Annotated in this window: 46 protein-coding genes; 26 read left to right on the top strand and 20 right to left on the bottom strand. The window is 39.0% G+C overall.

Annotated features, from left to right (window positions below; all coding sequences use genetic code 11):
• The 4 genes from BP549_RS12460 to BP549_RS12445 form a co-directional block, all read right to left on the bottom strand.
• A partial coding sequence (locus BP549_RS12460; protein WP_292381089.1) for a NosD domain-containing protein occupies positions 1-2,210 on the bottom strand: 2,210 nt, incomplete at its 3' end.
• Positions 2,211-2,965: 755 nt separating this feature from the next.
• The gene (locus tag BP549_RS12455) at positions 2,966-4,543 is read right to left on the bottom strand and encodes a histone deacetylase family protein (RefSeq protein ID WP_292381086.1); all 1,578 of its coding nucleotides are present in this window, start codon (positions 4,541-4,543) and stop codon (positions 2,966-2,968) included.
• Positions 4,540-6,252, bottom strand: coding sequence for a hydantoinase/oxoprolinase family protein (locus BP549_RS12450; protein WP_292381083.1), 1,713 nt, complete (start codon positions 6,250-6,252; stop codon positions 4,540-4,542). The genes BP549_RS12455 and BP549_RS12450 overlap by 4 nt, the downstream gene beginning before the upstream one ends.
• Positions 6,253-6,853: 601 nt before the next feature.
• The gene (locus tag BP549_RS12445; protein ID WP_292381080.1) at positions 6,854-9,490 is read right to left on the bottom strand and encodes a PAS domain S-box protein; all 2,637 of its coding nucleotides are present in this window, start codon (positions 9,488-9,490) and stop codon (positions 6,854-6,856) included.
• A gap of 364 nt (positions 9,491-9,854) precedes the next feature.
• On the opposite strand from BP549_RS12445, the gene BP549_RS12440 reads away from it, so the two are divergent.
• Positions 9,855-10,031, top strand: coding sequence for a hypothetical protein (locus BP549_RS12440; protein ID WP_292373637.1), 177 nt, complete (start codon positions 9,855-9,857; stop codon positions 10,029-10,031).
• Positions 10,032-10,058: 27 nt separating this feature from the next.
• Here BP549_RS12440 and BP549_RS12435 read toward each other — a convergent pair whose 3' ends face one another.
• Together BP549_RS12435 and BP549_RS12430 are read right to left on the bottom strand one after the other, a co-directional pair.
• A complete protein-coding gene (locus tag BP549_RS12435; RefSeq protein ID WP_292373639.1) occupies positions 10,059-10,211 on the bottom strand; it encodes a rubredoxin in 153 nt (50 codons plus the stop codon).
• Positions 10,212-10,326: 115 nt separating this feature from the next.
• Positions 10,327-11,577, bottom strand: coding sequence for an NAD(P)/FAD-dependent oxidoreductase (locus BP549_RS12430; RefSeq protein WP_292381078.1), 1,251 nt, complete (start codon positions 11,575-11,577; stop codon positions 10,327-10,329).
• A gap of 501 nt (positions 11,578-12,078) precedes the next feature.
• On the opposite strand from BP549_RS12430, the gene BP549_RS12425 reads away from it, so the two are divergent.
• Positions 12,079-14,358, top strand: coding sequence for a phosphoadenosine phosphosulfate reductase family protein (locus BP549_RS12425; RefSeq protein ID WP_292381076.1), 2,280 nt, complete (start codon positions 12,079-12,081; stop codon positions 14,356-14,358).
• 170 nt (positions 14,359-14,528) lie between these two features.
• Here the strand turns inward: BP549_RS12425 and BP549_RS12420 are convergent, their stop codons facing one another.
• Positions 14,529-15,257: a hypothetical protein gene (locus BP549_RS12420; RefSeq protein WP_292381074.1), complete on the bottom strand. Its 729-nt coding sequence runs from the start codon at positions 15,255-15,257 to the stop codon at positions 14,529-14,531.
• Between the two features lie 536 nt (positions 15,258-15,793).
• Between BP549_RS12420 and BP549_RS15820 the strand changes: the two genes are divergently transcribed.
• A complete protein-coding gene (locus BP549_RS15820; protein WP_349682383.1) occupies positions 15,794-16,102 on the top strand; it encodes a phosphoadenosine phosphosulfate reductase family protein in 309 nt (102 codons plus the stop codon).
• Between the two features lie 136 nt (positions 16,103-16,238).
• Here BP549_RS15820 and BP549_RS12410 read toward each other — a convergent pair whose 3' ends face one another.
• Both BP549_RS12410 and BP549_RS12405 read right to left on the bottom strand, forming a co-directional pair.
• Positions 16,239-17,015 (bottom strand): hypothetical protein, encoded by a 777-nt coding sequence (locus tag BP549_RS12410; protein WP_292381072.1) that lies wholly within the window; start codon positions 17,013-17,015, stop codon positions 16,239-16,241.
• 207 nt (positions 17,016-17,222) lie between these two features.
• Entirely contained in the window at positions 17,223-18,326 is a 1,104-nt protein-coding gene (locus tag BP549_RS12405) for a hypothetical protein (RefSeq protein WP_292381069.1), read from the bottom strand.
• Positions 18,327-18,473: 147 nt separating this feature from the next.
• Here BP549_RS12405 and BP549_RS12400 point away from each other — a divergent pair, with 147 nt between their 5' ends.
• The 4 genes from BP549_RS12400 to BP549_RS12385 all read left to right on the top strand — a co-directional run bounded on the left by BP549_RS12400 (position 18,474) and on the right by BP549_RS12385 (position 25,046).
• Positions 18,474-18,851 (top strand): phosphoadenosine phosphosulfate reductase family protein, encoded by a 378-nt coding sequence (locus BP549_RS12400; RefSeq protein ID WP_292381067.1) that lies wholly within the window; start codon positions 18,474-18,476, stop codon positions 18,849-18,851.
• Positions 18,852-19,054: 203 nt separating this feature from the next.
• Positions 19,055-20,161, top strand: coding sequence for an AI-2E family transporter (locus BP549_RS12395; protein WP_292381064.1), 1,107 nt, complete (start codon positions 19,055-19,057; stop codon positions 20,159-20,161).
• Between the two features lie 315 nt (positions 20,162-20,476).
• Positions 20,477-22,384 carry a threonine--tRNA ligase gene (locus BP549_RS12390; protein ID WP_292381062.1) on the top strand — a complete coding sequence of 636 codons (1,908 nt, stop codon included), beginning with the start codon at positions 20,477-20,479 and terminating at the stop codon, positions 22,382-22,384.
• A gap of 475 nt (positions 22,385-22,859) precedes the next feature.
• Entirely contained in the window at positions 22,860-25,046 is a 2,187-nt protein-coding gene (locus BP549_RS12385; protein WP_292381061.1) for a DEAD/DEAH box helicase, read from the top strand.
• Positions 25,047-25,178: 132 nt separating this feature from the next.
• Here the strand turns inward: BP549_RS12385 and BP549_RS12380 are convergent, their stop codons facing one another.
• Positions 25,179-26,336, bottom strand: coding sequence for a right-handed parallel beta-helix repeat-containing protein (locus BP549_RS12380; RefSeq protein WP_292381059.1), 1,158 nt, complete (start codon positions 26,334-26,336; stop codon positions 25,179-25,181).
• A 567-nt stretch (positions 26,337-26,903) separates the two neighbouring features.
• Positions 26,904-27,434, bottom strand: coding sequence for a RimK/LysX family protein (locus BP549_RS12375; protein ID WP_292381058.1), 531 nt, complete (start codon positions 27,432-27,434; stop codon positions 26,904-26,906).
• Between the two features lie 432 nt (positions 27,435-27,866).
• Here BP549_RS12375 and BP549_RS12370 point away from each other — a divergent pair, with 432 nt between their 5' ends.
• The 7 genes from BP549_RS12370 (at position 27,867) to BP549_RS12340 (ending at position 34,870) form a co-directional block, all read left to right on the top strand.
• Positions 27,867-28,550 carry a TetR/AcrR family transcriptional regulator gene (locus tag BP549_RS12370; protein WP_292381055.1) on the top strand — a complete coding sequence of 228 codons (684 nt, stop codon included), beginning with the start codon at positions 27,867-27,869 and terminating at the stop codon, positions 28,548-28,550.
• A gap of 175 nt (positions 28,551-28,725) precedes the next feature.
• The gene (locus BP549_RS12365; protein WP_292381054.1) at positions 28,726-29,478 is read left to right on the top strand and encodes an alpha/beta fold hydrolase; all 753 of its coding nucleotides are present in this window, start codon (positions 28,726-28,728) and stop codon (positions 29,476-29,478) included.
• Between the two features lie 189 nt (positions 29,479-29,667).
• Positions 29,668-30,363 (top strand): TetR/AcrR family transcriptional regulator, encoded by a 696-nt coding sequence (locus tag BP549_RS12360; protein WP_292381051.1) that lies wholly within the window; start codon positions 29,668-29,670, stop codon positions 30,361-30,363.
• 278 nt (positions 30,364-30,641) lie between these two features.
• Entirely contained in the window at positions 30,642-32,093 is a 1,452-nt protein-coding gene (locus BP549_RS12355; RefSeq protein WP_292381050.1) for a hypothetical protein, read from the top strand.
• 333 nt (positions 32,094-32,426) lie between these two features.
• Positions 32,427-33,146 carry an alpha/beta hydrolase gene (locus BP549_RS12350; RefSeq protein ID WP_292381047.1) on the top strand — a complete coding sequence of 240 codons (720 nt, stop codon included), beginning with the start codon at positions 32,427-32,429 and terminating at the stop codon, positions 33,144-33,146.
• A gap of 334 nt (positions 33,147-33,480) precedes the next feature.
• On the top strand, positions 33,481-34,317 hold the full coding sequence (locus tag BP549_RS12345) for a nitroreductase family protein (protein WP_292381044.1): 837 nt from the start codon (positions 33,481-33,483) through the stop codon (positions 34,315-34,317).
• A gap of 298 nt (positions 34,318-34,615) precedes the next feature.
• Positions 34,616-34,870: a hypothetical protein gene (locus tag BP549_RS12340; RefSeq protein WP_292381042.1), complete on the top strand. Its 255-nt coding sequence runs from the start codon at positions 34,616-34,618 to the stop codon at positions 34,868-34,870.
• A gap of 89 nt (positions 34,871-34,959) precedes the next feature.
• On the opposite strand, the gene BP549_RS12335 is transcribed toward BP549_RS12340, so the two are convergent.
• Positions 34,960-35,232, bottom strand: a complete 273-nt coding sequence (locus BP549_RS12335; RefSeq protein WP_292381040.1) for a hypothetical protein — start codon at positions 35,230-35,232, stop codon at positions 34,960-34,962.
• A gap of 239 nt (positions 35,233-35,471) precedes the next feature.
• Here BP549_RS12335 and BP549_RS12330 point away from each other — a divergent pair, with 239 nt between their 5' ends.
• The 5 genes from BP549_RS12330 (at position 35,472) to BP549_RS12310 (ending at position 40,668) form a co-directional block, all read left to right on the top strand.
• Complete coding sequence (locus tag BP549_RS12330; protein WP_292381038.1) at positions 35,472-38,126, top strand: DUF4062 domain-containing protein; 2,655 nt, start codon at positions 35,472-35,474, stop codon at positions 38,124-38,126.
• Between the two features lie 29 nt (positions 38,127-38,155).
• A complete protein-coding gene (locus tag BP549_RS12325) occupies positions 38,156-38,602 on the top strand; it encodes a hypothetical protein (RefSeq protein WP_292381036.1) in 447 nt (148 codons plus the stop codon).
• Positions 38,586-38,957: a hypothetical protein gene (locus BP549_RS12320; RefSeq protein WP_292381034.1), complete on the top strand. Its 372-nt coding sequence runs from the start codon at positions 38,586-38,588 to the stop codon at positions 38,955-38,957. Before BP549_RS12325 ends, BP549_RS12320 begins: the two co-directional genes overlap by 17 nt.
• The gene (locus tag BP549_RS12315; RefSeq protein WP_292381032.1) at positions 38,951-39,985 is read left to right on the top strand and encodes a radical SAM/SPASM domain-containing protein; all 1,035 of its coding nucleotides are present in this window, start codon (positions 38,951-38,953) and stop codon (positions 39,983-39,985) included. Before BP549_RS12320 ends, BP549_RS12315 begins: the two co-directional genes overlap by 7 nt.
• Before the next feature lie 410 nt (positions 39,986-40,395).
• Positions 40,396-40,668 (top strand): hypothetical protein, encoded by a 273-nt coding sequence (locus BP549_RS12310; protein WP_292381030.1) that lies wholly within the window; start codon positions 40,396-40,398, stop codon positions 40,666-40,668.
• A gap of 120 nt (positions 40,669-40,788) precedes the next feature.
• Here the strand turns inward: BP549_RS12310 and BP549_RS12305 are convergent, their stop codons facing one another.
• Together BP549_RS12305 and BP549_RS12300 are read right to left on the bottom strand one after the other, a co-directional pair.
• The gene (locus BP549_RS12305; RefSeq protein ID WP_292381027.1) at positions 40,789-41,307 is read right to left on the bottom strand and encodes an NUDIX domain-containing protein; all 519 of its coding nucleotides are present in this window, start codon (positions 41,305-41,307) and stop codon (positions 40,789-40,791) included.
• Between the two features lie 111 nt (positions 41,308-41,418).
• A complete protein-coding gene (locus BP549_RS12300) occupies positions 41,419-42,237 on the bottom strand; it encodes a hypothetical protein (RefSeq protein WP_292381024.1) in 819 nt (272 codons plus the stop codon).
• A 287-nt stretch (positions 42,238-42,524) separates the two neighbouring features.
• Here BP549_RS12300 and BP549_RS12295 point away from each other — a divergent pair, with 287 nt between their 5' ends.
• Entirely contained in the window at positions 42,525-43,154 is a 630-nt protein-coding gene (locus BP549_RS12295) for a UPF0228 family protein (RefSeq protein WP_292373676.1), read from the top strand.
• A 152-nt stretch (positions 43,155-43,306) separates the two neighbouring features.
• On the opposite strand, the gene BP549_RS12290 is transcribed toward BP549_RS12295, so the two are convergent.
• A complete protein-coding gene (locus BP549_RS12290; protein ID WP_292381021.1) occupies positions 43,307-43,960 on the bottom strand; it encodes a TetR/AcrR family transcriptional regulator in 654 nt (217 codons plus the stop codon).
• Between the two features lie 192 nt (positions 43,961-44,152).
• On the opposite strand from BP549_RS12290, the gene BP549_RS12285 reads away from it, so the two are divergent.
• Together BP549_RS12285 and BP549_RS12280 are read left to right on the top strand one after the other, a co-directional pair.
• A complete protein-coding gene (locus tag BP549_RS12285) occupies positions 44,153-45,088 on the top strand; it encodes a class I SAM-dependent methyltransferase (protein ID WP_292381018.1) in 936 nt (311 codons plus the stop codon).
• A gap of 65 nt (positions 45,089-45,153) precedes the next feature.
• Entirely contained in the window at positions 45,154-46,743 is a 1,590-nt protein-coding gene (locus BP549_RS12280; RefSeq protein ID WP_292381016.1) for an amidohydrolase, read from the top strand.
• 501 nt (positions 46,744-47,244) lie between these two features.
• Here the strand turns inward: BP549_RS12280 and BP549_RS12275 are convergent.
• The 3 genes from BP549_RS12275 to BP549_RS12265 form a co-directional block, all read right to left on the bottom strand.
• Positions 47,245-47,421: an NUDIX domain-containing protein gene (locus BP549_RS12275; RefSeq protein WP_292381013.1), complete on the bottom strand. Its 177-nt coding sequence runs from the start codon at positions 47,419-47,421 to the stop codon at positions 47,245-47,247.
• A gap of 71 nt (positions 47,422-47,492) precedes the next feature.
• Positions 47,493-49,256 (bottom strand): aldehyde ferredoxin oxidoreductase family protein, encoded by a 1,764-nt coding sequence (locus tag BP549_RS12270; RefSeq protein WP_292381010.1) that lies wholly within the window; start codon positions 49,254-49,256, stop codon positions 47,493-47,495.
• The gene (locus tag BP549_RS12265) at positions 49,253-49,771 is read right to left on the bottom strand and encodes a 4Fe-4S dicluster domain-containing protein (protein WP_292373688.1); all 519 of its coding nucleotides are present in this window, start codon (positions 49,769-49,771) and stop codon (positions 49,253-49,255) included. Before BP549_RS12265 ends, BP549_RS12270 begins: the two co-directional genes overlap by 4 nt.
• A 344-nt stretch (positions 49,772-50,115) precedes the next feature.
• Between BP549_RS12265 and BP549_RS12260 the strand changes: the two genes are divergently transcribed.
• A complete protein-coding gene (locus BP549_RS12260; RefSeq protein ID WP_292381007.1) occupies positions 50,116-50,253 on the top strand; it encodes a hypothetical protein in 138 nt (45 codons plus the stop codon).
• Between the two features lie 287 nt (positions 50,254-50,540).
• Positions 50,541-51,500 (top strand): UTP--glucose-1-phosphate uridylyltransferase GalU, encoded by a 960-nt coding sequence (galU, locus tag BP549_RS12255; RefSeq protein ID WP_292381005.1) that lies wholly within the window; start codon positions 50,541-50,543, stop codon positions 51,498-51,500.
• A gap of 393 nt (positions 51,501-51,893) precedes the next feature.
• Here galU and BP549_RS12250 read toward each other — a convergent pair whose 3' ends face one another.
• Positions 51,894-52,208 carry a cupredoxin domain-containing protein gene (locus tag BP549_RS12250; RefSeq protein WP_292373692.1) on the bottom strand — a complete coding sequence of 105 codons (315 nt, stop codon included), beginning with the start codon at positions 52,206-52,208 and terminating at the stop codon, positions 51,894-51,896.
• 910 nt (positions 52,209-53,118) lie between these two features.
• On the bottom strand, positions 53,119-54,033 hold the full coding sequence (locus tag BP549_RS12245; protein ID WP_292381002.1) for a PAS domain-containing protein: 915 nt from the start codon (positions 54,031-54,033) through the stop codon (positions 53,119-53,121).
• 143 nt (positions 54,034-54,176) lie between these two features.
• Between BP549_RS12245 and BP549_RS12240 the strand changes: the two genes are divergently transcribed.
• Entirely contained in the window at positions 54,177-54,602 is a 426-nt protein-coding gene (locus BP549_RS12240) for a DUF2769 domain-containing protein (protein WP_292380999.1), read from the top strand.
• 458 nt (positions 54,603-55,060) lie between these two features.
• Positions 55,061-55,275 (top strand): B12-binding domain-containing protein (locus BP549_RS12235; protein ID WP_292380997.1); only part of this gene is annotated, 215 nt, incomplete at its 3' end.

Here is a 55,275-nt window from a genome sequence, read left to right as displayed (position 1 = left end):
TTGCCAATATCCCAGTTCCTTGAAGTTGCATTTTGCGATTTGTCCGTAAGCAGGACAGAAAGAGGAGCATAGCCGCTCGTTACATTGGCGCTGAAGTTTGCAACAGGATAAATTAAAAATTTCTCTACAACTATTTGCATAGTTTTTGAAGAATTATCATTTTTGTTACTTGCTGTCAGAGTGACAGTATAAGTTCCCGGCTTTTCGTACACGTGGACAAAGCTTTTATTGGTATTGTTCGGGCTTTTGTCACCAAGATCCCAGATTATCGATGTTGCGTCCTGTGAGCGATCCGTAAACTGAACCGCTAGAGGGGCAATACCTTTTGTGGTGTTGACATCGAAGTTTGCGGTAGGCAGCACCACACGTATCAGCGGATAGTTGTCTGTAATATTTCCATTGACTGAGGAAACGATACCATTGCTTGAAACGAAGGGGACATTAATATCAATAATACCGTCATCGTTTTCATCAGAGTTAGACATATTCTCTGAGAATCCCATCCTCGCCGGGGTTCCCCAGAAGTTTCCTCCAATGGTTTTTCCACCCATAACATTTTTACCTGCTTTCTTTTCGATGTACCAAGTGCTTCTGTTATTTCTTATGTTTCCATTACTTTCAATATTATTGAAATAGTTATCATAAGCCTTATTTCCATAGCTTCTGGGACACATGTAAATTCCGTTACCGTTTAAACTAACGTTATTGCCTGAAATTTCATTGTTCTCAGAGGAGTCAAGAGTAATGCCTTCTCCATTTCCATAAGCTACATTATTGTAAAGGGTTGCATTACTGGAAACCGTGAGATATAATCCAGAATCAGTGCAATCAGTAACTGTATTTTTAGAAATCGTGTTATTTAATGACCCGGAAAGGGTGATACCCATTTTATTTTTCTGCGCCGTATTGTTGATCAGGTCACTGTTATTGGAACTTGTCACATAGACTCCATTCCTACCGTTCAGATTTGCAATGTTGTCGGTAACATCATTATCACTTGAATTTTCAAGAAGAATACCGTCAGCTCCGATGCCACCATTACCAGTGTTAGAATTTGCAGTGTTGCCTGAAAGTGTGTTCCTGCTAGACAATGAACTTACATAAATGCCTCTAGCGTTCTTGGATGCACTGTTGTTGAACACTTTATTATTGCTTGAATTGTCCAGAATGATACCCTGGTTGATGTTCAAATTTGCTTCGTTGTTTTCAACAATGTTATCCCTGACTCTATATAGACTAATACCGGAACCTCTGTTTGAATTTGCTTTATTGCCCGAAACTGTGTTCCCGCTGGATCCCAGAGTTATGTAAAGGCCTATACTATTGTTATATGCAGTATTGCCGGTCAGTTTGTTATTGTGAGAAGACCTTACAGCTATTCCGTATTGGCTGCTTGAAACCGTATTACTTATCAGATTGTTGTAGCTTGTGTTATCCAGCATAATATCGTGTTGACTGCTGAAATCTACGGTGTTACCTGAAACTACATTGTTACGTGAGATGGCACCTGAAATTATATTCTCAGGAGATGTTACTAGGTTAATTCCATTGGTTCCATTGTATACTTTATTACCTCTCAGGACATTGTTACTTGAATCCGAAAGAGAAATTCCATATCTTGCATTTGATTTTACTATATTGTTTTCGAAGGTATTATTGTTTGATGCTTTTTCAAGAACTATACTGTCGTTAGTACTCTGGCTTATAGAATTTCTTGAGACAGTACTAAGCCTGGATCCGGAAAGATAAATCCCAAACCTATGATTTGAAACCGTGTTGCTCGAAACAGCGGTTAAATCGGATCCCTCAATGTTAATTCCTCTACCAGTTCCAACTCCACTTGTTTTGATAGCTGTATTGCTGCGTATAGTAGTATTCAAGGAAGACCGTACATATACTCCCATTGCATCATTTAAAAATTTGTTATGCTCAATGGTTGCATTATTGCAGCTACGTAGATAAATTCCTGATAAATCTGTTGCAGCTCCGCTGATCGTGAACCCTTTTATTACTAAATTGGGTACTGAGCTAGCAGATATCACACTTTTATTTGTGTTATTGGAAACAATTATCGTTTCATTAGTTATTGTTTTATCAATCTCCGACGCTGCGATAAGTACCAGATTACTATTTTTAGTAATCTCAATATTTTCAGTATAGGTTCCCGGGTATACGATAATCGTATCACCATCAAGGTTTGCACTGTTCACAGCGGCTTGGATTGAACCTCCTGGATGAACCTCAGCCGCTGCTCCAATATAGGAGCTTAGCGTGAATATTAAAAAGGTTAGTAATAGAAATTTTATTCTGTTTATTTCATATTCCTCCCTACAGGTAAAAGAAATTAGAAATATAACTTTCTTAAATTAATTATAATCTAATTACAAATACAATATAAACATGTCGGTTTTAATTACCATGTATATGAATATAATAAAAATAATAAAAATTGGAATTTCAAAATGACGCCATAGCTTACCGGAATCCTCTCTTGATTTCTACCAATTACCTTCTTTTATTTTCCAATATCTTTTTTTGTTTATATAAGACAAAAATAAGTTAACACTGACTACATTTCGTTTTCTCCTTAACCTACCTGACTGCTGGCATAATGATAGAAGATACATATTTTTAGCTCCTTTCAGGCCACCCATTCACGTTTTTAATTTTCATTGAACCTACGAAAAACATGATTCTTTGAATCTCAAGGGTAAAATTAATATATTTAGTAAGTTTCTCTAAAAAATAGTATCCTCTTTACAAATTATATCATAAAAAATATGTATATATTCCTCTATTTTTCTCATTCATAAAGTTTAGACCCGGATAACAGCTAAATTAAGAAAGATGAAAAAGAGGAAGAAAAAAGAGAAAGAAATACAAAAAAGAAATGCAAAAAAATGAAGAAAAAAAGACCTATATATCTTTTAATATTCTTATTCTACTCGGAAAGTCTTTTTTGGTCTCAATAAGCTATTTCCTGCTTTGTCCTCGTATTATATGCTCTATATTCGTCTTCTTTTTTATCCTGTAGGTAGACGTACTCGTATTCCGGATGATTTAGACTTTTCCTGTACTCTTCCCTGGCTTCAGCCTGACAGTTCTTACAGGCATAGATCGGAATTGAAACGCCGAAGATCCTGGTATCATCTCCACTTCTATGGGCATGGGAGTCTATGGTTTTGTATCCCTGGCAGTCAGGGCACATCCGTATCGTTTCTTCTTGGAACTCCTGAATCATATCCGTATCGTAAAAGATCTGTTTCTTCCGGCGGTAAAAGTCCCCGTGTTTTGCCACCTCAGACTCTACAAGCCTGTCTCTGTTTTTCCAGTTTTCAAGCTGGGCTGCAACTACTTCTTCCAGGGTCTTTCTATCCCTTGCAGCCTGGACAAACATGCCTGGCTTAAAGTCAGGTTCCCTTACGCAGGAATAATCAAGCCCTGCCATTGCAAGGATTATGCCTGTATTAACATAAGGCAGAGCACTCTGAATTGCATAACCTCCTTCAAGCACGGCCATATCAGGGGCAAGCTTCTCATTCAGTTTCGCGTATCCCTGTGCGGAAAAGCGCATATTTGCGAGAGGGTCGGTATAATGATTATCCTGTCCTGCAGAATTCAGGACAAGTTCGGGCTTGAAGTCCTTAAGAATCGGAAGCACCAGAGTATCGAGCACGTAAAGTATTCCCTCATCAGGGGTACCGGGCGGCAGAGGAATATTGATCGTCCTTCCAAGGGCTTTTGGGCCTCCCAGTTCATTTATGAAACCCGTACCCGGGTAAAGGGTCCTTCCGTCCTGGTGGAAGGAGATAAAAAGCACATCAGGATCATTATAGAAAATCTCCTGGGTTCCATCCCCGTGATGCACATCAGTATCCACAATTGCAATCCTGCGGATCCCGTATTTTTTCCTCAGGTACTCGACAAGGATAGCTTCGTTATTGATATTGCAAAATCCCCGGTTCCCATGTGCTACAGTCATTGCATGGTGGCCAGGTGGGCGGATAAGCGCAAAAGCGTTTTTGACCTCGGCTTTCATAAGGGCATCCCCAAGCACCAGGCAACTGCCTGCTGCGATCAGATGAGGGGTTGTAGCTTGGGCTTTTATATCAGGCACACAGAAGTGAACTCTAGCAATATCCCTGTACTCTGCAAGGCGGGGTTTATATTCGGCTATTTCTGGCAGGTCCATCAGGCCCTCTTCAAAGATCTGGTCTCTGGTATAGAGAAGGCGCTCTTCTCTTTCTGGATGGGTTGGCGAAATCGCCCAGTCAAAGGCAGGGAAGAAAATAAGTCCTGTCTTATCGGCTCCAGTGCGGTCTGCCGGGGATAAAGGTTCTTTTTTCGATTCCAGCCCTGCCTTTCTCAATTCCATTGTATTCCCTTCATTTCTCTCGGATATTTCAGGCTTATTTTCTTCATTTATCGTCTGCATTTCTTCTTTCTCGGCTTTATTTTTTCCTTCAACCTGCTTTTTCTCCCCTTCTCCGGAACCTGAGCCGGTTTTCAGTACATCCCTGAGTCTTCCGAGCCCCAGTTTCATACATTTTCCCTCCTTTTCCATTCCGGAATCAGGCCTGCAGGAATCTGCATATTCACGTCAAAAAGTCGCCCTGTAGTATACCAGCCGTTAACGACATTGAAAACTTCACTATTAACAACTTCGGCTTCGTCCGCATACTCGGAGATTCCAAAGTTTTCCGCACGCTCCCTCAAGAGTTCTGCAGCCATGGCTTCAGCTTCATCGAGACGGATTTTATTGAAATTCCCAAAGTTTGTTGTGTTTAGACTGACAATCTCCCCCTCCTCGGCGACGGAGTAGACTTTCTGTTCAGTGTCAATGTGCAGGTTCAGAGTAAGTGTGGGCCTTGCAACAGCTGCCCCGATTGCATTTCCCACCTCGGCATATTCGGGAATAACCGGCTTTGCATCAAGTTTTTTCGCAATCTCGGCAATAAGCCCTTTCGCCCCTCCTCCTATTCCGACCACATTCTCAGGTCTTGCCTCCTTTTCTTGCAAGACTTCCCATACCCTGTAAGCAGGCTCCTGTTCCCATTCAAAAAACATTTCATTGACTGCGTCAGCAATCCTCTGCGCAACTTTATCAACAATCAGGGATGCGGTTTCAGTTTCGGATTTTCCCAGGGCTGAAGCCATGGCTTTTATCGCTTCTCCTGCACTTTCGGGGTTTCCTACCTCAATAAGCCCGAGAAATTTCAGAGCATCAGTCGGAGTAGTTTCTTTTCCTCCCATGCAGTAAGCCGGGCCTGCTCTATAAGGGCCTATTGTTATCTGTTTTGTGCCGGTATCCGAGTCCTTAACCCTTACAACACTGTCTCCACCCACAGCTATCGAGCGGACTGCAAAGGCCCGGACATGTGTCAGGAAACCTCCAAGTTTTGCGCCTTTAGAAGCCATAAGGGGCTTGCCTGAAAGAATTAATGCAAGGTCTGTGGTAGTTCCTCCGATATCCACTACTACTGAGGTCTGTCCCTCCGGAGTAAGGGCAAGAGCTCCAATTGTACTGGCAGCAGGGCCCGAAAAGATAGTTTCCACAGGAAATTCTATTGATTTCTCAACCGGTAGAGTTCCTCCGTCGGCTTTTAGAATATACACTGGAGCTCGGATATTTCTCTCCTCAAGGGATTTCTTGATTTTCTCAACAAATTCTATATAATGTCCCCTTGTAGCAGAGGTAAGCATTGCAGTTGCTATCCTTCTTGGAAAATTCAGCTTTCCCGAAACTTTGTGACCAAGTTCAAGTTTACATTCCGGATAAATCTCTCTAAAGATCTCCTCTATCCTGAGTTCATGGAAAGGATTTCTCTGCCCGAATTTATTTATAATGGCTGCTCTCGAAAATCCTGATTCCCGGATCAAACCTACAGTTTTCCTGATCTCGGCTTCGTCAAGGGGATGAATTTCCCTTCCCCTGTAATCCATAGCCCCTTTCAGAAAAAAGCTGTCAGGATATGTATAACTTGCCGGATTAATCCCAGGTCCCGGGATCAGAACCAGGGCTACACGGTCAGTTTTGCCTTCGGCGATAAGATTTGTTATCACGGTTGTACTGAATACCACCCTTTCCAGCTGCTCAGGATCAACATCTCTGCTTATTGCATCAAGGGCTTCAAGTAAGGAATTCATAAGATTTCCGGGCTCAGTGGAAACCTTGGCAGTACTGCATACTTTCCCATTTCGGATAAGCACTGCATCCGTGGTAGTGCCTCCGACATCAATTCCTATTAGCATTCACAATTCGCCTATCCTCGCTAAGTCTATTCTTTAGTCTCTTATTTTTATTTTATCAAATATCAATCGATAATTCTTATTTCATCAAATATTAATCGATATTAAATTTCAAAAATATCAGTTCCCAGCTGTATCAAAAATAATTTCCAGTTTCAACTGATAACGAGTTCCAGATAAATCAAGTTTAGCTGGTATCAAGTTGCATATGAGTTCTTAGTATAGAAAGTTCTTAGTATAGAAGCTGTGTTATCTGGTTCAATTTGTTATGTCAAGTCTCTGACAAAGTTTTGGTAAAACTTTTTTGAAAAAGTTTCCGTTTTTGATCAAACTTATTTAAAAAAATTTGATGCATAGGGATACTATTTCTAAGCTTATATGACTCTAAGCTTATATGACAAAAACTTTCTGAATTGAAAAATGCTTTTTATAAAAGATTGATTTTAGAATAAGTGAAAAGAGAATCAAATTAACAAAACCAGATCAAGTAAATTAAATTAAGAGAACCTTATTCAATTTCTTTTTTGAAAGCTCAATTTCTTTTTTGAAAGCGGAATTAATCGAAATGTAAGGTACGGGAGGCATTTTTTATATTTTTTTAGGATCATCCCTTATCCTCGAATCTGATAGTGTATTTTGTTTCTTTCCCTATTTCAAGCTCTATTGTTCCGTTAATCTGCTCAACGAGAGCTTTTACAAGCTGCAAACCTAGAGTTTTCGGATTTTTAAAATCTACTTTTTCCGAAAAACGAGTCCCGTTGTCTGAGTAGATGAGCGTAAACCTAGAGGACTTTTCTGTGCCTTTCTTTTCAATGTCTTCGCCTGTTTTTTGACATTCGTCTTCATTTCGGTAAAGGGAAATCCTGACCTTTCCTTCTTCACTTTTTGGAAAAGCATATTTAAGGGAGTTTGAGAAAAGTTCATTAATTATGATTCCCAGCGGAATTGCGGTATCAACTCCAAGAAGTGTACTGTCCACTTCAAGGATAAGCTTGACCTTCTCGTCTCCTATCTTATAAGAATGCAGAATGTCCGCAGTCAATTTCCTTAGGTATGCTGCAAAATCAATACTTTTCGCATCCTTTGACTTATAGAGTTCTTCATGGATTATGGACATTGAAATTACACGGTTTTCGCTTTCCCTGAAGGCTTCAATAACCTCCTTATCTTTAAACTTGTCAGCCTGAAGGCTTAGCAGAGAGGAAACTATCTGAAGGTTATTCTTTATCCGATGGTGGATCTCCCTCATGCTGATTTTCTCGGCTTTCTCAAGAGTTTCCTCAGCTTTCTTCCTCTGGGTAATGTCATAGGCATATCCCTGGTAAGATATGTTTTCTCCTGAATCGTTGCAAACATTGTGGATTAATTCATGGACCCACCTTACACTTCCATCCTTCCGCCTGAACTTGTACTCGTACTCTATAATCGAATTTGGAGATAATGCCATTTTTTTTCTATTTCTATCGAATATCGATCTGTCTTCCGGGGCAACTAGGTCAAGGAAACTTATTCTGCCTGAGAGAAATTCTTCTTCTGTATACTCGGTTATTTCTTTGAGGGCTCCTTCAAGAAAGAGGGGCTTAAGATCCCTGTCAAGTTTAAACGAAATTCCTTTGAAATTCTGTAAAAATGACCTATAGAGTTCTTCGCTTTCCTTCAATTTTTCTGAAGACTGTTTAATTTCGGTAATGTCTACCATTGCCCCAAGAGCCCGGCACATGCGGTCTTCTTCATCTCTCAGAAATATTCCTTTATTTTTTACATAAAAATAGCTTCCATCTTTTCGCTTGAACCTGAATTCCCCATTGAACTTATCTCCTGTATTCCAGCAATTCTTCAATGATTGCTGTACTCTTCTATAATCTTCGGGATGAATATGTTCAAGCCAGTCGTAAAAATCAAGATTCTCAATTTCTTTATTGTTGTAGCCTGTGAGCTCTTCAATTGCTCCTGCCCACTCAACATTGCCGTTTCTCAAATCAATTTCATATATTAGCTGCCCTGTCTGTTCTGCAATGAGGCGGTATCTTTCTTCACTTTTTCGCAACTTCTCTTCCATTTTTTTGCGCCCTGTAATGTCAAGCATTACTCCAATAAGCCCTTCTACAGTCCCGCAGAAGCTTTTGTATATGGCCTTATTGAAAATGAAGTCTCTTTTTAGCCCATCAGAGCACAATACTTTGGATTCGTAAACATGGTTTCCTCCTTTCTGGAAGAGCTGCCTGTCCATTCTTTCATAAACTTCATCAAGTTCTGAAGATTTTGTTCTGAAAAGGTCGTAAGTGGAGTGTCCAGCTATTTTTTCTTTTGAATTTCCGAAAATCATTTTTGCAAAAAGCTCGTTGCAGCCCTGATAAATGCCTTCTCTGTCCCTGTAGAACACGGGAGCCGGGATAGTGTCCAGTAGCGTTTCCAGGAAATACACTTTGTCTTGGAGTGCGGCTTCTACTTCTTTTCTTTGAATTGTAAATGAAAAGATTATTGCAACTGCATTTAAGAAACAAGTATCCTCTTCGGTAAATTTCTCCTTTCTCGTGCTGTGAGCTGTCAGTATTCCATATGGCTTTTCAATACTTCCTATGAGCACACTTATACCACTGATTATATCCTGACCTTCTTCAAGGCCCATTGTTCTAATGGAATTATTCCTATCCAGCTTTTCTAGCAGAATAGGTCGGCTTGAAAGTACGGTGTAGCCTGCTCTTGAAGCTGAATCTTTTTTAATGATCCTACCTGTATTCTCTAGCTTCCAGCCGATTCCTGTCTCATATATAAAATTTCCATCAGGTAAAAGTTTCAGGACGCTGCAGTATTCTGCGCCAAGAGTAGCGGCAATCATAGGCAGGGCTTGATAAAGCAGAGCTTGAAAACCCTGAATTTTGAAAGATAAAAAGGAAATCTGAGAAAGTACCTCATGCTCTCGTTTTCTTAAAAGCAGTTTCTCCTCGGTTTGCTTGAGGGCAGTGATCTCAAATGCAGAGACGATCGTGCCTTCGGATGCAAGCAAGGGAGTAAAAACAATTGAATAAATTTTTCCGCCTGCTTTTAGTTCAGTCTGCGCGGGTTTCTTTCGAATTGCTACTCGCTTGGCGTCCTTCAGGATTTCAGCAGGAGCTTTTTCCCCAACCTGGCTTTTAATAGTTTCAAGTAGGGATATTCCGGCCTTATTTGCGTAAAGAACCGTTCCTTCTGTTCCAATTCTCAGGATAGGGTCAGGGCTATTTAAAAGAAATTCTCTCATCCAGTTTTCTTCGGTTTCTGCATCTGTACTGCTGTTCTGATTTATGCCAGGGTCACCTGTTCCTGATTCTATACCACTTTAGTAAATTTTTTGTCAACTTTAAAGGTTTTTGTGTCAGAGTTCAAATTTCAGGTTGATTTTTTAAGTACTATCCTATAACTATGTTTAAATTTCTTAACATATTAATATTCTGCTAATTTGCATTAAATTTATTATATATGTTCAAGGTAAAGATTTATTGAGTCCAGACAATTAACTATAAATATTTATAAAAAACCTGCTATCTTTGAATCTGCACTTTAACAAGATAAAGACAAGTATTGAAAGCTAGATTAAAGCTTAAATTTATAAAGAAGGTGTTTTTGTGGAAGATTTTAATTTACTCAAGAGAAAACTTGATGATATGAGCGTAAATGAGCTTTTTGAGTATGCGAAGGAAAATTACCCTGAAAATGAGGAGCTTTGGGTCGGGTCTAAAAAAATAATCATCAGAAAAATTCTTAACTTTGAAAGAAACAGGATGAGCGAAGAGAATTTTTAATATACACCATTTTTTGAAGGATTAGTATCAAATTTTGTTGAATTTCTCTTTAGGGGCTCCACATCTAGGGCATTTCCACGGCTTTGGGAGTCTTTGAAAAGGCGTATCCGGAGCTATGGATTGTGAGGAGTCCCCGTAATCAGGGTTGTAAAGGTATCCACATTTGTTGCATCTGTACATTCAAATCGTCCTGCTTATATAAGCCCCAGTTAATTTTAAAAAACCCATTCTATTTCTTTAAGCCGAAGCCGGCGAAATGAAAAAAGCCTGAATCTTAAGGGACTTTACTAGCATGTCAAAAGAGCGTTCTTAAGAAGGTTCCAAAAGCTTTCATAAGTCTTAAGGAATTTCCTGAAAACATTAGCTTTCTCAGAAGGATAGAAGGATGGTCCATGTCTCCATACTCGGTAATGGTGTTCAGAATCGAAGGAGTATTTAGTGAACCTATAAGGTCATTGAACTGCCTGTCTTCCAGCTTTCCGATGTAGTCATGAATTTTCATGCCTATCTCAAGTTCTTTTCCAAGGCCCTTTTGCCAGAGCTGGTCATATTCGGAAAGCCTCTCTGCTGAGGTATCTCCTTCAAGGGCAGCCTGTGCAGCAACCTTTCCAGCGATTTTTGCCGCAAAAGCTCCGGTATAGATTCCCCCTCCTGAAGTCGGCTTTGCCTGTCCGGCAGCATCACCAACTAGTAAAACTCCATCCGACGCTGTTTTCTCCTGAGGCCCTATAGGGATTCCTCCTACTACAAAATCAAGCATACCTCCTGAGTATCTAGCTTTTAAATGAGGATTGGAGCGAAGGAGTTTTTCAAGATATGAAAGAGGAGAGCAATCTTCCTGCCCATCTTTCCAGGCAAGTCCGGGTTCAAGTGCAAGCCCGATTCTTGAAATTTTTTCGTTAACAGGTACGGTCCAAGCAAAAAAACCGGGAGCAAAGGAACCTGGGAAAAGTTCTACAAAGTCACTATTTTCCGAAGCATATGGGGCTTCAATCTGGATTCCCGGAAGTACGCGGGCAGGTTTTTTAAGTCCAGCATAGCTGGCTATCCGGCTTTTTACGCCGTCTGACCCTATCACGACAGATGTGCAGATTGTTTCAGGTTTTCCGTTTCTGATTACTCTGAGTTTTATCTGAGGATTTTTTTGTCCTTCCTTTTTGAATTCCGCATCCGGTTTTTCTAATCCCACAGCCCTTGTCCTGAGAGATAGTTCCACACCTTCTTCAGCAGCCATTACTGCAAGGGCGCGGTCGAAGTTCTTTCGCGAAACCACGTATGCCTTGGTCTGCTTTCCATCGATTGGCAGGCATTGCCCATCCGGAGCATGTACAAAGGCTCCGCGTACGGAATTGAACACAAACTCATCCGAGGGCTTGAGCTCGCATTCTGCAACCGCTCTGGTGCTCAAGAGTCCGGTACAGCCTACAGGCGACCCTATGAAGGCATGCTCCTCAATCATTAGAACCTTTGCTCCATTCATGGCCGCATAGCGAGCTGCAGTGGATCCCACAGGCCCGGCTCCAACTACAACGACATCATATTTCATACCGTGTTACCTTCGAGAATAAGCCCTTACAATAGCAGGAAGCTTGATATACTCATAATTCCTAAATATAAGTAAAATTACAACTTTTATATATAAAAAATGCAGTTTCAGATAAACGTGATTTGCATAATATTATACAGATAAATATTATATTTATTCTGACACTAGATAATATTATATTTATTCTGACACGTGGATTTTGTTGATAACAATGATCTTTTAACTATTATAATAATTCTTTTATCGTTTAACATACCCTGTTTGCCGATCAAATTACTCTTCATGAGTCAAGCCAGCTCTTTATTGAGCTGACGAGTTTCTAATTAATCCAATTAATCTTGAGTAGTGCTTAAAGTGCTAGATAAACTATATTTAGATCTGAAAAGCTTTCCACGCTTCACAATCTTGATATATTGATAAATGCATTCACCGTGCGACTGAACCATAAAACTGAACGATCAAATATTTAACGATTTCTTCAAACCACTAATCAGGGTTTCTATGCAACAGAAAAAAGAAAAATTCCAGGATTCTGGCCCAAAGAAGCCAGATAAAAGTAATCAGGGCACAAAAAAAGCCCGGATTTCGGATAATAAAGCTTCAAGGGCTTTAGATAATAAAACTCCAAGGACTTCGGGTCGAAAGGATTCTCAGACCCAAAAAAACAGGGGAAAAAACAAATACACAGATTTTAAAGGAAAGCCTTCTGAGGGAAAGCACGCTTTCAGCAAGAGTTCTGGCTCTGAAAAAAATCCGGATTCAGTTTCCTCTAAGAAAAAGAACTTCCAGCGCTTTGAGTATGAAGACGATCATATTTTCTGGTGCGGAAAATGTAACCTGCCACTGATCGGGGAAAAATGCGGAAGATGCGGAAGCAAAGGGGAAGTCCTTCAGCTCTCCCAGCCTGCAGACATCCGTTTTTGTTCCCCTTACGAGCGAGAAGTCCTGGACAGGCAGCTTTATTCAGCTTTTGGTTGCAATCCTCTGGGCGAGAAACTTATTCTTCTAAATAAAATTCCTGGTGAGGATAAAACCGACGAAGTGCTCGTAGACGGATTTATTTTCGGATTTCTCCGGTTTGAGCTTTCGAAAATGGATTACAGTTTTGAACCTTCGCTCCAGGGCGCAAAAATTCTCCTGAAATGCGCCGAAGGCAGGAAAGTCGAACTTAAGAAAACAAACCGGCACCTTAATGGAAAAAGTGTGGCAGCAGAATCAATTGAGGCCTTTGATAGCAATATAAAAGCCGGAGATTTTGTCCTTGTTACCGCAGGAAGCCTTACAGGCTATGGGGTTTCTTTAATTGACGGAGTGGACTTTCTGAATATTAAAACCCCGTCTGAGCCTGAGAACCTAACTGAATTAGAAGCTTCAATTGGAGCCGGGACAAAAGTTCTCAGGATAAGGAAGGTTGACAGCAGTGAAGCTTCGCTTCGTCCTGAGACTCCGGATCTTGAGGCATGCGTAGAGGCCAACAAAAAACACCTCCAGGTGCTTGGGAAAAACGCAATCAATACCATCCGTGGAATTATTTCCAGGAAAGAATATCAAGACCTGCCTGTCTATGTTTCCTTCAGCGGCGGAAAAGACAGTCTTGTGGCGTTTGACTTGGCTCGGTCTTCCCTTAAGCAGAGGGAACTCAAAGCTTTCTTCCTGAATACCGGGATTGAGTTTCCGGAAACTGTCGAGTTTGTGCGAAGCTTTTGCAGGGAAAGAGAAATTCCACTCACCGAGGCAAGTGCAGGCTCCGCTTTTCGGGAACAGGTAGGAAAATTCGGGCCTCCTGCAAAGGATTTCCGCTGGTGCTGTAAGGTCTGCAAGCTGGCATCGGCAGGAGACTTCGAGACAGGAAAAGGAGACTCCTCTCGAAAAGGAGACAGTGGCGTGGCTTACCTTACAATAGACGGTAAGCGAAAGCACGAGTCTTTCTCAAGGGCAAGGATTGCAGCAAGCGAAACAAACCCATTTGTTCCTGCCCAGCTCAATATCTTCCCTATAAGAGATTGGAAGGCAATTGAGGTGTGGCTTTACATACACTGGAGACAGCTTCCCTACAATCCTCTCTATGACCTTGGTTTTGAAAGGGTAGGATGCTGGCTTTGCCCGTCTGCTCTTGCCGCCGAGTACATCAGGGTAAAAGACCTGCACCCTGAAATATACGCGAAGTGGAACGCTTTCCTGCTGGAATGGGCGAAATCCAGAGGGCTTTCTGAAAAATTTATAGAGCATGGGTTCTGGCGCTGGAAGGAACTGCCTCCCAAAATGCTCAGGTTGGCTGATGAGCTTGGGATTTCCGTGCTTCCAAGAGAAAATGTTGAGAACTTTGAAATTGAAGTCGTATCAGGGATTTCACCCTGCCGGGCAGGCGGCTATTCAATAGAAGCGGCAGTGAAAGGCATCAGGGAAAAAGAGGCTGCAGGTTTCATCAGTGTCCTCGGAAATACGGTTTATGCGGAAGACCTGGGAATGTTGCTAGTTAAAACCGGAACCGGAACTGTAAAGTTTTTTTCGAATGGGAATCTGCTTGCAAGTTCAGAAACAAAAGAAAAAGCGGTTTCGCTTTTTAAGGAGGCGGCAAAGCAATTTACAAGGCTTTCTCGCTGTACCGGCTGCGGGATCTGTGTAAAAGCCTGCCCGGTCGGCGCAGCCTCTCTCGATGGAAAAACTCCGCATGTAAGCGAGGCCTGCATCAGATGTGGAAAATGTACAGAGTCCTGTGTGGTGACCAGATACTTTGATAAACTCGTACCTGACCTGAATCAAAGGTTAAGGTGTGATTGATCAAAAATCTGGATCTCTCTTTTCTATAATATTTTTAAATAGTTTCTAATTATATTTATAGGACTTATGCATTTGAAGTACAAAATCAAGCAAATTCAACTCTGTGATGGTTTAGTGTTTTTTAATTAGCCAACTAATCTTAGAATTTTTCCGTAGAAATTCTAACTACTCTATCTAACCACCCTATGATAGTGCACTATATACAAGATACCTAGTATAGGCATCAACAGGAAGAATCCCATCAGTTGTATGTTTGAGACTATCTCAGACCAAAAAAATTGAATCATAAGCTCATCGATTAATCCTAGCCTTATCTTAACTGTCTGCACAATTACTGGAATAGCAATGCAAAGAAGTGGTAACAAAGCAATAAGTTTCATCTCTTTTGTAATTTTTGCCTTGTCGTAATCTACCGTAGGCAGTAAGTAAATGAACAGACTAGCCGGAAGAATGACAATATAGAATATAGCATCAGGCAGCTGGTTATACGGAAAACCCATATAAAATATTTTACCAGTCATAGGATAGATTACAGTTTCCACTAGTTTCCGAATTGGAAAGAGCAAGGCATAAAGCAATGAATCAGGATGAGATCCGTAGTTCATAACTCTAGTATATCCAGCCACAGCTGTTATAGTCTGATACGCACCAGCAATTAATAAAGGTACACAGCACAAAACCTTTCTGACATCATTCTTGTTCTGAACAATATTCTGTCCAATAGAGACTATCGGTACAAAAAACAGAACAAACAATCCTGGCGTCATCACCAAGGCGACTATATCTCCAAAGATTGTTAAAAGAAAAACAGCAAACCATATATAATGCAGAAAGAAAAGAAGAGCCTCTAAAGGCATTATCTTCTTAACTTTTATGATGAATCGGTCAATAAAATCCATTTAGATTACCGTTTGCTTTTGCTCTAAAGTAGTATCGAGTTTACTTATTATAAATTTATAATGAACTGAAAAATTTACCTTTTATCAATAATCTTTTATCAATAATCTTGCTTGAGCGCTGTTTTTAAATCCGCTTTCTGCAGTAAAATTTCAGTTTTCACAATTTTTGTTGTTATCAATTAAACGTAAATTTATTGAACTTTTGTGCAGGAATTAAAGGTGAATGTGTGTGAATTTAGAGACCAAAAAACGATAGCATTCAATTTTCACCGAGTTACATTTAGAGTTTAGGTCGTTTTAATATATTTCAAAAACACTATCTGAAAACCAACCATACAGATTTAATGCACCAATAAACACGACACGTGACTATAAAAAATTTTCCAATGTGCCATATCAATTTCATAAACAATGATGAATAAAGCCAGAAGAATAGGAAGTAAAACAAAAAACACCTTCAGGTGCTTGGGAAATATGCAATTAACACTATTCACGGGATTATTTCCAAGAACGAATACTGAGACCTGCCTGTCTATGTGTTCTTCAGTGGCGGAAAAGACAGTCTTGTAGTGCTTGACTTAACACGGGCATCCCTTAAGCAAAGAGAACTCAAAGCTTTTTTCCTGAACATTGTGATTGAGTTTCCGGAAGCGGTCGAGTTTTGTACAAAGCTGCGCGGGATCTGTGTAAAAGCCTGTCAGGTAGGAGCAGCCTTTCTAGAAGGAAAAACTCCGCATGTAAGCGAGGTCTGCATCAGATGTGGAAAATGTACAGAGTCCTGTGTGGTAACCCGATGTTTTGATAAACTCGTACCTAACCTGAATCAAAGGTTAAGGTGTGATTGATCAAAAGTCTGGATATTAACCTCTACCTTATTTTAAAAGTCTCGGATTATAGTTATGGGACTTATGCACTTGAAGTACAAAATCAAGCAAGTTCAACTCTGTGATTGGTTTAGTGTTTTTAACTCGCCAATTCATCTTAGAATTTCTCCGTAGAAATTCTAACCACTCTGTGATAGTGTCTTATATATAAGATACTTAGTGCAGGCATCAACAGAAAGAATCCCATTAATTTTATGTTTGATATTATCTCAGACCAGAAAAATTGAATCATGAGCTCGTTGATCAATCCAAGCCTCATCTTAACTGTCTGCACGATTATCGGAATAGCAATACAAAGAAGTGGTAACAAAGCAATTAGTTTCATCTCTTTTGTGATCTTTCTCCTGTCATAATCTATCGAAGGCAATAAGTAAATAAGCAAACTGATCGGAAAAATAATAACGTAAGCTATAAATTGAGGCAACTGGTTATAAGGAAAGCCCATATAAAATATTTTATCAGTTGTAGGATAAATTACAGTTTCCGCCAGCTTCTGAATTGGAAGTAGCAAAGCATAAACCAAAGAGTCCGGATGAGATTCATAGAGCATAAATTTAGTATATCCAAACACAACTACTATAGTTTGATATACAGCAGCTATTAGTAAAGGTACGCAGCACAAAACCTTTCTAATATCCTTCTTGCTCTGAACAACATTCTGGCTAATAGAGACTATAGGTACGAAAAACAGAGCAAACATCCCTAGCGTTATCACCAAGGCGACTATGTCTAGACCAAAGATAATTCCTGACCCTATCGATATGCCCAATGTTGAAACAAAAATAGCAAGCCATATATGTTGCATAATGAAAAGAAGAGCCTCAAAAGGCATTTTCCCCTTAACTTTTAAAATGAAATGACTAATAGAATCCACTTAGATCACCATTTGCTTTTGATCTATAGTAATATAGTATAGTAATATTTCAATTACCTATTATAATTTTTGTAACTGTATTTATAGTTTGCCTGTTATCAATCACCGTTTTTTGGATTTAACACATACAGGAAAAATAGTAGTAAAAAAGAGATGCCTTCAAAGGCATCTACTTAAACATAAACACGATTTCAGATTATGTCAACTTTACATGATGTAATCATACAATCCATGGTTATATTTTGCAGTTTGTCGGACACACTGAGCGGTATAGTATCCAACAGTTGCATCAGAAACAAATGCCTGAGGGTTATCATTCACTTTATTCCAAATATAATCAAAGTACGGAGCACTAAAATCGGCATTATCTTTAGCTGCCTGTTCTGGATCAGTCACGGTAATAGATTGAGTATTGCCACTGACATAGCCACCAAAATTATAACCAGTATTCCACCGATCATAGATGTATATTTCATACAGATCATGATTCTGACTGCTGAACAGATTATCCACAAAATCCCCAATCTGATTAACTGCTCCAGATGAATGGAATGGATTGCCAGTATCCGACAAATAGTGACTGGCAAGTCCAAAATCTTGATGTGCTTGCACCAGCATTCCATTATCAACCCAGATTTGCGCAGTACCAGCATAACCATCACATCTACCTGGTGCACCTCCTAGATTCCAATCAGCGTCCCAGTAATGATTATAGTACCGATATCCTGGAAGCTCAAACCAAGAATCATCTGGGTCGTCAGCTGCATCTCTAGCATAATTTCTATAAGCAGACCCATCACAAGCATAATAAGCAAAATCTGGATGACATTTACCTGGTGACCACATTATCCTAACAACTGGATGTTCCCTTAAAGCCTCTTCTTCAATCATTGGACCCAACTCACTCATGAAAGCATAGTCGTCCTTTGTGATCTTATCCGGATACCTATCCCATATGTCTTGCAGTCCAGCTTTATACCTCTCTTTCTCAGTCTCAGAAACATTGAAGTTATCAATATATTCCATTTTAATGGCTTGACTTTCAGGATCAGTAGCAGCAAAAGCAAGTCCTCTAAATGGCATACGTTTAACTACATCCGGCAAAGAAGCCTGCAGCGCCAAGTAATCTTCAATTTTCTGCATTCCTTCCTCACCCAGCTTAGCCTCCAAAGCTTCTATCTTTAACTGAGCAGCATCTTCAACTTGGGTGGTTTGCTGTTCTTCGGTCGAAGCCATTGCTGATGGTATCAAACATAGACACAATGCCATAGCAATACACAGCACTAATGTTCCATCTTTACTATTTATCATCTTTTCTTTCTCCAAATCCAACCATACAGATTGAATACACCAATAAATACGATCTGCAACTATAAAAAAAAATTCTACACGTTGTATGAATTTCATAAACCATGAATAAAGCCAGAAGAATAGGAAGTAAAACCAAAATATCTCCAGGTGCTTGAAAAAAACGCAATCAATACTATTCGCGGGATTATTTCTAGGAACGAATATCGAAACCTGCCTGTTTATGTGTTTTTCAGCGGCAGAAAAAACAGCCTTGTAGTGCTTGATCTTGCCCGCACTTCCCTTAAGCAAAGGGAACTCAAAGCTTTCTTCTTGAATACCGGGATTGAGTTTCCGAAAACTGTCGAGTTTGTACGAAACTGCGAGATCTGTGTAAAAGCCTGCCCGGTCGGCACAGCCTCTCTCGATGGAAAAACTCCGCATGTAAGCGAGGCCTGCATCAGATGTGGAAAATGTACAGAGTCCTGTGTGATAACCCGATATTTTGATAAACTTGTACCTGACCTGAATCAAAGGTCAAAGGTGTGATTGATCAAAAGTCTGGACTTTTTATCTCTATGATATTTTTAAATAGTTCCTAATTATATTTAGATATTGCATTTTCTAATTAAATTTAGATCTTGTACTTATATTATTTTCCGCATATATTTGATTTAAGCCTGTCAATTTGACTTAAACCTATTAAATCGACTTAAAACCGCTATTATCTACCTATCCAAACGGAAATAAAAATGAGATCGAGCCAAACCCCTGATGGAGTAAGCCAGATCATCGCCAGCCGCTGGAAAATCGGAGCAGCCCTGGCGGTAGCACTGCTTCTGTACTTTTCACTTCTAATTCTGCTGCCGCTAGCAGACGGAATCGTACTGGGCTTAGTCTTTGCTTACATTGCCAGGCCTATCCGAATAAAATTCAAAAAACACAGAAAAATCGGAGCTCTTACTGCCAGTCTTTGCATATTCATCCCTATAGTATTCATTATCGGGGCAGGCATTATTGAAATCATTAACCAGGTCTCTTGGGTTATTGAAAACCAGACGGCAGTCGCGGCAGCAATTTTGAATTTCATAAATTCTCTAAACATTCCAGAAAAAATTATAGAACGAATTAATTCCGCTATATGGGATCTTTTTACCTCGCTACTCCCTGCAGTAGGCAGTGTAGGACTTCTTTCATATGCCCAGAGCATCGGACTCTTTTTTATAAATTTTATAATCTCAATAATTTTCTGTTATTTTATACTCGCTGATGGGGATCGGCTTTACCTGGCTTTTCTTGGCGTGATACCAAAAGAGTACAAAGGAGTTGTGAACCGTTATGCACTTCACCTAGATATGATCCTTAAAGGAATTTTCATAGGCAACGCCTACTCTGCCTTGATAGTAAGCGTAACCTCGGTTTTAGTTTTCTATGCTTTTGGGCTTCCCCATGTGCTTGCACTTTCAACCCTTATCTTCATGGCTTCGATAATTCCTCTTTTTGCCGGGTACATGGTGCTGGCACCTCTGGCTTTAATGCGGTACCTTGAATCCGGGTTTGAAAGTGCAGCCCTTTTCTTTATAGTATCCTCCCTCATTATCTATGGCCCTCCAGAACTGATTCTTAGGCCATACCTGACCAGCCTGAAATCCCATATTCACCCGATGCTGCTTATGCTTGCCTTCCTGGGCGGAGCTTTTGTCGGAGGGATTGCAGGTTTTTTTGCAGCTCCTATTCTCCTAGGTGCTCTGGTTGCGGCTTACAGAGTTTATCAGGAACATACGCATTCCGAACTTGCCGAGACCTGCGCAGACCTCAAGAACCTGGGACACTCACATAAGGCTGGCTTGGAAAAGTAATTTCCGAAATCAGCTTAGAAAGTGAGCTAAAAAACATTGGAGGTCGTGGAGCACTTCCAGGATATGCTCAAAAATATCAATCGAAAGGGATTATTTTATATCATTGAAGGATATTAGGACTGTCATATATTCTTCTTTACTCCTTTAACCAAGATCTACTTACTGTACAGACCGCAGTCTGTCATAAATCAATTATTTGATTCAACCAAAATAACTCGGACAAAATTCTAAACCGAAGCTAATTCGGGAAAAATTCAACCGAAAAATAATTCGGAATAATTTCCACGCCGAAGCTAATCGAAAACAGGTGATAGAATGCAGTTATTGCTCATTCACTCTGATTATATTGAATACGAAACCAAAAAACAAACTCCAGTTGCTGAAAAAATTGAAGAGTCCTTAAAGTCCGGCAGACTTGAGGAAGCACTTACCGCTTTTATGGCTGTTGAAAGTGTAGACGAGGCAAATCCTGAGGAAACAATAGAAAAGACTGTTTCCGAAATCGAAAAGGTAGCTGCCCAGGTCAAAACCAACCGTGTAATGCTCTACCCTTACGCTCACTTAAGTTCTGACCTTTCTTCTCCGAAAGTTGCAGTACAGGTACTGAAAGGAATAGAAACTGCACTCTCAGGTAAGTATGAGGTAAAACGTGCTCCTTTCGGGTGGTATAAGGCTTTTAATATCAGCTGTAAAGGGCATCCGCTTTCCGAACTCTCAAGGAGCATACGCCCTGAAGAGACTACAAAGGCAGCAGGAAAAGTTGAAGCGTCCGGGGAAAAAGAAGAGGTTGTCTCCGAAGCCCTTAAAGCCGAAGGTACTGCAAAGTCTTACTGGCGCATCCTTACCACTGATGGAGAACTTCACGAAGTTGAGAATTTCGACCTTACACCTTACCCCAAACTTCAGAAGTTTGTAAATTATGAAATTTCCAAGAGCAGGGCTGTTGAACGTGCTCCTCCTCATGTGGAGCTTATGCGGAGACTTGAGCTTGCTGATTACGAGCCAGGGTCGGACTCCGGAAATATGCGGTATTACCCTAAAGGGAGACTTGTAAAATCCCTCCTTGAAAATTACGTGCTTGATGTCGCAACCGATTTCGGGGCAATGGAAGTTGAAACCCCTATCATGTATGACATGAACCATCCTACTCTGAAGAAATATCTGGATAGGTTCCCTGCAAGGCAATATTCTATCGAATCCGACAAGCGGCAGATGTTCCTGCGTTTTGCAGCCTGTTTCGGGCAGTTCCTTATGAACCACGACATGACGATTTCCTACAGGAACCTGCCTCTTCGGATGATCGAAATGACCCGCTACAGTTTCAGGAAGGAACAGCGGGGAGAGCTTGTAGGTTTAAGAAGACTTCGGGCTTTTACCATGCCTGACATGCACACCCTCTGCGCGGATATGGATCAGGCTGTGGATCAGTTCAAACAGCAGTACGACCTCTGTATCAATGTACTTGAAAATATGGGAATTTATGTTAAAGATTATGAGGTTGCCATACGTTTTACCAAGGACTTTTATGAGTCGAATAAAGAACTTATAGTCAATATGGCAAAAACCGTTGATAAACCCGTGCTTGTGGAGATGTGGGACACCCGTTTCTTCTACTTCGTGCTCAAGTTCGAGTTTAACTTCGTAGATGCCCTTGCAAAGGCAAGCGCACTTTCCACGGTCCAAATTGATGTGGAAAACGCCGAAAGATATGATATTTCTTATGTAAGTGCTGACGGCAAACTGGAACGGCCTACAGTGCTTCACTGCTCTCCGAGCGGGGCAATCGAACGCTGTATTTACGCCCTTCTCGAAAAAGCTGCAATGGAGACCGAAGAAGGAAAGGTTCCAATGCTTCCAGTATGGCTTTCTCCTACCCAGGTCAGAATTGTGCCGATCTCAGAAAAACACTTTGCTTTTGCCGAAGAGGTTTCACAGAAACTGGACTGCAGGGTTGATATCGATGACCGCGATTTGTCAATAGGAAAGAAAGTCAGGGAAGCAGGCAGAGAATGGGTCCCTTACGTCGTGGTCATTGGAGATAAAGAAGTTGAAGATGGCACTATTAATGTAACTGTAAGGGAGGAATCCGGACAGGATAAACCTAAAAAAGTTCAAATTACTCCTGAAGAACTTAATGCACGGATAAGAGGTGAGATAGCAGGAAAACCGTACAAGAAACTGCCGCTTGCAAAATACCTTTCTGTAAGACCCAAGTTCTTCTAAACATTTTCAAAGCTTCTGAACTCTTTCAAGTATATTTTTCGGAGGCTGCCAGAAGAAGCAAAATTCCTTATTTACTTCTTCTTTCTGGCTTTTTGGCATAACATATATATTAGCGTAATTCTTATTATTGAAAAAGGATTCTTTTTAAATGAAAGCAGTTCCAGAGTTATTCTTTTCAACTTCTAGACGAAAGCTCATGACTTAAGTTTTCTGAAATAAAATTTTTATTCGTTAAATAAAATTTTTATTAGTTATTTGTAAGTTATGGGGAGTTAGTTCTTATCAGGTTTATTGTGCACGCAGCATTTCCTATTGCGTGGCTATACCAGTTTTCCAGAAACCTCTTTGCAAGACATTTTCTGGTTTTAGGCAGATATAAATAAGTTTCTACAGTGTAAAAGATTTCTGCATTTAATAAAAAGTTTCTACAATATATAAAAAATTCTACCGTGAAAAGTGTAAGGACAGCGTACTGATGATAGATTTAAATGAAACCGCAGTCGGTATGGAAACCGTCGAGCTTGAGCCATTGAGAGAAGACAAAAAGAAAATATTTAAGGATATTCTGAAATATTTTGAAACCAATCAAAGAGGCTATATCAAGGTTCCTACAGGCTGGGGTAAAACCTTTCTTTCTAAACATATAATGAAAAAGTACTACGACGAAGGAAAACTTGTGCTTTTCCTTGTCTCGAAAAACAATCCTCTTCTTAGCCAGACTTATTATGACAGGAAGATAAATAAGCCCCTTTTTCCCAACAGCGCGCTTCTCTCATCCGAGAATAAGGTGGACCGAAAAGGACTTGCTGAAACTTTGAGAGTTTTCGGGCAGGGAAAGGATAAAGGTTTTGTGCTTTTTGCCTCGCTTCAGACCATACTTGGAAAGCAAAGCTCTGAGATCAAAGACCTGATTCTTGAACTTGCTGACCTTGCAATCGTGGATGAAATTCACAATTTCATCAACAATAAAGGAAATGATTTCCTTAATGAACTAGGGGAAAGGACAAAAATCCTAGGAATGACTGCAACTCCCTTCCAGGGGGTTGTTGGAAATGTCAAGTTCGTGGATGAAATTGCAGGGGATATGAGGGAGGTTTACGCAAAAACTCTTCCTGAGTGCATTCTGGACGAAGAACTTGCTCCTCTTAAGTATACGATTGCCGAGAGTTCGGAGGATATCTTCGAAATCTTTGATTTTGAAAAAGGGCTTGACGAGCTTGATAAACAGGATCTTTTCCTTGACTGCAGCACTCCCGACAAGTTGAAAAAGGTGGTTCGTAGAACCCAGCTTGCAAAAGACGTGTACGATTCTATGATAAAAAAGAAAAACTCAAAAACGCTTGTGTTTTGCGCCCCTGTGCGGAAGCGTGTCTATGGCGTAGGGGCTGACGGTGAGGAAATTAATGCTTTCCATGCAAAACTTACTTCCTTGGTCTTCAATGGGGAAGTCTCAATCCAGGAATTCGAAAAGAACTCCGAGCCTATCCTGCCAGTAAATTTTGAGAATTATACCCCTGAAGGTGAGTTCAGAGATACGGTTTTTATAAGTTCAGAGCTGCCTAAAAATGAACAAAATGCTATTCTTGCAGCTTTCAGGGAGATAGGAAAACCCCCCTATGTGCTGTGTACCGTAGGCATGCTGATTGAAGGGTTTGATTTTCCTGGACTTGAAGCCCTTGTTTTGTTGCGTCCCACTCTTAGTATGCGGCTCTTTGAACAACAGGTCGGAAGGGTGACGAGGCTTTCTTCTATCTCAGGAAAGCAACAGGGCAATATTTTTGAGATTTCAGATAGTATTGACTCTCTCTACCAGCGTTTTGGGGAAGGAGTTTTTTCCGGGGAAAAAGTTGACCAGGTGCAGATGCTCCAGCCTGAGATCCGCCTTGAAGAACTTTTTTCAGAAGGCGATGCAGCTCGGGCAATCGAAGAAGGAAAGATCGAGATTAAGAAAGTGGAACTTGGACCTCAAGGAAAAGGGAAAAGAAAAAGAGCTCAGATTAGGGAAATCCCGGTAAGGCTTCCTCCAACTTCCATTCGAGCAAAATATTTCTCGCGCTTGCTCGCGCTGACAGAGGAAAAGGACGTCGGAGCTTTTGAGCGGGAAAAGCGTGAGCTCATGCGGGCTACCCTGAGATTCCGAGTCAGAGAACTCAGGGACGCAGAAGAGCTTGCAGAGCTCGCAGGTAATATAAATAAGCTCAAGTGCGAAGCCTATGAAGACCGCAGGTTGGGGGACGTTTCAAGGCAGCACAAACCAAAGGTTTTCGGGGAAGTCGAATGGCTGCTGAAACTTCAAGCCCTGAATTCCCTTAAATACAACGGCGGACACCTTTCGATGCCCGAGAAAAACCGGATCTTAAAAACTCTGGGTTTTGAGCCAGACACCCGGAAGATAGACAGTCTCAGACTTAAATGCCTGAAATTGGGTTCAGCCCAGAAAACAATTCCTGAGCTTGTGAAGGTGCTTGGGTTCGTAAGCCGCCTCTCATCTTCGGAAACCTACCAGTTCCTCGACAAAAAGAAAAAAGAGCACTGGAAAAGGGAATTTCTGCCTGCAGTTTACTGGGGCTTCTGCTTCATCGATGATTCCCCTGAACTGAAGGAACTTTTTGAGTCTACAGAATGGGACAGGCGGGTCAAAAATATTATTCGACAGAAGTAATTTCATAAAAAAGAATTTTGGGAGAATATTTTACTATTCTCCCATTTTATACTGATTTTTAATATTTTATAATTATAAGCAACTCGATACATTTATTTTACTCTGAATATGCCGCCAGTTCCTTGTCCGTTATCAGTCTACTATTACGTCTTCAAATGTATTATTTTCACTGTTAGAAGTGTAATGCACTTTAATTTTATCTAAGCTTTTAGTCTCTTCATTCAATCCCCCAGTATTACCTTTTATTATGTTATTTTGTGAATGCCTACTAAGTGTGATTGAAAACGTGTATGGATGTAATTCAATAGTGTTGTTCAGGAGTTTGTTACCATTCGAATTATGAAGGCTAATACTGAAATAGTTATGTGAAACTCTGTTTTTGCTTAGCTCATTATCTGAAGAATTGGTTAGGTCTACACCCTTCCAGCTATTTGATATATAATTACTTATTAGTTTATTACTGTTGGAATTTTCAAGATTAATCCCATTTATATCAACCTTTAGCTCGTTATTGGACATGTTATTACTTATTAACCAGTTATTGTTTGAATTTTTGAGACACACAGCATACTCATTGTTTGAGTTTGCAACATTGAAATCTAATTCATTTTCAGTAGAATCTTCCACATAAATACCGCAATGTGAGCTGTTATTTGCTTCATTATTTTCAAGGGTATTCCTACTAGAGTTGCTCAGGTAAACTCCAAATCCATTCTGAAACACTGTATTATTTCTAATTATGATATCACTGGAACTTTTCAGGAAGGCTCCATATTTATTATAAACCAATGTATTTCCAGTTATATTCCCATTAGATCCCATATAATAAACACCGGCTTTGCCCTGTGATCCCGTAATATTGAATCCATTAATTGTTACGTTGTTCGCAGTTATGTGGAATACATCATTTTTCGGATCTGCAGCCTGAATCACGGTATCCGCAGGTTTACCTTGTTTCGATAATATAGATAAAGGCTTATCTACAACCAAATTTTCCTTATATAACCCTGGGTAAACCAAAACCGTGCCATAAGAATTAACGTTGTTTATCTTTTGTTGTATTGAATCTCCAGGGTAAACAATAACAGTATCACCAGAACTAGTATTGCTGATTTTCTTTTGTATTAAATCTCCAGAGTGCACGTTGGAATTAGTTAAGTTATTACTAAGATTGCTAGGGATATTGTCGGGATGTTTTCCATTGTTTTCTGAATAGAAAATAAATATTGTTGAAATGGCAAAAACAAACAATAAGAAAGCTATTTTTGCATTTATTTTCGTGAGAAACATATCCATTTCTTCCTATAAAATTACAGTTTAATTAAAGTCTCACTTGTATTGCTGTTGCTAAATCTCAATTTCCATAAAGACAGTATGTTCTACTTTTTTTCAGGTATTATGTCATCATAATATGTTAGCTTCAGCGATAATATCCACAATAAGCAACAATACCATTTCCATAAGTTTAATTTTGACTATATAGCAGCTTCCAACCCATTATTTACTATATTCAAGCTCTGCAGAACTTCGCATAATCTTCACTCTTTATAAATTATTTAATCTTTTAAAAATTTTACGTGTTAACTCTCAAAAATGCAGAACAAGCTATTACTCTGAATCAAACCTAATTCTCTTTTGACTCTGGAAAACGTATTTCAATTAACAGGAAATATAAGCACCCTCACCAGCTTGTCTGGCGGCCCTTCATAAAACAAGAATTCAGATAACCGGAACTGACTACTATTTAACCTCTATTGCGATATATAATAACAAGGATTTTTAATACAACTTGAGAAAAAGATTCAACCACGTAAGTCATATACTTTTAACATCTGCTTGATATTATTATAAAAATTTTTATTGTTCTTTAAAGTATTCAAAAGTCCATATAGGAATTCCTTTTACCTCTCCCTTTTCAAGATGCTCCAGCTCATGAGCTGCACTATATGCCGGGGTACCCTTCAGTTGTATATGTTTTTTCTTTAATTCCCTGACTGTTATTTTCTTGAGGCTTGGGTTTACCTCTGCAAATATGATCTTTTTCGCTTGCAGGGTTATAAAGTAGGGCCTTTCAACAAGTTCTCTTTCTTCTTTTGTCCCGCACTTTTCCAGCCTGGAGACCAACCCTTCTTCTTTTACAACCTTAGGATCGACAAAGAAGTATATCTTTTCCAGAGTATAGCCAATCTTATTCTCATCATCATAAAAAGTGATCACATCCTTTACTGCAATGCTATTTGTTTCTTCAGAGGCATAACTCCAGGAACCTCCGGATTTCAGCGAAAGCAGAAAAGGAAGAAACAGCTCTTCTTCTATTCCAAAACTGGAAATCAGATTTTTTTCCAGGGCTGAAAACTTAAAGATAGCCCTGATTTCTTCAGCATCCATATTCACGTCCCCTTCTTAAGAGTTTAAATATCAAAGTTTATTTAATTTTTCTTAATCAAAAAACGCACATGATATTCTTCGAATAACAGGCATAAAAAATAAAAGCACTTGAAAGCATTTTCATACCAAAGAAAATTCAAGTTTTGGATAGACTGACTTCTAAACCCACATCCGCCTATATGTAGCTGATAACTCTGTTCATATAGTATCCATTTTTTGCATAATTTTTCATCATGCTATTTTCTATTAAATAGTGTGTTTTTTCCTGCTTTACTGCACAGTATCAGCAGAGTCTTTTAGTAGCATTCAGTAACCTATGATCCTCTTCAAGCATGAATAAGTATGTATGGACAGGAATGTTCAGTTTAAGTACAAGTAATCAACATAAAACGGAATCCTTATATTGATTTACATTATTTCGTATAATGACTGATGGTCATATTATGGACATCGGTCATAATGGTGAAGATAATGGCAACCGCTGACAGAAAGGAACGAGAAAAAGAACAAAGGAAGAATGCTATTATCGATGCAGCTGAAAAGCTGTTTTTTTCCAGGGGCTTTGACAACGTGTCCATGGAAGAGCTCGCAAAAGAAGTGGAACTTGGCAAAGGCACTCTTTATCTTTACTTTAAGAATAAGGATGCACTGTTCTTTGCCATCATTTTACGCAAAATGGATGAGCTGCATGAGATTTTCCGAGAGTGTGCAGACCTGAAGGTATCTGGCCGGGAAAAATCAAAGTTGATGGGAAAAAGGTACTTTGAATTCGTCCACGAAAACAAGGAATACTATCAGATGGTTTGCACCAATGGGCCAAAACTTTTCAGGAAACTGGAAAATGAAGAGCTGCATACTTTTGTGGAGCACATGAAAGAAGACCTTCTCCTGCACCATGGAGTGTTTAGAGAAGGTATGGCTGATGGGACAGTAAGGGATGATATTGACCCATTGGAACTGGCTTTTTTCATGGCTCTTATGTCCAATAGCATTGTCTGCCTTGACCCCGGTTGGAAAACAGTACTCGAAGCCGAAGGAATCAGCTACCATCAGTTTGTAAAAGATTTCCTTCTCTTTATCGGCAACGCTATTGAAAAACGCCCGGATGCAGATTAAACGGGCCTGGACGACAGCGTCATCGAGAAACAATAATTCGATTAGCACCGGGAACACGAAAAAGAGACGGATATTGCACCTGTATCGGGATAGCGGATGCTATTGAAAGTGTAATCAAAATGTGATCGGGAATGAAAGAGTGATCAATAATTAAAAATGATAGAGGTGGGAAGTTATGCCGACAATAAAAGTCAATGACATAAACATGTACTACGAGATCCACGGCAAGGGTGAGCCGCTGGTATTGATCCAGGGACTAGGATTTGAAATATCCTCAATAACTCAGGGAAAGGGAAAGTTTGATTATCTGGATAAGTATGCTCAAAAATACAGGGTGATTGTCTTCGATACCCGGGGTTCGGGAAGGACAGACAAACCGGATATCCCTTATTCTATTGAGATGATGGCAGAGGATACAATTGATCTTTTAGACTTACTCGGAATAAAACGGGCTCACTTCATTGCCTCTTCCATGGGTTCGTGCATAGCCCTGGCGCTTGCTGCCAAATACCCTGAGCGTGTCAAGAGTCTGGTGCTTCACGTGGCATTCCACAGGGTTCCGTTTCCGAGAAATGTGATCTGGGGCCTCATATGGAGAATACCCGGAGGCAAAAAGCAGATGAGGAAGGGTGCAGACTTTCTTTTCAAACAGCAGTACCCACCAACGCCCGAATCATTCGCCCGGCAAGGCTTAGCACCCCTGAATTTCGACGGTAGGAAATTATTGGGCCAGATCGAAGCACCCACTCTCATTGTAAACGGCACAAAGGACCAGGCTGTTTCTATGAAGATCACTCGAGAGCTGGCTGGAGGAATTCCCGGTGCAAAGCTTGTCCTGGTTGAAGGAGACCATCTGTTCATATCACAGGATCTAAATTTGCTTCTCAAACCTGCTCTTGAATTTTTAGCTGAAGTCGATGCTTCTTGATATTAACGAAAAACAAAAACTCCGAAAATAAATGTACAGAACATTGGAATTAAAGTATTCTTTTTTAATTTTTTATATTTTGGGCGAGTGCCAGACAATTAAACGATAATCTTTATATAGTTTATTTGACCATGAGTTTAATATTGACTTAAAGTCGAAAATCGACTAAAAGTTAAAAATTGACTCACAGTGGAAATACAAGGAAAGATTATGGTAGTCACAGGCAGGCAACAACGAAAAAAAGAGAAACGACGCAATGAAATCTTAGACGCAGCCGAGAGGCTGTTCTATTCAAAGGGATATGATAAAGTATCTATGGATGAAATAGCACAGGAAGTTGAACTGAGTAAAGGTGCACTTTACTTCTATTTCAAAAGTAAGGATTCACTTTTTTTTGCCATCATCTCCCGAAAATGGACCGATTTTGTTGAAGCTATGATCGAAAAGATGAGCTACGGGAAAACAGGCTTCGAAAAAATTCAGATAATGATCCAGTGGTTTATCGAATATTCACAGGAAAATCCAGGATATAACGACATGGCTACTACTTTCGGTCCCCAGCTCTTTCAGAGAATTGATCCAGAAAATGCGCGAACAATGATGGAACTCTCTATGAAATATATGCCTCTTGTGCACTATGCTGTAAGGGAGGGAATTGAGGATGGATCTATTAGAAATGACCTGGATCCCATATTGCTTGGGATGTACATCCAGATGATTAGTTTGAATGTTGTTGCCCCTGATCCTTCCATTAAAAACAGTTTTAAAGCACAGGGAATAAGCTACGATACATATGTCAAGATGCTGCCAAAATTCCTCTGTCCAGCAATTTCTCGGTCGCCGGAAAAGAAGTGTGATAATCAAGACCGAACTTTTCAGCAATAAACACTGAGTCATTGATTACGGGATCACAGAAAATTCCATGATGCGATTATTGAAACAACAATCAGGATAGCGAATGCTATCAATAAAAAATAATCAAAGTTTTATTCAATAATAAACTGCTTTACAATGTCCATAGCTAACCGAAGCCGAACAGTTCGGTTAGAAGGAAGAGCCGGAGTTGCCTTCAAAAGACAAAATTAGCTCACTTTTCTGGACATTGCATATCCCACTAAAAAGTGTGTAATTCGACAGGTATTGAAAGTGAAGGTGATGTAATAATGCAGAATGAATGTGCGAAAAATAGTGCAGGAATTCCTGGATGTGTACGCCAGGTAACCAATCTTGAACGTGCTTTTCTATTTACTCCAGGGTGCAATGTATCAATTGTTGCACGGATCGCCGGAAATGTATCAGAACATGAGCTACTCCGTGCTATGGATACGGTTCGCAGAATACATCCACTCGTCGGAGCTAAAATCGTATTCGATGAACAACACAATGCCTGGTTTTCTAATGATAATGTTCCTGCTCTTCCATTGAGAGTTACAAAAATGACTTCAAATACTCAATGGTTTGAAGAAATTCAATACGAACAAAGGGTCCCGTTTGAGCTGGAAAAAGGTCCTTTGATCCGGTTCATATTGTTGCATTCTCCTGAAATATCAGATCTTATAGTCATGTGCAATCACAGCATTTGTGATGGGATGGCACTGGCAAATCTGGTCCGTGACATTTTAATCTATTATGCTGACCCTGAACGCAGGATCACTGTACTCAATCCCCCCGACATAATGAAATTAATTCCAAAGAAAAGTGGTTTTTCCCTCTCTACAATTCTTACTCAGCTTTTTGTGTACAATGCTAACAGGAAGTGGAAAAAAAGTCCACACTACTTTTTCCAGGCAGATTATGCTGCTATCACCAGAGCTTACTGGGAAAAAATGAAGTGTGGCGCTGTGTTAATTGAGCTTGATACCCAGGAGTCACAGATTTTTCTAGATAAATGCAGAAAAGAAGGAGTTACAGTAGGGTCGGCAGTGACTGCAGCATGTATTGCAGCACATAATGATATATTAGGTCCATTTACCGAAAACTTCAAGCTGGTTTCTGTCCCCTTCGACCTGAGAAGATATGCAACTACATCGGTTGGCGACGTATTTTGCCTTTGTGTCGGAGCTCCGCGCTTCTCCTACACCTATGATGTGAAAAAAACCTTCTGGGAGAACGCTGCTGTTTTGCATCAGGAGGTACACAAACGTGTGGAAAAACTGGACTCGACAGGCCTGGAAATCCCAGGATTTGAACCGTCTTTCATTGACGCTTTTGCCAGTTTTGGGCCAATATTTAAAGCTATTCCTGAAGCGTATTCCCAGACAGACAACCTGTCACGTTTTGCTCAGGATAGAAAAAATGTGGCATTTTCGTTTACACACAATAACAAGAACATGACTCCCGGGACAATTCCTTCAAATTTAGGAAAACTGAATCTACAAACTACATACGGAAATCTACAGCTAGATCGCATGGTCTTTTTGCCGGCAATCAGTGAAATTGTTCCGTTGATCCTCGGAGGGATCGGGGCTGGTGGAAGAATTGTGTTTTCGCTTACTTTTGCCGAACCAATACAAAATAACAGTTCCTCCCGAGAACAGGATATGATCCGGATACGGAATCGGGCGCTTGAGTATATTGGTTTCCCGGAAAAAGTGAGTGAAAGAGCGATTGAGTAATATATATTCAAAAAAGCGTTTCCATGGTCAAAGTGAGTAAAGGTTAGCTATTAGCTTGTTCCTGTTCGTCTGAAGGCGATCGGATGTTAAAAACAGTTTAATTACATAAAGTTGTCTGAAAAATCGTCCATGTTCCACAAACAGAGAAATGAAGAAAAGTAAATAATTGTTGCTGATAATAAATCTATTCCTAATGGGATTTGATATAATAGCTCATATTATAAAACTATAAATTTATGTAGTGATGTTACACTGACTTTTATCACCAGATCTTGGAACTGAGTCGAATGAATGCAAATGAAATTTATTTTTTGCTCGTAGATAAGTGAGAGAATGGAAAAAAGACATTTTTATATCTCAAATAATAAAATTCGTATTCCTGCCATCCTGTGGGGAGAGCAGAGTGAAAAGCTGTTGATTGAAGTTCATGGGAATCTTTCTAATAAAGAGGATACCGTAATTTCCATGATGGCACAAAAAGCCGTTGAAAAAGGTTACCAGGCGTTAAGCTTTGACCTGCCTATGCACGGTGAACGTGTAAATGAGGAATATACCTGTATTCCAGAAAATTGTGTAAGTGATCTGACAGCTGTTTATGAATTTGCAAAGTCGCTTGCATCTGACATTCATTTGTTTGCGTGCAGCATGGGAGCCTATTTCAGTCTGCTTGCCTATCACGACCTTAACATAAAACAAAGTTTATTTCTCTCTCCCATCGTCAATATGGAACGTATCATATACAATATGATGGAAGGCTTCCAGGTAAGTGAAGAAAGACTAAAAGCAGAGCATGAAATCCGGTTGCCGATTGGACAGACACTGGAATGGAACTATTATTGCTATGTGAAAGAAAACCCGATTTGTTTTGAATGGAAAGCACCTACTTCCATTTTATACGGTTCTGACGATAATCTGTCTGAATGGGACGAAATCTCAGCATTTGCAGCAAGGTATCAAGCAGCAGTTAAAGTTCTCGAGCATGGGGAGCATTACTTCCATACGGAAGAGCAATTGAAGGTATTTGATAGATGGGCAGATGAAAATCTGCTGTAAATAGTATAGAATATTAGCAATCTCTCCGTTTGTAAATAGCAGAAGCAGGCAGGAATGGCAAGGATCAAGAATCACTTTGTTTTAATCTGAAAAGCCATTATATCCGGGATTATTTTTTCCTTTTCTGAAAGGAGTCGGGTAAAAAGGTACAAAATTAAGACATAAGAGTAATAGGTTTACAACAGACTAAAATAAAGGTTAACTTGATGGAACACTGAAAAAGAAAAGAATCCAGTTAATTATGCTTTGCCCATGCAGTTATCAAATTCATAAGGTTTCACATGCAGAGAAAAAAAGAAAAGTAAATAAACACTGACTGTTTTATGTATTTACTTTGACAGGATTTGATATAATGGCTCACATTATTGTTGATCAGGATCGCTGCACAAAGTGTGGCGTTTGTGTAAAGATATGCTCTTTTGGTCTTATCGATCAGGTTGATGAAACTCATTTTCCCCAAGTTCAGGATATAAATGCTCCACACTGTATGTATTGCGGACACTGTGAGGTTTTCTGCCCGTCTCAGGCTCTCATTCTGAATTTCCGCCCTGACGAAAAAGTTCTTCTGCCTGCAGATACAGGTACTATCTCTCCCGAGAATATAGGGTTTTATCTCAAGAAGCGCAGGTCAATTCGTCATTTTACCGGGGAGCCTGTGCCAAAGGAGAAAATCCTTGAAGTACTCGACATTGCCCGCTATGCTGCATCCGGAGGTAACGGGCAGCCAGTTCAGTGGCTGGTTATCCATGATTCGGAGAAAGTAAAGAAAATTGCCGGGCTCACTATCGAGTGGATGAGAACACTGCTGAACACCCCACACCCGATGAGCAGCTTTGTGCCGATGCTGATTTCCGCGTGGGAACAGGGAATCGATGTCATCTGCCGGGGTGCTCCACATTTGCTATTCGCTCACATTCCTGAAGAGAGCCCGATTGCACCTATTGATGCTATCATTGCCCTCACGCATTTTGATATAGCTGCGCCGGCTTTCGAAATCGGCACCTGCTGGGCGGGTTTTGTTGCAGCGGCTGCCATGTCCTACGAACCTCTTCAGAAGGAGCTCAATCTGCCCGCAGGAAGGAAAATTGCTTACGCAATGATGTTTGGCAACCCCAGGTACAAGATCTATGGAATCCCACGCAGAAAACCCCTTGAAGTGATGTGGCAGTGAGATTTTGAGGGAATTGAGAAGCTTTTGAGAGTTTTCCGGGAGTTAAAGAAGTTTTGAGAGATAATAAGATATTTTGGGGACTTGAAATATTTTTTGAATGATTAGAGGATTTTTCAGTCTCTTTTCCTCAAATACTCAGCAGCTTGTAGAATTATGTGTATTACTCCATATGACTTACCGGACGGATAGTACCGACATTGAGCTGAATTTTACCCGCTGCTTTTTTCTTCCATGTTTTAGAGAATGAGCTAATTAACATGGAAATAGGTATTATAAGGAAGCAAAGGAGGTTTAGAAAATGGGCATATTGAGTAAGATCTTCGGTAAAGAAGAAACTGAAACCAAAAAGGAATCTAAAAAGGCTATAGATGATGCAAATAGAGAGAAAATGAGAACACCTTCGCCGGCAAAGACGTCAATCCTTGATAAAGTTAAATCACAAAAAGAACAAAATGCAAAGAAGGCACCAAAGGGTAAAGCTGAATGTGCAGCACAGAAAGCCGCTGAGAAATCAGCACAAAAAGCGGCACAGAAAGTAGTAAAACGCAGATAATTTGTTCTTTTTTATTTTCTTTTCCTTTTGAATCTTCCTGTAAGTGTTTTTCCTTCTAGGAATATGCACTATCTTCTTGCTAGATTGATTCAACTCTCCCAAATAAAAATTTCAATACAGACTGAAGGTACAGTTTTACTGGATTTTGCCTGCCAGGCGACGGGTTGAATAAGAGACTGATTATCTACCTCTTTGCGCGTGCCTTCGCCGCCGGGCACCAGGAGAAAATCAAGTGGAGGACAATCCGCAAAAGTGGCGTGAGGATTTATGGACATTCCCTTGCTACAGAGTGATATTATTTCCCACGGGCCGCCAAGGTCCAGCTCTTCGAGACCTGGGAAAATCAAAAATCCGAAATTCATGTTACAAAGTTTGTGGATGTTTTGTAAATAATTTTCCTTGGAATAATCTGGAACGTTTTTACACACTTTTTGCAGAGATATCTTACTTGTGGTATTCAGCAATTGATACTATAATCGAATCTTGGGATAAGTTGAATAATAATTTCATTATAATTTCAAAAAGTATTTCATGTAGTGGAAATTATTATGAACATACTTTATTTAAAATAATAATCCTGTTTAATAGGTGAAAATGGGAAATGGAGTTTAAAATATTCATTAGTTCAATTATTGAAGGATATCAAGATCGAAGAGACATAGTTGAAGCAACCATTAATAGCTTAGGAAAAGATTCAAGTCTTAAATTTAGTGTAATTCGTCTTGACCAAAAAAGCTCTCCTTCACTGGATTGTTCATCTCAACAGGCTTGTTTGAATGGAGTAAATAGTTGTGATATTTACTTAGGGATATATCCAAAAAATAGATATGGATGGGATAAGAGTCCAATTGGAATTTCTCCAACTCATGAAGAATATCGTGAGGCTAGAGAAAAGAAAAAAATCATACTTATTTTTATTGAGAGTTTAAAAGAAGGAGAGACAGAAGATCCAAAACAAAAAGAGTTTTTAACTGAAGTTGGGGACTATGTTAATGGGAATTTCTGGAATGAATTTAGTGACTTAAAAGATTTAAAACACGAAGTATATCGTTCTTTGGTAAATTTATGGAATATTCAGCTTACATACAGTATTCAGGAAAACTTGAGATTTAAAACTGAAAATAAAATTCAGCGAGAAAAAAATTCAAAAAAGTATATTCCAGAAGTTTTTACTGAGATTCCACATGCTAAAGACGAACTTCGTATTTTTACAGATCCAGTCTTATTTTTACAAAAAATTGTTGAAGATTTACAAAAAATTGACACATGTTCGTACAATGAGATGTTGTCAAAACTCGGAGTAGAAGCACTTAATATTGAGTTGCCAGTGGAATTTCAAAAACCGTCTACTATCAAAGATGCTATAAATGGATCAAATCTTCTTAAAGAATACGTCAAGGAACTTATCCGGCATTTAGAATTAATGGACCCTTACAAAGAAAGATCTTTTTCAGAATTCTTAAACGGTTCTAATACGTTTCTTTTTAATGAAATTAAACATTGGATATGGACCTATAACAGTTCCATTCGTTGGGAGCTTGAGTCAATTGAACGACATTTAAAACTTATAACTTCACAGGTTATAATTGTCGAGGGAAAAGCAGCATCAGGTAAAACCAATTTTGTTTGTAATTTTGCAGATACGACCTTGAAATGCCGTAAGCAATTATCTTTTTATGTTACAGGTTACGATTTTGCCGAAGGGGCAACTTCCTTAAAAGAATACGTTGTAAATTGCTTTAGCAAGACTTACAGTGGAAATGTAGTAAATTTATTATCAGATATCGAGAGAATCTGCTTAAAAGACAACAAACCATTGATAATAATTATTGATGGAATTAATGAGTATCCACATATTAATGATTTTAGGTTTCAGCTTGAGAGTCTTATAGAAGAATTTACTAGATTACCATCTGTTAAATTTATCTTAACTTGTAGATCTGAATATTTTGAGCAACGATTTTCAAATCTGAAAACTGCGAGTTTTAAAGAAAAAACTATATTTATCGAAGATCTGACAAGAGGAATACCTACCATTCATAAAAAATATATGATTTATTCATATTTCAAACGTTATAAAATAGAATGTTGTCTGAATAATGACGTTAGAGATCGTTTTATTGAAAATCCTTTGATCCTACGATTATTTTGTGATGTATATGGCAACTCTGAAGATGATGAAATTGTTTATCTCGAGCCGGTTTATGATATTCGCTTTTATGATCTCTTCTCGAAATATAACGAAAAAATAATTGAAATTTTTGAAAAGAAATATCCTGAAAGTGGATTTAAAAGAAAATACATAAAACTACTCCAAGAACTTGCATATTATATGCTTACAAAAACAACTTTTTCTAATATACCAATATCTTCACTATCAGATGATTTGGAAAACGTCATCAACATTCTGGTTAATGAAGGGGTAATTCTAAAGAAAGATTTACCTGAAAAAGCCTCAATTTGTGACTATTCAGAAGTTCTCAATTTCACTTACGATGAGTTCAGAGATTTCATCCTGGCTGATTTCCTTGTTAAAAAAATTGCCCCTACAGATTTTGATCATTTTAAAGAATATTATTCTAAATGTATTTCCCCAGAGTCGCAAGTAGCAGAAGGAATTGGAAAGTATATTTTCACCATTATACGCAACGAAAACAATATTCAAATTGAGGAATTCCTTAAAAGTAAAAATAATTATGACGATCTATTCTTAAATAATATTTTTTCACTTAATGATTCACTTATTGTCGAGGATGACATTGAGAGAATAAAAAAGCTTTTTCAATATGACTCAACAAATGTCAATAAAATCCATATCGGTTTAATGAATAGGAGAAACAAAACAGATTATCCAAATTTAAATATCTGGTTATTTTTGGATTTAGTTTCCAAACTCGATAAAGAGGATTACTATCGTCTAGTATCTCCTGTTTTTTCTTCATATCTTGAAAGTATTTGCAGAAGTATCGAAAATCTATTAGAAAGATGCGACTCACAATATCTTAGAATAGAAGAAAATTATTCTCTGCTTGAAGTTTTGATTTGTCTTTCACCCATCATACCAACAAGCTTTCAGATGATTTCTTCATTTGATGTATTTCTCAAAATTGCGGATAAAGATCCGAAACTATCAACAGAAATTATAAAAAAATATATAAAAAACAAAACTTCTCTAGTCTCAAAAACATTATCTTCTCCGATCATCTACACTGATATCAAATTTAAAGATTATTTGAAAATTGATAACCTGCTGTAACTTTTAAATATGCAAGCGGATGATAAATAATGATTGAGATTATTTCAATAAACAAAAGCAAAAATGAATTTTATTCAACAAGCGATCAGAGTGATGGTTTTTTAGCTTGTATCCCCGAAAATACTACGTTAAATGATTTTTTTACTGTAGCAAGAGTCAAGAAAGATAGTTACTCTGCAGGTCTTATCAAACGATTGTATAACGGTTTGTTTGTATCTGCTCGAGATGTATATAAAGAATATCAAAAATACTACTCAATAGAGTATGAAAGCATTGAAGATTTCTTGTTCTGGAAATACTTCGTTCCTAAAAATATATCTAGAAGATTTATTTCTCAGTTAGCACCACATGAAATTCTCTTATACGGTAGCAGATTTTCAATCATTTACACTTTCCTAGAAACTGAAATTATGTCTGAATCTTTAAAGAGCATTATATCAGAAATTAGGGAGAAGTATCATGAAAATACGAACTGATTTTGTTACAAATAGTTCATCTACATCTTTTGTAATAATCTCAACTAGAGACTTTACTGAAGAGAGATTTTTTAATCTCGTTGGAGTTCAAAAAGATTCACCACTCCTCCCAATTTTTAAGAGATTGTATTCTATTGTTTCCAGTAAAATGACTGAACTTAATAGTCCAGATAACTTTTCTGGAGATAAATCCTTAAAAGAAAAAATTACTCAAAGTCTGGAAAAAGGAAAACGAGTTTATATAGGGAAATTATCTAGTGATGATGGCGATTGGCTAGAAGCATATTTTTGTACTGATTCATTCGAGATCGAGAACGATGAATTATATTTTAATGGAATAGAATGCGCATGGTAAAGCATAAATTCATTTTGCAAAGGTTCCCTGAGCAACATTATACCGTATTATTTAACTCTGAAACCGGATTTTTTCTAAGAATTGAGGACGTGGGTTTTGAGCCTCCATTTTGGTCTGAAAATGGTCCGGAGTTATTGGATATATCGATAACACGATGGTGCGATAGAGAATGCCTCCGCTGTTATCGCAAAGCTAATCTCTTTGGAAAACACATGAAGCTTGAAAAATACAGACAAATTATGGAGCAAGCGCATAATCTGCCAGTTTTACAGGTTGCGCTTGGTGGAGGGAATCCAAATCAGCACCCAGATTTCTGTGAAATTTTAAAAATGACTAGAGAAGAATATAATATAGTTCCATCATATACAACCAATGGTCGTGGCTTGACCAAAAAAGTACTTGAAGCATCTGCTGCGTACTGTGGCGCTGTAGCCGTTAGTGCGTATTCCCCATATAATGAGTTGGAACTAGCAATTGAAAAATTAATATCTCTAGATGTTAAAACGAATGTTCATTTTGTGTTAGATAAAGATAGTATTGCAACAGCAATACAATGGCTAAAAAACCCTCCTACTTTTTTGTCTTCAGTAAATGCCCTCATTTTTCTCAATTATAAACCTCTTGGCAGAATTGAAGAAAAAGATGATCTTCTAAAAGAAAGCAGTTCATTAAATGTTTTTTTCGATGAAGTTCAGAAATCTCACGGTTATAAAATCGGGTTTGACAGTTGTCTTGTATCTGGACTGGTGAATTATATTAATATTTCTCCAACTTTCTTCGACTGTTGTGATGCTGGTCGTTTTTCGATGTTTATCTCAGAAGATATGCAAGCATATCCATGTTCATTTATGGAAAACACACATTCTAGTATTGATCTAGAAAATAATACCTTGTTGGAGGCTTGGACAACTGGTAATGAATTTATCAAGATTCGACAAAGAACCTTGAATGAAAAATGTGAGAAATGTCCAAAAAAAATTATATGTTTAGGTGGATGTCCTAATTGGAAATTAATAAATTTATGTTGATAGAATACTGGTGTTTTATCTTAACTCTGTCTATTTCTTAGATACCTTTGTGGTAACTTATAATACAATATCAATCGCACTGGAGCTGTATTATATCGATTTTCTACAGAGCCTAGAAAATTAAAAATTTATAGATTTGCTATCGGCTGAAAAACATTTGAAAACTTTACAGATCTTTTTGAAGCAAAAATATATAGGCGAAAGGAGATGTATTTAAACACATCAAGCTATCAAAAAAAGATTTTCTTATTGTTTGAAGGAGTTTGACAATTTTCCAACAAGGATTTGAATCTCAAAAAGGTTGGTTTGAGGTTTACTTTAGCTAAATACAGGAAAATTTTACCCTATTCGAGATTATTTCATAAATTAATTAAGTTTATTAAGTTTATCAAGTCGTTGAGGGTGAAAGAATGACAAAAAAACAATTCGCCATCGCTTGTGCCTTCTTACTCATAATAGTCCATATGTTCAGGCGATGGAAACATATGCAAAAATCTCTTATCTGGAAGGGATTTTTAAGCGAATCCATGTGGGTAGAGGACTATAGAGACCTATCGAATTTCAGGAAAGTGGTTTTCTGGGTAAACTATCCTTTCTCTTATGTCAGATTTTCATATGATGTTATATGGGATCATATTGACAGATTGTATACTATATATTCGAGAACAAGATTCGCTAAATAAAGATTGATTTCCAGAAGATTTAAACTTCTCAAAGTATAATGTTCTCAGGGGTTAAAACCCCATCAGTTTTTTCAGTGGCTGAAATGAACAAAAGCGAGAAGGAAGTCGCTGTTTCTATCTTTAAAATAGTGTGGTTTGCCGGTATCTTTTTTTCTTGTCCAATTTTTCTTCCTTCCGGGAGTAATTTAAGATATCCATGAGCCTGTCAATAAAACCTATCTGTCCTTTTCGGATTTTTTCCTTAGCCAGCTCGATATCGAACCAGCCTGCTTTGTCGACCTCGGGATACGCATGTACTTTCCCGGAGTTTTTTGGCCACTCAAGCGTAAATGTATTACTTACAACGTTTGTTACATCCAGGTCTTTTTCAAGAGCCCATACATGCACTATCTTGTATCCGGACTGGTTCAACTCTCCCAGATCAATAAACTTGCCGTCAACCTCAAAACCTATTTCTTCTTTAAATTCTCTTTTTGCCGTGTCCAGAGGTTTTTCATTACCTTCGGGCAGCCCTTTAGGTATCGACCACACCCCATGGTCTTTTTTTGACCAGATTGGCCCACCCGGATGAGCTAACATCACTTCGAGTCTTTCGTTCCTGAACCTGAACAAAAGAATGCCATTACTATAAACACTCACTTTTTTACTTTCCCTCCGACCGATTTGCTCTTCCTGTTATCATGTAAGCCATAGGCACTGTCATGTAAATAAAAATAAGGCTGAACAGCTATTTAATAAATTATAAATAGCTTATTGCTGCCTGCGTCTTACAATTGAAACTGCCCCAAGCAATGCTAAAAGCAGCCAGAAGAAGCTTGTGAAAGGGATTTTGTTTGATTCAATAGTAGAACCAAATTCTTCTTGCTTATCTGCTGTTTCTACATTTGCTGTTTCTTTATTTGCTGTTTCTTTATTATCTGATGCTTCGGTTTCATTTGTGTTATTATTGGTTTGATTAATTGCATTCAACAATTCTTCCAGAGTAACAGTTTCATCAGGGGTTATAGCTTTTCCATCCTCTGTTAATGTATATTTACCACGGTAAAAATCTGTAACTATGAAGTGTTCAGGACCAATATTCCCGGTACTGGAGCTTTCATCTTTACTCAAATAGAGCAAAACTTTTTCGCTAGTATTGAATAGTGGATCAGCATCTGTAGTCATGCTAAAATCTCCAACCGTCCCACCGGTGACTCTTACAATAAGCTCTCTAGACGATAACGGGTTTTTCAGGTATTCATCAACACTTATAACGATGTCAGTATAAATGATGTCGTCAGGATATTCAATTTTATTAAGTAATTTGTTCGGTTTTTTTCCATCTGCCGTATTCCATCTGGGTGGAAGTTTTTCTTTAACTGTACCCATTACAATAGTATCGGAGTTGTCTTTTAACTCCTCATGGGTGTATGGTATAAAGTCTATACATATGCCAAAATCAATAGGTTCATTGCTACTGTTTTCAAGTTCAGTATTCTCATTTGAAGGATTGGACAGTACTAAAACACTTAATGTCAGTAAAGAAAGAACCCCAAATAAAAAAATTCCATATTTAGTAATATTTCTCATTCTGCTGCCTCAGCTAACGGGTTAAAAATCAGGTTTGATTTAATACCTTTAACATATTTTAATGACCTCCAAATAAATAGTTATAGGTTTTTTCCGGGCAAATTATCAAAACTCAGTGTTTTTCGTACTTTTCAAGCCATAATTATTTTCATATCTATGATTGTTTGATACTATGGAGAGAAAACTTATAAGGAGTTAACAAAAAAGAGTTTATGGAGTTTAGTGAACTTATCAAAGTACTCTCATATGAGAATGTAAAATCCCTCAATTTTTTGCGGTGATTTCCAATGATGAATAGATCTATTTATAAAATATTGTTTGTCGCTGTTTTCATTGCTTTTCTTATTCTCTTAATACCATTGGTATTATTTACTCCAACACACGTTGACTCTGAAATGTCAATTGATACGGAAAAGCCAGTTCAAGGAGTGCGAGCCGGCGGTTTATTTATAGAATTTGAAGATGGAACCACTGAGCCGGAAGTTAAAGCTATACTTGAAAACTGTAACATGACCCGAAGCTGTATCCTGGAGTATAACGTTGATTATATGGGAAATATATACTACGTAAAAGTAGATGACGATAAAAAAGATGACTTGAGAAAAGAGAAGAATTGGAATGATCCTATAAATCCTGAAATCCCTGAACCCAGATTCCCTGAAATCGAAAAGGAAAATTGTTCTTATCTCATTGTATCCGAAGAAGGTCTTAAAGATGAAACTTTTCTGAAGGTAATGGAAAAATATAATCTTCAGGTGGAAAAGTCCGTGGTGTGTTATGTTCTTTTTGGAGATGGGTCTCAGAATTGGAATAAACCAGAGAATTGGATCCCGGAAAAAGATGCAACCAGAATAAAAAACGAGCTTGAAATGAATGAAAAGATTTTGACTGTAAGCCCTGACTATATTGAAGGATAAAAATACATTGCAACTAATTATTGCAGATATACCCTCAATCCCCTTTCAAGCATTCTGGCTCTATAATTTCAATCTGAATGGCATATCAGGAGAGCCTCTTAAACTTAGGACTCTAGAAGGAATAATTGAAATTCTTCTAGAGAAGATTATATTCATATTTTTTGTGAAGGATTACAATCTCTAAATCTTTTACAATTCTTAGGGCATTCTGCCTGTCCTTTTTTAATTTCGAACAAATTTTGGAGTATTTCTATCCATCGAGAACGTACCTCTTCCCAGGCAACACCAAGAAGAATAAGAACCCGCATTCCGTTGAATAGCGACACGATGGCGGCTGCAAGGGTACGCGGATCGGCATCGGCAGGAATAAGGCCTTTCTGTTGCTGTTCTGCGATTTCATGAGCTGGCTGGTCAATACCATTCTTCATCCCTTCGACCGACTTTTTCTGGACTTCAGGTTTGTGTACTGTCATCCCGAGAATCTCAAAGTATAGTGCGTGTATTTTTTTGTCAGGTGACATTAGTTGATCGAAAATTCCTATCCATTCGCCAACCGGGCATATGTCAGGGTTTCGGGTTGTTTTTATCTCACGATACTGTGTTTGCAGGTAATTTGCACTTTCTATGACCAGTTCATCTTTATTTTTAAAATAGCGGTATAGGGCGGGTTTGCTGACATTAAGGCGGCGAGCAATCTCTTCCATTGTAGTGCTACAGTATCCTTTCTCATACATTACCTCTAGCCCTGCTTCAACAATCCTCTTTTTTGCCTCTTCCCTGTACTCAGGAAGCATCCTTGACAACATAATCACCGCTTCAAACTTTAGTATCAACTCATATATAATTTACCGATGGAAAACTAAAGTTACCAATGAGTAACTTTATTTACTATCAAGTATTACTCATACTATTAACCGGTAAACTAGGATGAAAAACTTCAAAATAGGTGAGATATCAGGATCAAGAGACATAGAAGTAAATTCACGGGGATGAAAGTTATGAAAAAAATGGACAATACAAGAAATAAGACTTTTGAGACTGCTGAGAAGAAAAAAGGGTCAAGCATTACAGCAGAAAATGTGGCATTCGTTAGAGCTCTTGAATCGCTCAAGCCAGAAGGTGAACGCATCTGCTATGACCCTTATGCCTCCCGCTTTCTTAGCCCGCAATATTTGGTGTTTATGGAAATGGCGGCCCATGACCCTTCTAAAACTCCGTTCCCTGGAGTGCACAATTCACTTTCAGCAAGAGTAAGGTATTTTGATGATTTTGTAAAGAAATTAATAAACGAAGGTCTTGAGCAACTGATCATTTTAGGCGCCGGATATGATACCAGGGCATACAGAATCGAAGGTCTCAGGGGTAATGTAAAGGTTTTTGAGATAGATCACCCAGAAACTCAAAGCGTCAAAATTGAAAAAATCAAAGATATCTTTGGTTCGCTTCCGGACCACGTAGAGTATGTTTCAGTTGATTTCGAGACCGAAGATTTTGGCCAGCGGCTGCTGGAACATGGATATAAAAAGTCGCAGAAGACCGTTTTTATCATCGAAGGGCTCATTTACTACCTTCCACCGAAAGCCGTTGATGAGATGCTATATTTCATCTCAAAAAACTCGGAAACTGGAAGTGCCATAATCTTCGACTACGTATACGAATCCAGCATATACAGAACGAATGGAATATGCGGTGTGCAGTGTACCGCATGCAATCAGAATGAGATAAAGAATGCTACAAAAGATATGGCACAAAAGGGAGAGCCTTATAAATTCGGCGTCAAGGACGGAATGTTAGAGTCATTTATCTCTCAGCACGGTTTTTCCAGGATTTGTAACGTGACCAGTGAGGATTACAAAAAAATCTACTTCAAGGGGATCAATGAAAGTCGACCAGTGTGTTGCCTGTCTAATTTCGCCCATGCAATAGTGAAATAAGATCTGATCTAGCTGTTGCCAGGGACTCGTAAACAATAAAAAATGAGATTTTTAGGAGAGAAATTATGAATAACACTGTTAACGCAAAAAATAATTTAACTATCGCATTCAAAGGTGGTCGGATACTCACTATGGACCCGGAACAAAAATATGCGGATGCCATAGTTGTCAGGGAAGGTCAAATCGCTGCAGTTGGTGACACAAGTATCCTGAAATCGTTTCCAGATGCAGAAATTCACGACCTGAAAGACCGTGTTTTACTTCCTGCTTTCATTGACTCTCATAATCACCTTTCTTCATTTGGTTGCTTTCTCCCTACCTGGGCGAACCTAATAGGCCTAACGGAAAAGGAAGCTATACTGGAGGCTATTAAAAGACAGGCTCGAAAAGAACCGGGAAAAGGATGGGTTGTCGGTTTTGGCTGGTTCGATGCCAGAATGGGAGGAGTCGATCTGACTAAAAAAGATCTGGATGAAGTCAGTTCTGAAAGGCCGGTTCTTCTCATCCAGACTACATTCCATCAAAGTGTAGTAAATACCCAAGCACTTGAACTTCTGGGGATCAACAGAGCGACTCCTGACCCACGCTGTGGGATTATTCTCCGGGAAAGTGACGTAACACCAACGGGAGTACTTGTTGAATCTGCTCAGATTCCTGTGTTCAAACTGGTGATGGAAACTGATATCGACACACTTGCAGACCTTATCGAGGCACGTGCTAAAGAGCTTTTCCAATTTGGCATCACCGCTGTCCACGATCCGGGAGTCACACCGGATGCTGAGGCGGCATATAAAAAACTCCACGACGAAGGACGGCTTCCGGTCTCGGTGCTAATGATGCCGCATGGAGGAACTCTTCTTGATAATCAGCTAAACCATCGGCTTCAAGGACAGGTCACTGGAATGGGAGATGAAAGGCTGCGTGTGGGCCCAGTCAAGTTATTCGCTGACGGCGCAACAGCAGAAACAGTAGCCTTTTCTCTCAAAATTGGAGGGCAGACTATAAACAGCGGTAAATACCGTGATGATTTTGAGGAAATGCTCTTTTCATCAATTGAAAAGGGATTCCAGGTATGTGTCCATTCTTTTGGGAACGCTACAACAGATGCTGTACTTAAAGCCTTTGAAAATGCTGCTATTCGGGCTCCAGCAGGATTTGAAATGCGCCCACGCTTGGAACATGTAACTCTCATAAACTCATTACAGATAAAACGCCTTGCTGGCATGGGAGGATGTGCGTGTATCCAGCCTCAGTTTCTTTCCAGGGCTCAAAATACAAAACAGGTTGTGTTAGATGATGGAAAGTGGTATGCTTATGGTGACCTTGTTAAAGGAGGAGTGATTGTGGCTTCCAGCAGTGATAATCCTGGAGGATTTATGGACGCTCGTGACCCGATTCAGGGCTCTGTGATGGGATCAACTATGAGCGATGGAGCAGGCAATGTCATCTTTCCAGATCAGGTGCTTCCTTTTGAGCAGTGGCTCTGGATGTATACCGCAGGTGGCGCTTATGCTGGTGGACAAGAAAAAGAGCGAGGTATGCTGAAAAAAGGCATGGTTGCGGACCTCGTAATCCTCGAGGGCAACCTCGACCCAAAAAACCCTCCCGTTGTTGCTGAAACCTGGGCAGCAGGTAAGCGAGTATATACACGATAGGGTAAATCCGGCTCAGAACTCTAAAAGTTATGAATATAAAGAAAAATAAAATTGCGGGCAGCCATCCCACCCAAAAGAGGCTGTCCGACAATTACTATCGGTAATATCCAAAATTCGTCTTTTTCTCTTTAAAGGCTTTATATGCCTTATTTTTCACGTGCTTTTGCCCTGAAATTGAATTGTCGGACAACTTCAAAAGGATGGAGTATGCTTCGGGCCTCTCTCCTGGTTACTCGGAAATGATTTATAGTGTTCTTTAACAAGGTTTCTTTGTTCTAAGTTATTGAAACTCTGCCATTAAATCTTTGCCAGATTTTCGATCATTTTACAAAGAAGTGACGATTTAGATATTAAAGTCGAAAACAAAAAGCCAGCAAGGGTTCACTTCATCCCTTGTATAAAAGTCAGGGTATTTGTGCCCCTCCGCGATCCCATTGTAATAAATCTTTGATTCGCAAGAACTCACGAGCGTAAACGTATTACTCACAACATTGGTTACATCTAGGTCTTTTTCAAGAGCCTATACATGCACCATCTTGTATCCGGACTGTTCAACTCTCCCAGATCAATAAACTCGCCATCAACCTCAAAACCTGTTTCTTCTTTTAATTCTCTTTTTGCGGTATACAGAGTTTTTTCATTACCTTTGGGAATAGAGGTAGCATTGGGAGTAGACAAGTATTCTTGATACGAGCAGGATTTCAGTAAATGTAGAAAGGATCTAATCTGCCTTCAAGAGATCTCTTAACTCAAATCCCCCTTTTTTCTCTGTATATTTCCATTGCCTGCTTGACCCTTTTTTCCTCGATCATCCCTGTAGTAGAGGGGGTTTCAAAAAATCTTTTTGGGATTTTAAGGTCTTCGAACTTGAAGCCGAATTTCTTTTTCAATGCATACTTTTTCCTGAAAATATCCTTTCCTAGTGCTTTCAATTCCTCTTCGGTTCTTTCTATTCCCAGAGCTTTAAGGGCCAGAATTATATTTTCGTATGTGTAGACATTTCTGGCAAAAAGGCAGGAAACCATACAGTTCAGGACATTGCGTCGGTCTTCTTCCTCGATTATATAATCAACAATTTGCTCATCCGAGATTGGCTGATTAAATGCTTTCTGATCTGCGGAATAAGCTGCACTGTCGAGATGAGAGTGCCTGGCACCTACCGTGAGTCCAAGCACGTTTCCAAGCCCTGTGTGATAACCCGGAATTTCCAGCCCTCCAAGTTGAATTGCGAAATCCTCTCCTCCGTACTTCTTTGAGGCATATTCCACCCCTTTTCCAAGGGCTGAGTAAAACTCATTTGGCGCCTGGACTACAAGGTCTATTGCTCTAAGATATGCAGCTTTATCTCCCCAGGAAAGTTTAAGCCCAAGATTCTCTTTAGTGGAAATTTCCCCGCGCTGCTGCATTTCCGTGGCCCAGGCGAGTACAACTCCCATGCTGATTATATCAACTCCGGCTTTTTCGCAGGCGTCAATCAGTTCGAGCACGGCCTCGGGATCAGCTACGCCAAGATTCGAACCGAGAGCATAGATTAATTCAAAATCATAGGAAATATTCAGAGCCTCATATTCATGCGCTTTTGAGAAGGCACGTTTTAACATGGCTACATGGATACACCCAATTGGGCAGCCCGCACAGGAAACCCGCCTGAGAAGATACTTTTCGGCAAAAAGCTCTCCTGAAATCGTTTCAGCTCCTTCAAAAGAGGCTGCCTGTAGATTCCGTGTAGGCAAGCCTTTGAGTTCGTTTAAAACCAGAATATTTTCGCTTGTGCCCAGGTTATGGTATTTTTCAGTAAGTCCTGTTTTCACAATGATGTCATAGAGCATGCTAACAGTCTTTCGATAGGCTTTGTGTTCAGGGCTTTTTAGCTCCTTGTTTCCGGAAATAACAACAGCTTTAAGTTTCTTTGCCCCAAAAACCGTTCCAAGCCCGAGGCGTCCGAAATGGCGATAGGTATCGACATTGACATCGGCATATGTGATCCCTCGTTCTCCTGCAGGTCCAATTCGAATTATACTGCGTCTGCCTGCACCTGGCTCGATTTCTCGCAGGATTTTTCCCACATCAATTGCTGAAGAGAGATGCCATATGGAAGATGCGTCCCTGAAGGTAACTTTGTCGTCGTGGATTGCAACATACACAGGGTATCGTGAGGCTCCTTTAATAACAATAGTCTCGTACCCTGAATAGCGCATGGACATGGCAAGATGGCCGCCTGCATAGGATTCTCCTAATTCTCCATTAAGAGGGGAGCGGAACAGTGCAACAGCCTTGGTGCAGGTAGGATATACACCAGAGAGGGGCCCTGTGCTGAGGATAATTGGCATTTCCGGATCAAGCGGGCCTGTACCTTCTTTATATTCTTCGAGCATGAGGTTTGTGGCAACTCCCACGCCTCCCAGATATTTCTCATAGAGGTCTCGCCTTTCCTTAACATAATAGCTCTGGCTGTTTAGGTCAATATATAGTACATTCTTAAGCCCCTCAATAGCATATTTCTCGGTTGTCATTTTTCCTCCCCATGTTCTTCTTCTCCATAAAGGTCTTTATGGGATGCCGTCGAGCTAACCGGGCTTGTATCTGGAGCCGGACCCGTATCAGTAATCTTTATTTCTCCGCTGTCTTCAACCTCAATCATTTCCAGAACATCATGGGGACAGAACTTCGGGCAGACGCCGCAGTGCTTACAGATTACAGCTTTTTTCTCCGCATCCAGATGGATAGCTCCCATTAAGCAGGCTTCTATGCAGTTTCCGCAACCATCACAGATTTCTTTATTGAGATTTACTCCTCCTCCTTTCCTTTTGGTAAGCGCGCCCAGCGGACAGGCCCTCATACACGGAGGATCTATGCAGGCATGGCAGACAATTTGAGAATAAGGAGTTTCGATCCCGCCACGTGTCTGGATATCAATTCGACTGTTTTTTAAAGATATGGTATCATACCAGGTTCTTGCGCAGGCCATCATGCAGGAGTAGCAGCCTATGCAGCGGGCTGGATTTGCGACCTTTAATCTTTTTGCCATTATTTCCCCCTCATATTCCTGTTTTTAGGAAGTATGCATCTCCAATTTATATATTCTGGCATTGTAGTCCAGTACAAAATCCTGATTGTAGCTTGCGGCTAATTTTGGTTTTAAGAGTCTCAGTTAAAATATCTCCTAAATAATAGTTTATTACTTATATTATTAATCATATCTTTGTTAATAATTTATTCATGCCTCTTTGTATAATATTGTGAGATTCTATCGCTAAAGTTACTTTTAATATTTCTTCCAAAGGCAAAATTACTTCTTACACTGAATTTAATTATACCGTAAAGTAGTCTCTTTACATGTGAACTTATACAGCCATTTGAAGGTGAAAATAAATGGGGAAATGTGAAAGTTGCAGAAAAGAAGTTGAAAATTCAGTAACGATCAAAGGGCAAGAACTTTGCGTTGAGTGTGCCGTTAAAGCTCAAAAGGATATTGACCTCGATAGTCTGAACTTCAGTGCATGCATATAATTCTTGCATCAAGGGAATTTTTGAATATCATTTTTCTTTTTCAAAGTTTGTAGTCTTTTTTCTTACAATTTCCCGTGATTTTTTTGCAAATTATATTAACTTATAATTATATTAGTTTTTTATATTTCTAACTTAAGGAAAAGTAAGATGATTATATTATAATTGAGTTATATTCGATTTTTTGATGTCACGGTAGAGAAAAATTAATCATAGGGTAAAGTATAATTTAAATCTCATATAATTAAAAACTTTAACATTGTATTTTTAAGTTATTTGGAGAGTTTATTTTGACCGTTAAAAAAGCACTTATTCCAGCTGCTGGCCTTGGAACCCGTTTCCTGCCTGCTACCAAGTCAATGCCAAAAGAAATGCTTCCTATCATTGATACGCCTGTAATTCATTACGTCGTGGAGGAAGCTATTGCCTCTGGAATTGAGGATATCATCATCATTACAGGCAGGGGCAAGCGAGCAATTGAGGACTATTTTGATGATTCTCCTGAACTCGAGATGCACCTTGCGAAAAAACACAACACTGAACTTCTTAAGCTTGTCAGGGACGTTTCTTCCCTTGTTGATATTCACTATATCCGCCAGAAAGAGCCCAATGGTCTTGGAGATGCAGTTCTCAGGGCAGAAAACCATATTGGAGACGAGCCTTTCGCTGTTCTTCTCGGAGACGATATTATTGTGAATGACAAGCCCTGCACTGCCCAGCTCATTGAAAATTTCGAAAAATATGGTAGGTCCACGCTTGCAGTTGAAGAAGTTCCTTATGAAAAATTGAGCAGCTATGGGATTATAAAGGGAAAACCTCTCAATGATTCTCTCTATGAAATGGAGGACATCGTCGAAAAACCGTCACCTGAAAATGCTCCTTCCAATCTTGGAGCAATAGGCCGCTATGTTTTCACCCCTGAAATTTTTGACGGTATAAAAGAAGCTGGAACCGGAGTTGGAAACGAAATCCAGCTGACTGATGGTATCCGGGTTCTTAGTAAGTCACAGATGATCTATGCCTGTAGGTTCAAGGGAAAAAGGTTCGATACCGGCGACAGATTAGGATACGTAAAATCAATAGTGGACTTTGCTCTTGAAAATGAAAACCTCAGAGACGATGTACTCGAATACCTTAGGAAGATTTTTGAATCCGAAGAAGGGATGGAACAGGGGGAAGCCAATATGATGAGAGAGTCGTCGGTTGACAATATCATAACTTTAGAGAGTGAGAAGTTCGGTGAAGAATAAGAACTGAGAGAAAAAAACAGAACTTCAAAGAAAATGAGGTGACATTATCCTAAAGTTAATATTATATTGAAATTATAACATAATTATTATATTTTTGCCGCGATATTTATAATTTCTATGAGAATCTTTAGGGAGCTTTTAAACAAAGCTTCGACATGAAGTATTTAAGAAGTTCCCTTATTCTGTATTTTTTGTGGTCAAATTTTAATTCCAAATGAAAATACGGGCAGGTCAGGCACTGTCAAGACGGATCTATAACTTTACCATCTTTGCATTACAGAAAAAAATTATACGCTAAATGCACTCTTTTAATAGTTTTACTAATTAGAGTGAATTATTTAAAAAGGAAATTTATGAATGCCGGTTTAACAATTTTGAATCTCTGTAGAGACTTTATTTTACTATGACAACGCCCTTCATGGAAGGCTCAATTGAACAGTGATAACTATAAGTTCCTTCTTTCGTGAATGTATGATCATATGAGTCCTGACTTGTTATGTTACCGGATGAGAAATCAGTCCCCACGACTGTATGATTAGTTGAATCAAGATTTGTCCATCTTACTGTATCACCGGAAGATATTGTGATTGAATCTGGATAATATTGAGAATTCTGAATCTTAACGTAATCTGTCTCGTTTTTATTCGTACACCCTATTGACAAAAATATGCTAAATAAAATAATTAAAACAATAAGCTCCGTTCTCATTTTTTCCCCACCAGATAAATTTAAGTTCCAATCGAACGATTTTTATGAGCACTTTTATCGCTGGATTTAAGAGTAAATAGTTTTTAATCTAAATAATAATAGTATCTCTAATATTTATAAAACAAGCTTTAATCGCGCATGAAAAACTTAAGCTTATTACTTATAGCTAGAGTGTATAAGTTCATAGAATGACACAAAATAATAATCCAAAAGTAACCAAATTTAAAAATTTGATTGGTGAATATAATCACCGATTTCCTTGAATTTGGTGCAGTAAAAGAGATTCGAACCTTTGATCAATTAAGGTAGAGCCTGTAAGTTGGGGATTCAGAGTAAAAAAGAGAAGATAGTTGGTCTGCTAGTTCTATTCTCTATTTATTTCGTTGGATATAGAAAAGACTAAGCTCTTGAAATTTGACCCCGAAAACAGTTAGATTACTCTTTCAAACTCCTTGTAACCGAGCCGGTTTCGGGGTGTAACCCTCTTTAGCTTTTTGGGGAACAATTTGTTCTTATATCCTTTTTGATATTTTTTCTATATATTTCCGTGTTACTCAGCATTCTTTGTTTCCAGTCCTTACACTCAGGCATTTGGAGAGGCTGCAGATCCTGCAGTTCTATTAAAACCTGCAAACACTTCTTAATATTCTCAAACATAAATAGTTATTTGTTAAGAAAGTATGAAAGCTAAATGAATATATTAAATTTCCATTACGGTAGTATAGGATAGTGATTATTTGAACTACTCATTAGTATTACTTTTAAATAGTTATAGTATTTATTAGTATTACATTTAAACAATATATTTACTTTTACCTTCCTTGATATTATATCAACTAAATTAATCTGTGAGACAACTCCGGAAATAATTTAAGTTAATTAATACCCAGTCTAAATTTAAGGCTTCCAGTCAGTTTTGCCTCTCACCTTTCCGATTTCGACCTATAGGCTCGGCTCTTTTTACATGTCGGGTTACATCCTCTATAATGCCCTGGAAATGAGTAACTTCTCCTTCTTCATTGCGCTGGATAAAGGTTTTTTCGTCAATCCAGCGGACGTCAGCAGCCTGCGTAAGAATTCGGTATTGGCGGTTGAATTCCTTTCCTCCTTCTTCACAGTTTTCCTCAAGCTCAAGTTCCACAAGAAAGAGGTCTTCTGGATGGATGATCTTCCCATAAAGGATTCTCCCAGAAATGAAATCCTCTGGAGTGTATCCAAACTGCCTGACATTCTCAGACACATACACGGTGGGCCAGTACTTTTCAGCTTTCCAGAGGAATACTACCATCGGACTATTGTTGATTACGGTTTCGAGTGCTTTCTGTTTCTCTAAGAGAACTTTTTGCTTTTCCATCAGGGCTTTCTGGCTTTGAAGAGCGTTCCTCAGTGCCTTTTCGTTTTTAATTTCCTGCGTAATGTCCCTGACTATTCCCTGAAAATTATCTACATTTCCTTTTTCATCACGCTGAATAAAGGTTTTTTCTTCTACCCAGCGGACTTCTCCTCCCCCGGTAAGAACCCTGTACCTCTGTATAAAGCTGTCATTTCCAGCCTCGCAGCACCGGCTAAGTTCCTTTCTAACCCTATCTATATCCTCAGAATGGACTATGTCTGCATACATTATCCTTCCTGTCAGGAAATCTTCTGCGCTGTACTCAAGTTGGGTTACATTTTCCGAAACGTATTTAGCAGGCCAGTTCTCGTTTGGGGTCCAGAGAAAAGCCATAACAGGGCTGTTATTGATTACTCTTTCCAGAATTTGCTGCCTTTCCAGTGCTTCACCAAGAATAATTTCATCGCTTTCAGCTATTTGATTGAATCCCATAGTTACCAACTCTCCAATAACCCTTTCGGATCCAAAAATCCTTTAACTGCCGCAGCTAAAATGCACTTTTCAAATCCTTAAGCAATACATAATATATTTTGACATCTTATAAATCATGTCTTTCTTCATACAGGAGGAGTGTTTTGAGTTCCAGGCTTGCAGCGGAAGATGTAGAATATATCGGGATAAGTAGAAAGTCCGGGGAGAAAGAATTCGATATCATACAGCAGACCAGGGAAGAATATGGAAGATATTTTGGGATCTGCAACTCATATCATCACCTTAAAGCCTGCATTTGCAAAAACTGTCCTTCCTATTCCGGCGGTGAAGGGATGTTTTGCTCTAAGGGTAAATCTTCTGGACATGGAAAAAAAGAAGGATGTCTCTGTGAGACCTGCGAGCTTTTCAGGAAATTCCGGATTGAGGGGGAATACTTCTGCCTGAAAGCCGAAAAACCGGAATTACTCAAAGAAAAAGAAAAACCTGAGTTTTTCCTGAAGAACTTTAGAAAAACTCCTGAATACCGTGAGGATATCAGGTTCTGCGTAGTGGAAGAATCAAAAATGTAAGTAATGAGTTCAAAGTAATAAATTCAAGGTAATGAGTTAAAAGTAATGAGTTCAAAGTAAACGAATTTGAGACCACCAAAACCAGAATAACCTTTGATTTTCTTGGACTTATATTAAGGCAACTGAGCCTCTCTTTTTATTGTACAATTTGAGATTATTCTATTTCTCTTATTGGGACTTTTATCTATCAGGTCTTAAATTTTAACCTTAGAATATAGCATTGAAATTTTTAATATCATTAAAAAATCTTATGGCTTGAGCTCTGTCCATTGGGACAGTCAGAATGCACTGGCTATTCAAATGCACAGGCAGTACTCAATTTCTCTCCTTTTTTGAAAATACTATACAGGTTGGGCTAAATAATTCAGAATTTATATAATATCCGATTAGAATTCCAGATTCATTTTTTCTCTTCAGGCACTGAAGGGAGCTTCTGGTATTCATGGAGGTATAAAAAAATGGCAACTAAAGAAGAACTTATTCAGGAGCTTTCTGATGCAGTCATCTCCTGTAAAAGAGATGTAGTGCTCGCTGCTGTCGAGAAAGCAAAAGAAGTAATGGAACCGGCTGAAATTATAGAAAAAGGGCTTTCTGAAGGCATGAATCAGGTAGGAATTCTTTTTGAGAGAGGGAAACTGTTCCTGCCACATGTTATGATGGCTGCCGATGCAAT

The sequence above is a fragment of the Methanosarcina sp. UBA289 genome, from assembly GCA_002496565.1.
Taxonomy (GTDB): domain Archaea; phylum Halobacteriota; class Methanosarcinia; order Methanosarcinales; family Methanosarcinaceae; genus Methanosarcina.
Note: the sequence above shows the minus strand (reverse complement) of the source record. Positions and strands in the feature narration are given on the sequence as shown.

Excerpts from the sequence above, each read along its gene's own strand:
- BP549_RS12430 (WP_292381078.1), bottom strand. The coding sequence starts at position 11,577 with ATGAAATATGATGTCGTTGTAGTTGGAGCCGGGCCTGTGGGATCCACT.
- BP549_RS12375 (WP_292381058.1), bottom strand. The coding sequence starts at position 27,434 with ATGGATGCTGAAGAAATCAGGGCTATCTTTAAGTTTTCAGCCCTGGAA.
- BP549_RS12455 (WP_292381086.1), bottom strand. The coding sequence starts at position 4,543 with ATGAAACTGGGGCTCGGAAGACTCAGGGATGTACTGAAAACCGGCTCA.
- BP549_RS12420 (WP_292381074.1), bottom strand. The coding sequence starts at position 15,257 with ATGGATTTTATTGACCGATTCATCATAAAAGTTAAGAAGATAATGCCT.
- BP549_RS12310 (WP_292381030.1), top strand. The coding sequence starts at position 40,396 with ATGACAAAAAAACAATTCGCCATCGCTTGTGCCTTCTTACTCATAATA.
- BP549_RS12450 (WP_292381083.1), bottom strand. The coding sequence starts at position 6,252 with ATGCTAATAGGAATTGATGTCGGAGGCACTACCACGGATGCAGTGCTT.
- BP549_RS12395 (WP_292381064.1), top strand. The coding sequence starts at position 19,055 with ATGAGATCGAGCCAAACCCCTGATGGAGTAAGCCAGATCATCGCCAGC.
- BP549_RS12365 (WP_292381054.1), top strand. The coding sequence starts at position 28,726 with ATGCCGACAATAAAAGTCAATGACATAAACATGTACTACGAGATCCAC.
- BP549_RS12300 (WP_292381024.1), bottom strand. The coding sequence starts at position 42,237 with ATGAGAAATATTACTAAATATGGAATTTTTTTATTTGGGGTTCTTTCT.
- BP549_RS12315 (WP_292381032.1), top strand. The coding sequence starts at position 38,951 with ATGGTAAAGCATAAATTCATTTTGCAAAGGTTCCCTGAGCAACATTAT.
- BP549_RS12295 (WP_292373676.1), top strand. The coding sequence starts at position 42,525 with ATGATGAATAGATCTATTTATAAAATATTGTTTGTCGCTGTTTTCATT.
- BP549_RS12320 (WP_292381034.1), top strand. The coding sequence starts at position 38,586 with ATGAAAATACGAACTGATTTTGTTACAAATAGTTCATCTACATCTTTT.
- BP549_RS12350 (WP_292381047.1), top strand. The coding sequence starts at position 32,427 with ATGGAAAAAAGACATTTTTATATCTCAAATAATAAAATTCGTATTCCT.
- BP549_RS12325 (WP_292381036.1), top strand. The coding sequence starts at position 38,156 with ATGATTGAGATTATTTCAATAAACAAAAGCAAAAATGAATTTTATTCA.
- BP549_RS12260 (WP_292381007.1), top strand. The coding sequence starts at position 50,116 with ATGGGGAAATGTGAAAGTTGCAGAAAAGAAGTTGAAAATTCAGTAACG.
- BP549_RS12370 (WP_292381055.1), top strand. The coding sequence starts at position 27,867 with ATGGTCATATTATGGACATCGGTCATAATGGTGAAGATAATGGCAACC.
- BP549_RS12285 (WP_292381018.1), top strand. The coding sequence starts at position 44,153 with ATGAAAAAAATGGACAATACAAGAAATAAGACTTTTGAGACTGCTGAG.
- BP549_RS12435 (WP_292373639.1), bottom strand. The coding sequence starts at position 10,211 with ATGTACAGATGCAACAAATGTGGATACCTTTACAACCCTGATTACGGG.
- BP549_RS12380 (WP_292381059.1), bottom strand. The coding sequence starts at position 26,336 with ATGTTTCTCACGAAAATAAATGCAAAAATAGCTTTCTTATTGTTTGTT.
- BP549_RS12335 (WP_292381040.1), bottom strand. The coding sequence starts at position 35,232 with ATGAATTTCGGATTTTTGATTTTCCCAGGTCTCGAAGAGCTGGACCTT.
- BP549_RS12280 (WP_292381016.1), top strand. The coding sequence starts at position 45,154 with ATGAATAACACTGTTAACGCAAAAAATAATTTAACTATCGCATTCAAA.
- BP549_RS12445 (WP_292381080.1), bottom strand. The coding sequence starts at position 9,490 with ATGAGAGAATTTCTTTTAAATAGCCCTGACCCTATCCTGAGAATTGGA.
- BP549_RS12355 (WP_292381050.1), top strand. The coding sequence starts at position 30,642 with ATGCAGAATGAATGTGCGAAAAATAGTGCAGGAATTCCTGGATGTGTA.
- BP549_RS12245 (WP_292381002.1), bottom strand. The coding sequence starts at position 54,033 with ATGGGATTCAATCAAATAGCTGAAAGCGATGAAATTATTCTTGGTGAA.
- BP549_RS12330 (WP_292381038.1), top strand. The coding sequence starts at position 35,472 with ATGGAGTTTAAAATATTCATTAGTTCAATTATTGAAGGATATCAAGAT.
- BP549_RS12385 (WP_292381061.1), top strand. The coding sequence starts at position 22,860 with ATGATAGATTTAAATGAAACCGCAGTCGGTATGGAAACCGTCGAGCTT.
- BP549_RS12390 (WP_292381062.1), top strand. The coding sequence starts at position 20,477 with ATGCAGTTATTGCTCATTCACTCTGATTATATTGAATACGAAACCAAA.
- BP549_RS12250 (WP_292373692.1), bottom strand. The coding sequence starts at position 52,208 with ATGAGAACGGAGCTTATTGTTTTAATTATTTTATTTAGCATATTTTTG.
- BP549_RS12265 (WP_292373688.1), bottom strand. The coding sequence starts at position 49,771 with ATGGCAAAAAGATTAAAGGTCGCAAATCCAGCCCGCTGCATAGGCTGC.
- BP549_RS12290 (WP_292381021.1), bottom strand. The coding sequence starts at position 43,960 with ATGTTGTCAAGGATGCTTCCTGAGTACAGGGAAGAGGCAAAAAAGAGG.
- BP549_RS12405 (WP_292381069.1), bottom strand. The coding sequence starts at position 18,326 with ATGATAAATAGTAAAGATGGAACATTAGTGCTGTGTATTGCTATGGCA.
- BP549_RS12340 (WP_292381042.1), top strand. The coding sequence starts at position 34,616 with ATGGGCATATTGAGTAAGATCTTCGGTAAAGAAGAAACTGAAACCAAA.
- BP549_RS12425 (WP_292381076.1), top strand. The coding sequence starts at position 12,079 with ATGCAACAGAAAAAAGAAAAATTCCAGGATTCTGGCCCAAAGAAGCCA.
- BP549_RS12270 (WP_292381010.1), bottom strand. The coding sequence starts at position 49,256 with ATGACAACCGAGAAATATGCTATTGAGGGGCTTAAGAATGTACTATAT.